Source organism: Rathayibacter sp. AY1C2 (genome assembly GCF_002931195.1).
Classification (GTDB): domain Bacteria; phylum Actinomycetota; class Actinomycetes; order Actinomycetales; family Microbacteriaceae; genus Rathayibacter.
The window spans coordinates 1-51,980 of sequence record NZ_PSWG01000026.1; the positions used below are offsets into that span (position 1 = coordinate 1).

Sequence of the window (51,980 nt, forward strand, 5' to 3'; positions counted from 1 at the left end):
CCCCCTCCTCTTCTCCCACTGCTGCACAGGAAGGCCCCACCATGACCACCACGACCACCGCACCCCGCCCCGCCCACCGATTCGACCCGTACCAGGACGACCCGACGCTGCGCGCCGCCGAGGTCGCCGTCGACGCCGCGGCCGCGACCGGCGACGCCGACGCGACCGCCGCCGCAGCGCGAGCGCTGATCGTCGCCGCGGCCGCCTACGGCTGGCCCACCGCGACCGCCCTCGTCTTCAAATACGAGACGACCGGCCCCATCGCCCACGTCTGGGGACTGTGGAAAGTCCTCGACGCCGACCGCCAGGTGCTGCGCGAATGGGACGAAGAGCCCGGCGACATGACCGATGAGTCCGAGGAGGAACTGATCGCCCTCGACCTCATCAGCAACCGCCGCGCGACCCTCGACTACACCGACTTCGGAAAGCCCATCGGCTCCACGACCCTGATCCTCCACACGCTCGCGCTCTGAGCGCGTGCGCGGGCCGACCCGAAACGGGCCGGCCCGCACGAGGGGGAGAGCCCCCTCGACCCCCCGGTCACGCGCGTGGAACGGCCACGCGCGCTCGAGCGGTAGTCAGCGGCGAGGACGCGGCTTGTACTTCTTCCCCGCCCGGATGTTCCGGTTCTCGATCACCCCGACGACCGCCAGGCCGGCGGCCACGGCGACGATCAGCACCCACCCGAGCACGTTGAACCACTCACCGGTGAACGCCGCGTACGTCTGCTCACCGGCGATCGCGAAGAGCATGAACGACAGCCCGAACCAGACCATCCCGTTGCTGATCAGCGCAGCACGCGCGAGCTTGGTCCGAGGCTTCGACATGCGCCCACCCTCCCACCGGACCCTGGACGTGTCCAAGGTCCTTGGGAGGAATCTCCACCTCCTGCGCCTGGCCGTCGAGCTGGCCGGCCTCGCCTCTAGATTCGAGGAATGAGCCCCAACCACGCTGACGGCACGGTCGAGACGCAACGGCTCCTGACTCTCTGGGAGCAGCTCAGCTCCCGCCGGTTCGCGCCGAGGGACGGCCTGCACCCCTCGAACGCGATACAGGTGTGGACTTTCGCGCACCACGCCGCGCGCCTTTCGCGAGCGGTGCTCCTGCTGCACGGAGCAGGACACGACCTCGAAGCCATGCCCCTCATCAGGCAGACGATGGAATGCGCGATGAACGCGGCCTGGCTACTGGTCACCGATGACGGTGGAGCAGCGCTGAGCGCAGTAGACACGAAGAACCGGCGCCAGACCTTCAAGGAGGTGACCGACCTGGGCCTCGCTGACCTGTCCGACGTGATCCGTCGACTGGACGAGGAAGAGAATCGGGACGCCCGCGCCAAGAGCACGCGTAGCTTCAAGGAGCGGTGCGACGCGATCGCTGGAGGCCCCCAGATCTACGCGATGTACCGGACGCTAGGGCTCTACTCGCACGGCACGTCCAGCGTTGCGGACGTCTACCTCGCCATAGCGCCCGAGAACGAGGGAAACCCGTACGGCGTGAAGCTCCTATGGGAAGCGGACTGGGACCAGGGCGAGACGTGGATGCGGGTCCAAGCCCTCATGCTGCTTCTCGCTCAGATCGCAGCCGACGACGCGCAAGCCAAGCCGATGCACCGGACGCAACTCGACAGAGCACGTCGCCGTCTCGGCGTCACCTGGCAGATTCGCGCAGCGAAACCCGGCTAGGGCTGGTTGGGAAGCGAGGTCTTGTATCTCTTTGACTCCGCTCCGAGGGAGTTGACAACGGCCAAGACAGCCAGAACAGCCTCGGCAGCCCCCTGCATGTCGTTCTTCGCGGCGCACGCTTTCGCCTTCGCGAGGTACACACCCGCCAGGTCGACGCCGGTGTGGTCGTAGGCGAAGAATGACAGCTGCCCCACCTTGTGATAGTCCTCGCTCTGAAGTGCGATCTGCATGTCATCGAGTGTGTTGAGGAGCGCCTGCATCGTCATGAACCGCAGCCTAGCGGGGCGCTGAGGCCTAGCCGCGAGGAGTCCAGTTAGGGGATCGCCTAGCGGCCGCCCTCCGCGCAGACTGAGCCCATGACGTCGGTAGAACTACTCAATGCGCGCCCCCGAGACGACGCGCAGATGGAGACACTCTTCGGTTCGGGGTGGCCGGCGTTCATCTCCGCCGACCGCCTCGCGGAGGAGCACCTGCCGCACATCCGCGAGCGATTCACCCGGTTCGAGCTCGTGGTCCTCGATGAAGACGTGCCGGTCGCCGCGGGCTGGGCTGTGCCAATCCGGTGGGATGGCACCCGCGAGGGTTTGCCCGCCGGGTACGGCGACTCCCTCCGCCGGGCGCTCGAGGAGGAGGACGAGGCGACGACCCTCGTCGTCTGCGCCGCCCAGGTGCATCCCGACCGCACCGGCGCCGGCCTCGCCGGGACGCTGCTCGGCGCGTTTCGCGACCTCGGCGTCACTAGCGGCTACGACCACATGATCGTCCCGCTGCGCCCGACGATGAAGCCGCGCTACCCGCTGACCCCGATCGACGTCTACGCGGCGTGGACGCGGGAGGACGGGCTGCCGCTGGATCCGTGGCTGCGTACGCACCTGCGGATGGGCGCTCTCGTCCTCGGCGTCGCCCCTCGGTCGCAGGTGATGACCGGCACCGTCGCCCAGTGGGAGGAGTGGACCGGGATGGCCCTGCCTGCGTCGGGGGAGTACGTCATTCCCGGCGGCCTTTCGACGTTGCGCGTTGACCGTGATGCGGACGAGGGGATCTACGTGGAGCCGAACATCTGGGTGCAGCACCACTGAGCTGGCGGGTGCTGCTCTCGGCCGCGCCATGCGCGCAGCCGAGAGCAGGGCGGCACCGGAGCCCCTTGCCCGGTATGGCCGCTCGCGGCGTCAACGAAGTCCCCACTTCTCAACCGCACCGCACCATTAGACATGAAGTGCCAACGTTGGCGACGCCCCGTGCACCTGGTCGAGCGGTCTCTACTTGCGGTCGCGTCGCGCCTCGCGGCGCATGAGGACCACGAACCCCACGATCACGAACAGGACGACAAAGCCGACCGCGATGAAGGGCAGGTAGTTCAGGAAGAGAACCAGCAGGAACGCTGGCAGGTCGAGAGTCACCTAGGTCAGTTCACAAGCGCGGCCGGCGGGAGCGGAGTGCGTAATGGCTACCTCTCAAGGGCAACGGATCCGAAGGACGGGTAATCGGGGCCTTCGTAGTTCATGGCGGTGAGGGTTCTGATCGCCGGCATGGTGTGCGCTCCGGGTATTGCGATTTCCTGGTCCGGCTGTTCCGGGTCCAGGGGGCCGATGTCGAAGGAGTAGCCGGCAGTGTCGACCCAGGCGCCAGAGCTGTCCTGCTCCAGTGCACCCTCCTTGAGTTGCAGCCTCAGATCAGATGCGTCACCGGTCGACAAGTCGGTGAGGATTGCCCAGGTCGATCCGTCCGCTCGGCGCTCGATCAGGACCGATCCTGTCGTCTCGGTCTGCTGACTGACGAAGTCGCCCCTCAGAGGGAGTTGCTGCTCGAATGCGCTGAGCTCAGGGCCATCGGACGCGGCCGGCGCCGGCGAGCCTGCCGAATCCACGCCTGATGATTCGACAGCAACTCTCGATGATTCGTCGCCGGCGGTCTCGTTTGCGGTGCAGCCGGACAGCACAACTACGCCGGCTATGGCGAGCGTGATTCCGATTCTGCTGATTCCCATGGCCCGATCCTGGCATGAGGGCGCACCGGCAGTCAGGGCGCCGCTCCCTGTGCTGGAAGGGGATCTTCCGGTGCTCATGTCTCGTGCGGTCTGTTCAAGGTTGTCTGCACTCGCGGCGCGAGTGTGGCGGCGTCGGTCCATCTTTCAACCCCAGATCGCGCGAAGTATGGCAACAGCGTCGTCTAGGGAGACGTTCGCCGAAGCGGCGGAGTCCGCGAGGGCTCGTGCGCGTTCTACGACGAGTTGGGGCGCGCGTGATGCTCCTGGGGCGACGCGGGTGCCGGCGGCGGTGCGGGTGACGACGAGGCCGTCTTGCTCGAGGGTCTTGTAGGCCTTGGCAGCGGTGGCTTGGGCGACTCCGAAGTCGCGGGCCGTCTGGCGGACGGTCGGAAGGCGTTCGCCGTCACCGAGCTGTCCGGCTTGGATGGCTCCGCGGAATCGTTCGGTGATTTCCTCCGCGGTTTTGATCGTCAGCGTGGTCACTGTGTCACTCCGTCGAAGGGGATCGTCTCGATGAGCGGCCGACGTGCACGCCGGAGTGCGGCGGCGGAGCGGAGGGTGTCGGTCGCGACGCGGAGCAAGAGTGCGATGCCGATCCCCTGGCCGAGGAATCCGGCGTAGAGGAGAGGCTGCGCGAAGGTGCGGTAGGCGCTGCCGACGTAGATGAGGTTCCCGTCGGCGGTGGTCTGTCCCTCGACTCCGACAATGATCGTTCCGATATCTCCGGCGTGCATCCAGACAGCGCCGAGCGTCGTGATCAGCCCGCCGAGTAGAAGCAGGGTGAAGAGGCGAGCGGTGAGCTCTCGCTCCGGGCGCACGCTGGTGGCGGTCGATCGAGCGCGCAGGGGCCGGTTCGCGTCCGTGCGTAGTGCGAGCACGAGGGCGGCCACGGCGAGGACGAGGGTGATCAGGGTGGCGAGGTAGTTCGGCCAGCCGACGCCGGCGATGTAGCCGTAGTTCGCGTTGAAGGGCATGTAGATCGGCAGAGTGGTGTGCTCGGGCACGTTGCCGAGGAAGAACGCATCTGCCGGCGCGCTGGTGGCGATGACCGTCTGCCAGACCGACGTGAGCGCGAGCAGCGCCGCGATGACCGCGCCGACCCACAGCAGAGGCCGAGAAGCGAACTCGTTCCAGCGACGCTGAGGAGCGACCGCAGCTTCGCCCGGCGCCGGAAGGGGCTCGCGGCGCACCAAGAACATGGCGACCGTCACCACGAGGGCGGCGACGAGCAGCGGGGCAGGCCGGCGCCACCACCCCTCGAATCCGGTCGTGTCCGCCGGGGTGCTCACGTGAACGACGAACGCCACCACGATCACGAGGAGAGCGCCGGCCACTCCCGCCCAGGTCAGTGTCGACGTGCGACGTCCGCTGGTCGGCAGCGAGACGATCCGGCGCGGGTACACCCAGGACAACACGAAGCAGATGAGGCCGAACGTGACCGGAGCGGCGACGGCCGAGAGGAGTTGATACACCTCGCGGGGAATGAGCAGTGACATGGGACCTCCACAGCAGACATCAGCGGCGACGACTTCGCCTTGTGCAAGGAAGTTAGCACAATGTTGTTCTAGGAAGAAAGATCAAGATTGCACCCCCTGCCACGCACCCTGTGCTGCTCGGTCGCTGCTCGAGACGTCCCGTGAGGGGACGTTCGGATGGGGCCAGCTCCGCGGGGCTATGTCGTCGCTGTGATGACCAGAAACGGCCCCACCATCCGTCCCGTATGGGGGTCGTTCACCGGGATGGCCCGAGCTCGAGCGCAGCCCGCTTGCGGCGGGAACGGATCCTTCGGAGAACGATGCCGGTCACGAGGAACCCGAGCCCTGTCGGGATGGTGCCTGCGGTCAGAAGGACGGCGTGGAGCGCGAGTAGGAGGTAGTCGATGGAGGACAACCAGGTCATCGACAGAGGGCCGAGGACGTCCATGATCAAGAAGGAGAACAGGGAGATGGCCAGTCCACACCAGGCGAGGCTCGCTGCGGCAGGAATCAAGGCGAGCGGGACGCGGCGACGCGGATGTCTCCGGGCCACTATGTGAGCGGCGACAGCGGCGAGGGCGATCCACGTCCCGACGCCGATCGCACCGAACGCGATTCCGAAAACTCCCTCAGACGGGTCCGAATCGGTCACGCCCGTTGCGACCATGAAGCTGCTGAGCATGAGAATCAGGGCTGCTATCGCGGTGGCGAGTCCCACGCCCGACCAGGTGATGAGGCTGTCCAGTGAAGTTTCGGGTGCTGTAGTCGAGGTCGTCGGAGTTGCTGGAGCGGGAGTGTTGGTCACGATCAGGGGTCCTCGTTGGTAGCGGGAAGGACGTGGCTCATCGTGCAGTGACGGTGAGGTTCAGCTCTTCCCCTACGCGCAATATCTCGTTCGAGGGGAAGCGGAACGGGTTGAGGTAAAACAGGTCATCGTCCGTCATGCCGAATCGTGCCGCGACGTCCTCTGCGAGGTCGTTGCGAGCGACGCTGTATGACGTTGGTACTCCGTTCGTCGTTTTGGTCTCGCCACGTGCTGCTGCGCGCGGGCCGGTGTCCCGGGCGACGAGGGTGCTGCGTTGGGGCTCCACACTCCACTGGATGTCAGCGATGGCGATGATTTCCGTCGAGCAGTCCGGGTCGTTCTGCGGTCGGGTCGTGAGGACGAGCTGATCGATCGCTGTCGGGTCGCCGCGGAACTCGGCGAGGTTCCGCCACGCCTTGTAGGGCTTTCCCGACTCCGCGTCCGCGAGGCGCATCGGGAAATCAACGTTGAAACAGGTGGCACCCTCATCGATCGGATCCAGCGCCCCCATGACCGCGACGAAACCGGAAGAGGATTCTGTTGCGGCGGGGATCGCGAGCGCCTCTGACGCGAGGGCCAGCCGACCGTCTGCCGCACTCAAGCGAATGACGCTGGCCGTCCCATCGCTCCCCGTGAACGTTGCCACGCCAAGGTCGCCGGTGAGCGCAGCGTCGGAGCTGCCATCCGTGGGCGTCACCCGAGCCGGCGGCGTGGGCTGTGGCGTGCATCCCGTGATGACGATCAGGCATGCTGCGACTACGACCGTGCTTCGCGCCCTCGAGAATGCCCCCATCGGCTCAGGGTAAGCAATGTCCCCACTCCTTTCTTGGTGGGCAGCGTTGGCGCCTTCTCCTGTAACGCTAGGGATGATCGTCTACCGGGTGGGTTGGTTGAAGGATTCTCTGGCGTCGGTGATGGTGCTTCCGTTGCGGAGGGTGAGTGTGACGGTGAAGGTCGGCTCGGGTCCGCTGCGGCCCGTCTCGCCTCCCTCGGTGAGGCCGGTTCCGGGCCACCAGGCTGCCCAGTGGCCGTCTGTGATCGTGGCGAGGACGCTCGTGCCGTCGTTGGTGCGGATGGTGAGTCCGGTCACGTCCGAGCCGACATCGCCGCTGGTGAAGACGGCGGGCGGAAGGTTCTCGCCGGTGAACTGGCTGATGCCTCCCTGCGTGTATTCGTCAGCGAGCGGAGTGAACCCGCCCTCGCTTCCGGTGGAACTGATGAGCGCCCTCCCGGCAGTGCTCGTCCCGGCCGGGATCTCGATGAGGCACGCCCGCTGGCTGGGGGTCGTGTAGGAGAGCAGGACCCAGTCGCCGCGCCGTTCCCCTATCGCCGGCTGCCCGAGCTGCTCCGTGTCACCAGCTGCACACGCCGCGCCGGCGACGGTCAGGTCGGAGGCGCTGGCAACCTCCGCGGTCGACGTCCATGAGGCGTACGCGCGGGAGTCGACACCGGACGGCAGGACGGCGAGAGCGACCCCCAGCGCTGCGGCCGCGAGTCCTGCGGGAAGGATGAACTGCCATCCCCGAGGACGCCGAGCGGCGGGCTCTCGAGCGGCCACCGGGTCGCTGTGGAGGATCATCTGGAGCCGCGCTTCGGCGGCCTCGCGAGCCGGGCCGTCGAGCTCGTACTGGGCGGCCGGGTCGAGGTCTTTCGTGGCGAGGAGTTCGGGCGTGGTCATGATGCCTCCAAGGCGGGCGCGTGGTGCTGATGCGAAGGGGGATCGAGCAGTGCCCGCAGCGCGGTGCGTGCTCGGTGAAGTCGGAGCCGGAAGGCGACGGCGGTGATGCCGAGCACTCCGGCCGCGGACGGGGAGTCGAGTCCTTCCCAGGCCGTCAGCGCGATCGCTTCCTGGTGCTGCGGTTTGAGTTGCTGCCACGCCTGGTAGAGGTCGAGCCGGGTCGCGATCGCGTCCTCCGGTGACCGCGCGGCCGCGTCGGTGTGAGCGGCGACCCGGATCGCGAGCGCGGCGGAGCGCTGCTGGCCGCGAAGGTCGTTGAGGAGGCAATTCCGGGCGATGGTGAACAGCCACGCCCGCGCGGGCTCGTCCTCCGACGGCGCGGTGTCGTGGCGGCGCCAGGCGATCAGGAACGCCTCGTGCGCGAGGTCGGCGGCACGCTCGGGGTCAGCGCGACGCCTCAGGAATCTGACGACGCTGACGTACTCGCGTTCGTACAGCTCGGAGAAGCTCGCCTCGCGAGCGGACTGTGGTGGGCTCATACCTGGGACATGTCCCCAGCCGAGCTGCTGTTACAGATGATCGACCAGTTGATGTTCTGTCCCACTCCGGGACCTCGGCTACGGAACCGCTCGCGAATGATGAAGCCCGAGTTCGGCACGTCAGGCGCCGAGGGCGCCAGGCAGTTTCCTTTCGAGTCGCGCTGCTCGGCTCGCGGCGAGTCCGATCGCCAGCAGCACGCCGCACACGATGGGGAGCTGCAGTCCAGCCGGCAGCGCTGGATACATCGGGAAGAGCACTGCTCCGAGCACCTCAATCCCGATCAGCAGGACAGGCAGACCGATGAGTACGAGCGTCGAAACCGCGGCGGTGACTCGCCCGCGCCAGGGGAGCGCTGTGAGCAGGCCGAGCGCTGCGATAGGCGCCGCTGTCGAGAGGCCGGGACCAAGCCACCCAGCGGACGCCGAAACGAAAGCGATGATCAGTTCCGCGGCAGAAGCCGCCAGTGCCATGCCGCGGGCGGCACCTGTTCGTCCGGCCACCGCGAGCCCGAGCGCGACAACGAAAGCGGCTCCCGCAAAGACGGAGGGATTGGTGAACGGTCCGATCGCGCCGGGATAGTTGATCCCCGGTGACCAGTTGATCGTGAAGTAGAAGATGAAGAACGCCGTGGCGAGAGCGAGCGGAATGATCGCGGCCGGCGATCGGCCAGCGTGCGAACGGAAGTGATGACGCACCCCACCGACCATCAAAGTGACTCGCTGTCCGAGCGTGGGGCGGGACCGGCCTGCGTCGTCGGCTTCGTCCAACAGGATGCCGAGCAGCACCTCACCGTGCTCCGCCCTCCATACGGGCGGGTACCAGCGCAACGCGCGTCGGAAGCGGTCGGCTCGGTAGGCGTCATCGTTCGTCGTCATGCCGTTCTCCAATCAGGGGCGTGGCCAGGTCGGATCGCTGCGGCGGGAACGAGTCCGAGGTTCGCCCGTGCTCGGCGCGCGCTGGCTTCCATGCGGTCGACCTCGACACCGAGCGCAGTACGGCCGGCGTCGGTCAGTCGGAAGTAGCGACGGACTCGACCGTTGATCCGCTCATCTCCATCGGAAGAGATGAGTCCCTCCGTATCGAGCCGTTCAAGTGCCGCGTAAAGCGTCGTCACTCGAAGGCGCACGCGATCCTCGGACTGCTCCTCGATGTCCTGGAGGAGTGCGTAACCGTGGCGCCGACCTGTCGCCAACGTGGTCAAGATCCAGAACGTCGTCTCTCGCATCTCGCCGACCATGATCCGAACCATACTCCAACGCTCGCACTATGAGTCACCGAGTGACTCCACCGCACTCGTGCGCCAACACTTGGCGCTACATTCCGGGAATGACCAATCGCACGCTCGGCAACGCGTACACGGCCGTCCTTCTGATCGTGGGTGCGGCAATGACTTTCATCGGCGCGTTCACCTCAGGCTCAGTGGGCGCCACCGCCGCCGTCGCCTTCGGTGCAGCGGCGGTGGCGGCGGGGCTCGTACTCATCGGTATCCGCTTGACGACCCCCACCCGTTAGTCGCGCGACGAGCGGACTTGAGGAGCGGTCCCGTAAGGGGATCGATCCGCGGGACGCTTTCAGCGGACTGCTCGGAGGGGCTACTGCTCGTCTTTCCGGGCTGCTCGGCCGACGAAGTGCACGGACCGTCGAGCGTCGACGAGTTCGCGCTTCTCGAAGTGGCGAACGACGAAGGCTCCTGCGACGAACGAGTAGCCGATGCCCTCCGCGATTCGTGTGAGGACCGGGATGGTGCTGATGATCTGTTCGACGGTGGGTGATCCGTTGGCTTGGTAGGGGGCGATCCAGAACGGCACGATCGTGCCGAAGACGATGCCCAGGAGAATCCCGGCGACACCGATCCAGAACATGGAAGTGGACGAAAGTGCTCTGAGCATGGGATCCCCGGAATGTTCGGTGGGCGAGTCGAGAGGCGCCGCTGTCGGACGCGCCGTCCTCGCTCACGGCTGATCGGTCTGGTTACAAGCGCAGGTTGAGCGCGGCGAGGACGGTGACGAGGCCGGCCGCGACGACGACGACCGTCAGTGCAACGCGCCCCGCCGTACGGCGGAGAAGGCCGGTCATCGTGGCGGCGTCCGCCACGCGAGTCGCGATCACGAGGTCAGGAACGCCGGCCGGCGGTTGCGGTGGCGTCGTGGAGTCGTCTTCGCTGGCCGGGACGCTCACGGTCTGCTGAGCCGGCTCGATCCGATCGGGCAGCTTCTTGAAGCGGCCATCATTCGATTCGCCCACAGCGACCTCCCCAGCGGTCGCCGCATCGCGACCCTCCTTCGTGACTGTAGCCGTGCAACTCCATTGCGTCAGCGTGAGCGCGTAGCGGCCTGGAGCTGGAGACTGCTGCGGCGCACGTCTCCTCTCCACTCCTCGAGCGTCCACCGATCGGGTCCCGTAGAGGAACCTGCTGCTTCCCGAGCGCGCTGCTCGCTGCCATAGATTCCAACGACGTCGGTGGCGTCTGCCCAGAGGGCTGTCCTGAGGAGGAGGTAGTGCTCACCGTCACTGCTGTTCTTCACGCCTCGGATCCTCGTCGGTTCCGACGTCGTTCGGTCACCGTGGCGCGAGGTATCACAGTGCTGGCGCGCGTCCCGTATCGGGATCCTAAACCGGTCACCTATAGCGGCGTTTCTCGCGGCGTCGTTGCGCTCCTCAGCGCGTGTGTTCTCGCGGCACTGTGCGACTGGGCTACTCCGCGTCGTCGCTAGCAGTGTCGCCCCGGCCGCTTGCAAGAGGTCTGTAGCTGGGCAGAGGGGTGGAGCTCGCATCGAACCCCTCAGGGCGATCGTCTCCGTGATCCGCGGTCTCGCGGTCGGCTTCCATGCGCTGCCGCCGTGCCTGCTCCTCGGCCACGGCAAAATCGATGAGCCTCTTCGATCCGTACATACGACCACCTCATTCCTCGGAGTGGCGAGCGTATCGACCTCGGCTGGGGAAGGCGTCATCCCGGTACACACGACCGCTGCCCGCGGTTCCCGCCGCAGCCGACGTCGCCCGTGCCCCAGGTCGCTTACCGGCATTCGCTGCAGCGTGTTCCGTATGGGGATCGATCTGCGGGACGCTTTCAGCGGACCGCTCGGAGGGGCTTGGCGTCGTCGTCGCTTGCTGGTGATGCCGCCAGGGTCGACCGCAGGTCTTCTCGTGCTCGTTGGTAGCGGGTGCGTGCCGTGGACGCGGGGACGCCGAGGAGTTGTCCTGCTTCGGTGATGGAGAAGCCGTCCCAGTGGATGAGGCGGACGAGCTCGGCCTGTTCTGGCGCGAGCCTGGCGATCGCATCGCGCACGTCGACTCCTTCGTCGGCGGGGCGTCCTTCGGTAGGAGCGGTCGCCAGAACGCCGCGGAGCCGGCCGGAGAGGTCGGCTCGCCTGTTCTCAGTGCGGGTGCTGTTCGAGAGGACGTTCCGGGCGATGCCGAAAAGCCACATCCGCGACTCCTCCGCGGTGCGGGGAAGGGCGCCTACGCGGCGCCATGCGGTGAGCATGACGTCCGCGAGTGCGTCGGCGGCGTCCTCGAGAGGGAGGCGGCGTTGCAGGTACTTGAGCAGGTCAGGCGAGGCGACGCGCAGCGCCTCGGTGAGTCGCTCCGCCTCGTCGGTCTTCCTGCGGGTCACCAGGTCGCTCCGGGGCAGTGGGCCTCGCCCGCGATGCTGAGGTTCGCGGCGTCGACGTCGACGTTCTGCGCAGTGAGCTCGGCGTCGAGAGCGTTGCTGATGATGCGCCCGACGGCGGTCGAGTACTCCCGGTCGGCGTTGTAGAACTCGGTGCCGTAGCCGGCCGGCGTGCGGGATCCGTCAGCGTTGATGAAGGATCGGTCCTCGGTACGCAGCTGCGCGATGGTCTCCTGGAGTGCCCCGTCGCTGAGGAGGGCGTCTATGTCGGTCGTCTGGTAGAAGTTATCGACCACGGCGACGGCCGCCGGATCGGTTCCTTGAACGTCTCCCATGCGCTCCTCACACTGAACACCGCTGGGCAGCGAATAGGTGATCGAGGCGTCCGGCGTCTCCGCCCACGGCGACCACGCGCCCGTCGCCGCGGCGGCCGCGGTCGCCATGCCACCGAGCAGTACCAGCGACGCCACTCCGGCGACCGCAGGACGCGCCCAGCGGTGACGGTTGACGCGGGCCTCTGCCGCCGCGAGCTGCTGAAGCTCGGCCAGCTCGACAGCGACGTCGTTCGTCACTGTCGATGTGCGGGGGCTGGACTCATCCAGCAGGACGTCCAGGGGGTCTCGGTCAGGGGCGGCAGTCATGACGGGCTCCTTCGAAAGCGGGTTCATCCTGTACATGTCCACCCGACCCGCAAACGTCTGCCGCAGCATGAAACCGGCTCGCCGCCCTCGTCGCGGTGCCAGCGCCGACGCCGGACGTCAGGTCGCGAGGGAAGAGGCGAGTTCGGCGGGCGCTCCTGCGGAGCGGGGCTGCCACGACTCGAAGACGCCGTAGGCGATGATCCGCTCCGCGGTCGACAGCAGCGGATTGCAGCTCGTCATCGTGATCAGACGATCCGTCGGAACGACGTCGCTCGTCCAGGGGACCGGATCGATGACCTGCACTTCGGAGGGCTGCACGTATTCGAGGTTCCGGAACCGATAGGTGTACCAGCCGTCGGCGGTCTCGATGTAGATCGCGTCACCTAGTTGCAGCTCATCGATGAGGTGCATTCCTCCGCCGGCGGCGGAGCGGTGCGCCGCGATCGCGAAGTTCCCCATTTCGCCGGGCATCTGCGTTCCCGGGTAGTGGCCGATGCTGCCCACGTCGAGCACGTTCTCCGCGTCGACGCCCTCAGCGATCGTGCGCACCCACCCCTCGCCGTACCGGGGGATGTAGAGGTTGCCGAACGTGGTGTCCAGAGCTGCGACCGGCGCGATCACCGGGTCACCGGGGACGGCCGGCTCAGCGGTCGGCTCGGACGGCGCCTCCGCGGACGGCGCGTCATCGCCCCAGCTCTGGCGCAGCTCGGCCGCTTGATCTTCCTGCCGCCCTGCGATCACCGCATCGTTCCACCACAGCTGCCAGGCGAGGAACAGCAGAACGAGCACCCCTACGGTCATCAGCAGCTCACCCAAGACGCCGAAGAAGGACAGGCGGCGACGAGCCGGACGACGTCGGCGCCGCGACACGTCCACGGATGACGAAGCAGTCATGCGCAGGAGTCTAGGTGTGCCGCTCTCACCCGCATCGCTGCTGGAGATCGTTCACCGAACGAGCGATCGCCCTGGTGAAGCTAGCTGCGCGGAGAGGCGTCGTTGTGCCAGTACGCGGCAATTGCCGAGGTTCGCCGCACTACCGCGTCCGCCGAGGCAGGCGCCGGCCACAGATACAGCGCGTACCGGTCAGGCGCCGGATGCGCTTCGTCGGCGACATCTTGTCGCCGGCCCTCTTCCATGCCGGAAGCGCACCACCGGGCCCGATAGGCGGACGCCGTGAGCTGGAACGACGCGGCGGAGTCCCCAGACCATCCGCTAAGCACCGCATCCGGTCCTTCGGGCTGGAAGCTCGCCTCGACGATCTCCTCCCACAAGCCGAGCTCAGGCGCTGTGTCCAACGTGCTGACTCGAACCTGTACGTACCCGGTGTGGATACCTGTCCGCATGAAGAGGGCGCCGGGCAAGCTCGCTCCGCACAGCCCATTCTCTTGTCCGTCGAACGCATCACGAGGATCCTCAACCGACGCAGCGCCGGTTGTGAGTTGCAGCTGGGAGTAGTGCGTCCACACGGTTCCATCGAAGACGACTGGCATAACAGCCATCCTCCTCGACGTTCCCAGCGTCGCGTCCCATATGGGGATCGCTGGCCGGGCGTCCGGGAGGATCAGCGCATGTTGCCGGATGTCGAGCTTGCCGCAGCGCTCGAGGCTGTCGGGGTGCGGCGGCGGTGCTCGACGTCGACGTTGGGTAGCTTCGGGACATGGATGAAGCCACTGAGCCGTCCGCGCGTGGGTAGCGTATCGATCTCAACGAGCCGCCGAGGCTTCTGTGCAGTGAAGCGGAGGCAGCGCTCGTGCGCGCGTCGGAGGAGAGTGCACTTCTTCGCAGCCAGCCCTCGGGATCCAGTGGGAGGGAGAGGGTCGTTTCTGCTGCGCGCTCCGCTGTTCTTCTCGGTGCCAACGAGGACGAGCTCGCCGTGGCGATGGGGTTCACGCTCGAGGCTGTTCGGTCGATGCTCCGCGACGCTTGAACTAGGCCCGGGCCGTCCCGTATGGGATCCGCTCGCGCTTGCGCCACGCCTCGAGGAACGTCAACGACACCACGTCCTCCGCCTCCCCAGGAGTCGGAGCGAGCCCGAGCGCGTGCCGGCGGACGCGGTCGCGGTGCCGGTCGAAGATGCGACCGAACGCCTCACCCTCACCCGCTACGACGCGAGCCCAGTCCTGCTCATCAGTGACGCTCATACCAAGAAGTGTCCGCAGCGCTGCAAATCGCTGCACCCTTGGCCAAGTCCCCTCGAGTGCGAAGACTTGTGCCGTCCCGTAGGGGGATCGTTCAGCGGTTCACGCGATTCGCCGCCGTCGGAACGATCGGCAGCTTCTTCGCGCGAAGGGTGGTGGCGAGGAGCCGGCCGAGGAGGGAGGCGATGCCTGCCGTGACTGCGTATTCCGTGATGAGGCCCGCGGAGGAGGGCCAGGTCGCGTTTCCCGACGCGAGTACCAGTGCGGTGGAGGCGGCGGCGCCGATCACGAGTCCCAGACCCAGGAACGCGGCCGCCTGCCCGACACGCGGGAAGCGGCGTGTCCGCCGGTCGAGCCAGAGACTCGAGGGAAGCCACAGGAGTGCGCCCGCGACAGTGAACGCAGCTGCCGTGCCCGCGATGAGCCCTGCTGCGGACCCGCCCGATACATCCCAGCTGCCCGCTGTTCGCAGCAGCGCGAGGACCGCAACGGCCGGCCACGCCAGAATCCCCCATGCCAGTTCTCGTGTTTCCATGAGCATCATGGTCCGGCACGTCGGTGAACACGCCATGAATCAGAACGTTCAGCACTCCACGATCATGTGTTCCGTAAGGGGATCGTTGAGCGGCAGAGGGGGCGCTGCGCTATGTCGTCGCTCGGTCTTCCGGCGACTCGGTGATGAGCTCCTGCTTGCGTTCGGCTCTGAGCGCGACGACGGTTCCCGCGAGAGCGAGTGCGGCGGCTGCGGTGAAGAGGGCGGTGGCGTCCCACCTGTAGTGACGGATGGTGATGCCTGGTGAGGTCTCGCTGGCTGCGTAGGTGCAGGACAGGCCGAGCGGGTAGAGGATCTTCTCGCCCGACACGCGGCTGGAGTAGAGATCGATCCCGTCGGGGTACTCGCTCTTCTGGCACTGCACGGCGCCCGGTTCCCAGCCGGTCTGAACCCAGCCGATCGTGTGTGTGAGAAGGGCGACTGGGGTCCCGACCACCATCGCGAGGATGCCGAGCGTCTTCGCGGTCCGCAGTTCCAACCCGTCAGAGTAGGGCGGACACCACCCACCACGCGCGTCCCGCAAGGGGATCGGTCAGCGCTTCACTTGGGTTCGGCTGAGTAGGTGCGTGCCGCCCAGCTTGGCCAGTAACTCTCGGCCGCGTCTAGGTCGATGCCGCGAAGACGGATGAGGCAGACGTCCTGGTCGCTGCGGGTAACTACCCAGAGGCTATGGGGCCGGCCGTGAGCTCGCTTCGGGATCCAGGCCAGCACCTCGTCAAGGTCGGTTTCTGAAAGCTCCCACTCTTGGTTCGACGTGCCGTCTTCGGACCAGAAGTGGACGCGGTACGTCGGACCGTCGACCTGCAAGGTTTGGTCGCGCGGATCGTGCAGCTCTGCTTTCATGCGCCCACTGTAACTATCGGGGTGCTCGAGGCTGGCCCGTATGGGGATTGATCACCGGGTCGTCACGCGGTGCGGCCGAGCATCGCAGCGGACGCTGCGGCGCAGTTCTGCGGGCGACGCGCTCGATCGTGTCTTCAGAGCATGGCGGCCTACCGAGGCGACTGCTTCAGAGGACTTGTCCGTCACCTATGGCTTTGGGGCCTTCAACGATAGTGAAGGCCGCTCCGGCGCTGAGGGAGCTGTAGTCGATGTCGTACAGAAGCTGAAGGGTCACTTCGCTCGTCTCGCCGGGATCGACTTCAGTAGCCTCGCTGCTGCGCACGATCACGCCGAGATGCGTTCCGTCGCCGCCGACGACGACGACATGAGGTCGGTACCTTCCGTCGAGACCGATGGGCGCCTTTCGGCCGCCGTCGCTGGTTGGACGGAGACGGATCCTCGCGCGAACCGTTCTCGCGTCTGATTGCGGTGGTGTCACCGGCTGACCACTATGCCTACTGTTCGATGCATGGACTGATCATCGCAGCCGCGCTTCGCGTCCCGGATTGGGATCGTTCAGCGCTTCGGTCGCAGGGGCAGGCCGGTCCGCCCAGTAGGCGAAGGATTCCGATCCTGGGCCCGCGTCAGGAGGCGTCGCTGTCTCTAGTCGAGGCGTCGATCGAGTCGAGGGTGACAACCATGACGGGCTGTATCGACCGCGTTTGAACTGCTCGAGCGTCTTCCACTGCTCGAGCGTCTTCCACTGCGCTGCGGACGAGCGTGAAATGGACAGACCCTGATGCGAAGTCGGCTTCGGGGTCGACAGAGATTGGCGACGACTGAAGCGACAGGACGGCTTGAGCCGCACGGCCCGCCGAGAGTCGAACCATTCGGGGGAGCAGCCCGTCGATCAGGAACAATCCTTGTGCGACCACCTGCTCCCGCCACGATACGTTGGCGGCCGGAAGGTTCGAGCGTAAGTGGATGCTATTCACCCACCACTCCACTCCCCAAGCATCGGACGGCGGAGCCGTCCGGAGGCGAGAGGCGGCGTAGGCCCGAAGTACAACCGAGTCACCTGAACGAGTGAACCCGCGTTCGATGAGCGGTCGGAGCGTGGGATCGTCGTTCAACCAGCGCTCCACGGCTCAACTCTGTCACGCAGTGACGTTGCGCATCGTCCCGTAAGGGAATCGACTGGCGGGCTATTCCTCGATCGGTTCAGCGCCCTCGAGCGGAGTCAGCGTCGCCCAGAATCCGTTCCCGGAACTGAGGTACAGGCGGAGGGGCTGGTCGGTGTCCATCGGGTCTCCGTCCGGGTAGAGGTCGGTGCCGCTGCACGCATCAGGCATCGACACGACGCGGATTGTCTCTCCTGCAATGAACGGTCCCTTCTCTGTCTCATCCACGGTGACCATGTATGCGGATGCTGCGACGCTGAAGACGCTCTGAGTTCCCGAGGCGCGAGGGGAGGCAGTCGTGATGACCGCTTCGGCGACTTCGTAGCGGGCTTCCGCGGATCCAAAATACGCCCAGCCCGGGCATCCCGACGTCTGCACCGCCGGCGCGCAGCCGGCGGCGGTGAGCAGCGCCGCTCCGGTTGTGAGCGCGGCAGCAACTCGAATGCGGTGACGCGAACCCGAGGTCATGCCGGTGACGCTACCCGCTCAGCTCCGTCCCATATGGGGATCGTTCTGCGGATCACCAAGTCGCCGGGCCGACCTCCGCCGGGTGCCGTGGTTCAGCGAGAGAGCCCTCCCGCTGTCAGCTTGCGCGGACCGACAGGTTCTTGCCGAGCTGGGTCCAGCCGTCGCCGGTGGCGTCGTCCGGTACGGCGTCGTCGGGGTGGATCTGTACCGTCCAGTCGTTCTGCTTTGACAGCTTCTCGCCGCAGCCGCTGACCGGTTCGTCGCCCTCGTTGACGATGACGCAGTGTCCGGCTCCCTCGCGAGGTAAGGCCAAGTAGAAGTCGAGGCCCTCGACGGACCCGGCGAACCGGATCGAGTCGGGATCGAGCTTGTCTCCGACGCTGCCGAGCGAGGGGAGTGCGTCCTGCTCCTGCTGCGCCCTGTCGTAGTCCGAGTACACGGTCGGGTCGTCGTAGACGGTGGTGTCCTGCGCGCACCCGCCGAGAAGAGGAAGGGCCATGAGCGCGACCGAGGCCGCACCGATCTTGAATCCGTAGGTCGATCGTTTGTGGCCCATGGCGTCCCCCGTCGCGTTTCGCTCACCCTACTTCGCCTGAACTCCAGAGCACCGGCTCTCATCAACGGAGCGAAGAGCGCGAGGCTGCCCGTTCCGTATGGGGATCCCCTAACGGGACGACGCAAAGCCGATCGAAGGTCAGTAGGCGACGTCAGCGGGCGCTGGCTTCCCGACTCGGCTGTGATCGGGCCGACGGGCTCGGTGGGAAGATCTGGCCAGGAGGAGACCTGCAGTCACAGCAGCCAGCGACGTGGCGACGCCGGTGAAGGGCAAAGTGTCCGCGACATCCCACGGGAGAAAGAACGCTCCAGGGTCGGTGAGGGGGTTGATGACCAGGAGGAGCCCGACACCAATCAGTGTGACGGGTCGTCCCGGCGAGAGCACGAGGGCGCCGAGTATCACGAGCGGGAAGGCGATGGCCCAGAGGATCGTCGTGGCGATCCACGTGAAGTCCGACTGTGTGGCGCTGTAGCAACCCTCGTTCAGGCCACTGAAGCACGAGCTCCAATGCACCAGGAACGCGGCGGCACCAGCAGCGCCGAGCGATGCGATTGTCCATCCAACCAACGGGCCTGACTTAGCGAGTCGCTTCATGCGCTCACCATAGGACTCGAAGGAGAACCTGAGCTAGATCCACATGGTCGAAGCGAAGGCCACCGCCGCGCCCCCACTCGCTCTGATGAACGATCGTTCAGCGAAACCATTCCAGGCCTGGAGCGCGGCGATCCCACCTGAGGGTCAGAGGGTGGGGAACCAGCTCGAGTTGTCCACGATCCACAGCGACACAGAGTTCCAGAGCCCGGTGATGACGAGGACGCCGATGACGATGAGGAGCACGGCGACGGCCTTGTTGGCGTAGGCGCCGATGCGGCGCAGCCAGCGGCGTGAGCGTGCTGCGCGGGCGAGGACGAGTCCGAGTAGGAACAGCGGGGTGAGCATGCCGAGGAAGTAGACGAACCCCAGCGCGACGCCGAGTCCCACGGTGTCGATGTTGGAGGCGAGGCCGTAGGCGATGGCGAGGGATGGGCCGAGGCAGGGGTACCAGACGGCGGCGCAGCTGATTCCGAGCAGCAGTGCTTTCGCGGCCGAGCCGACTGGGGTGGAGGTCTTCGTGATCCAGGGGATCCGGAGGAAGCCGAGGGAGTAGAGGCCGGCGGCGATGAGTAGTCCGCCGGCGATGAACGTGTACGGCGGCCGGGCGAGGTTCACGTTCGCGCCGAGCGCGAGCAGCAGCGCCACGGATCCGATCAGCACGAGAGCGGCCCCGACCGCGAACGCGAGGATCGACCACACCTGTCGAGACGGTCGAGCCCGTCCGTCCCCTGTCGAGGTGAGCGCGCCGACGATGCCGGGGAGGATCGGTGCAGCGCAGGGGGAGAGCAGAGCGAGCGCGCCCGCGAGGAACGCGGTGCCAAGCTCGGGGAACATCCCCTCACCCTAGTTTCCGGAAAGGGCGCGTCCTGGCCCCGCGCTTCCTAGGCTGACCTCGTGACCTGGACAAGTCGACCGCGCAGCATCGCAAGGGTGACCGCTCGAACCCTCGCCATCACGGCCATCGCTGCCGCGGGCGCGGCCTCGCTGAGCGGGTGCTTCACCACCGCCGAGCGGCCGCCGCTCACTTTCGCGGACCTCGACCGGGCGGCGACCGACGCCGATACGTTCCCGACGCTGCCCCCGCGGGCCTCCTCGTCCAAAATGGACGAGACCAGCTCCCGGCTCGTCGGCCGAGTCGGCGACCGGTCGCTGTTCCTGGCGCGCACGAGCGATCCGGAGACGACGTGCCTGACGAGCTTCGCTGACGAGGACACATGGAACCAAAGCTGCGGCGTCGGCGGGTTCGACTCCACGGTCGACCGGAACACTCTCCATGTCGTCCCGGACGGCGGGAGAGTCGAAGAGACGTGGACGCCGCTGAGCGAAAACGTCTTCATTGACAGTCCTGGTGTGCGGTGACGACGATCGAGGAGCTTCGACTGGATAAGAGAGGCAGGGAGCGGATGACTCAGAATCAAACTCGACTGCTCTCGTTCGCGTCGGCAGGAGCCCCGATCTTTGCAGTCGGGTTCGATGCTCGAGGAGGTCGCGGCGTTTCAAGTGCGAACTCCTTCTACCATCACCCCTCATTCCGACAAACGTTCTGGTCGCGGGTGAACCAGTGAAGCGTCGCGTCAGGTGGCGCTGGATTGCTCTCGCGGTCATCGTCCTCGTGGCGGGGTTTCTTCTCTCAAGCGACCTATCAGGGAGCTGTATGGACTACGTGAACGCGCCAGGCGTGTGCACTCGCGCCAACGAAGACCCGAGAACATGGGTCCTCCTTGTGATCGGTCCCCTGATCCTTGTGGGTGCGCTCTACCAAGCCTTCCGGCGTAGGTGACAGACGAAGAGGTATGCCCCTCTTGGGAGCGACATACTGCTTCGCGGGCGGGAGCGGTTGATCTATGACCGTCCTGGTCGTCGTGCAGAGATGGTTGATCGGTTGAACGGCTGGCGAGGTGCCGATTCGTGGCCCGTCTCAGGTGGCTGGCGGTGCTGTGATCTCGAGAGAAAGTTCGATCTCGATCGGGTCACCGCTGTGTGAGCGTAGGGCAAGAACAGCGGGGCCGGTGGGCAGGTCGGCGGGGAGGTCGAAGGACTCGTTGACAGTGGATCGTTCGCCCTTCGGTATCGGTCGGCCGAGGAGTATCTCTTCGCCGCTCGCGGAAGGGGTGATGGTCACCGTGACGTCCGAAGCTGCGCGGCTCGTGCCTCCGGTGTCTTCACACGTCTCCCAGATGAAGTCGGCGCTGAGCCGGACCACTCCGTCTGGTTGCAAGGTCGACTCTTGAAGCTCGACCGCCTTTGCGGCGCAGGATCCGGCCGAGCTCGAAGTCACGCCGGCGCAGCCGCTAACGCTGAAGACCATGCCTGCCGCGACGACAATGGATGTCAGCCCTGCTGTCCGTCCCTGCCTCATGCAGGTCAGTGAAGCATTGCGCGCTCCTGCTCTCATCACGAGCGCCGCAAACGTCATCAAACCGTTGATGTCCCGCACTCGGCCTTCGGTAGAGATCCGGAGGGCAGCGCCGGTCGAACCTCCCGTAACGGGATCGTCGTCCGGACGGTGAAACTACCCACTGACATCCGGCGTCCGGTGGCGGTCCCCTGCTGAACGGTGCGGGGAGGCAGCCCGTTGCACTTACTGGTCGAGCCGTCGAGCGAAGTGATGGGCGGTGATGTCCATCCGTTCGCGTAGGTAGAAGCGATGCGCCTCGAAGCGTTGCACGCCGGAGTCGAGCTCGATCGCGCTGCACCCCAGTTCCCGGCCTCGCTCCGCTAGGGCGGCTAGGAGTGCCGCGCCGTGACCGTGGGATCGCTCGGCGGCGGCGGTGGAGAGGTCATCGACGTAGAGCTTCCTGATGGCGCTCGTGTTGACGACTACTCGCCAGCCGGCGACAGCCACGCAGCGATCGTCTTGCAGTAGGGCGGTGAAGCGGAGACCTTGGGGCGCGCCTTCTCGCAGTACCAGCTCGAGCAGTTCGTCAGTGAGATGGGGGCGCAGCTCGCGGAGGACGAGAAGAGCGGCCGCCCACCGCGCGTCGCCGGGCTCTAGATCAATGATCACGGCGAGGAGACTAGCGCTCGCATCGTCCCGTACGGGAACGGGTTAGAGGGCGTCCCGTAAGGGGATCGCCCACCGGGACCCCCACGACCTCTTTGGCTGCCCTCTGACGCAGCGGCTCCACGGTGGAGAGCGAGTTCGGGCGGGGTCAGCTCCGGGGTCCTCGGTCGCTCCTGTGACCGGTCGAGCCGCTTAGGCCATCGCGCGTGCGAGTGCCCCGCCGGGAGGTCATCGCGTAGCGACGGCGAGGTTCAGTTTCTCACCGACGCGCAGAATCTCGTCTGAAGGGAAGCGGAACGGGTTGAGGTAGAACAGGTCATCGGCCGTCATGCCGAATCGTGCCGCGACGTCCTCTGCGAGGTCATTGCGGGCGACCGTGTACGACGTCGGCGTTCCGTCCGTCGATGTCGTCTCGCCACGCGCTGCTGCACGTGGGCCGGCGTCCTTGGCTACGAGATCGCTGCGTTGAGGCTTCACGCTCCATTGGACGTCAGCGACAGCAATGATCTTCATCGAGCAGTCGGAATCGTTCTGCGGTTTGGTGGTGATGACGAGCTGATCGATCGCTGTTGGATCGCCGCGGAACTCTGCGAGGTTCCGCCACGCCTTGTAGGGCTTCCCTGACTCCCCATCCGCGAGACGCATCGGGAAGTCGACGTCGAAACAGGTGGTCGTCGCATCGACCGGACTCAGCGCCGCCATGACCGCGACGAAACCTGAGGAAGATGTGGTCGCGGCGGGAATCTCTAGCTCGTCTGATGCCAGAGCCAGCCGGCCGTCAGCCGCACTCAAACGGATGGTGCCGGCCGTCCCATTGCTGCCCGTGAACGTTGCCACGCCAAGGTCACCGGTCAGTGCGGCGTCGGAGCTGCTGTCTGTGGACACCGGAGGCGGAGCCGGCGGTTCAGGCTGTGGCGTGCATCCCGTGACGACGATCAGGCATGCTGCGATCGCGACCGTTTTTCGCGCCTTCGAGAATGTCCCCACCAGCTCAGGGTAAGCGACGTCCCCGCTCTTCCCTTGGTCGTGCGGTTGGGGCGACCGGATGGAGTGCTCGCGATTTCCTCCGCAGAGGTCAGCTAGGGGCTACAGCAGCTTGCTAGTGTCCGGGCCTATGGATGAGCCCCGAAAGCGCGGACGCCCTTTCGTCATCGCGGGAACGACGATCGCGGCTGCAGCCGCCCTCTGTGCTCTCGTGCACTACGCCGGTCTGGCCGTATTCAGGACCGAGGGGGACGTGCCGGCGGCTTCGGCCGTCGACCTTCCAGACGGGAGCGAGCTCGTCAGTGAGACTGTCGAGTGCGCCTCCGGTGGGTGCTGGCGGCTGCTCTCGGTGCGCCCGCCCGACGCGATGACTCCCGAGCAGCTGTCGAGCGAGCTCGGAACGACGCCGCAAGCGCGCATCGCAGGAACACTCTGGGACCCGCGCACCATCACGGTGAGTTCCGCTATCGACGGACCCCTCCTCGAGGTCCGGGCCGATTACTGGTCACAGGAGTACGCGCCCTAGGCGCGCGAGTGACGCGTTCTCGAGTCGACAGCATTGGCGCCCCCCGACTGTTTCGCTGGGGGATCGCTTACCAGATGTCCTGCTCCTCACGCTGCGTCAGGGGCGACGGTGGCGGAGATCCGCCGCGTCCGTTCGATGATCAGGATGTCGGTGACTCGGATGCCGAGTGCGGTGAAGAAGCCAGCCACCGCATTCCAGTAGAGAGTCCAGAGGATGAGGCCGCCAACTTCGTTCTGGTCGTCCCGGGGTGGAGCCCAGTCGGCGTTCGCGGCGTGGACCTGCCAGATCACAGCGAGGGCGATGCACAGCAGGCACGCTCCGAGGCCGAAGGCGAAAAGGATCTTGCTCCCGGAGTTCGTGCAGCCGAATCTCCACAGCACGTTCCTGAGGACGATGAGCCACACGGGGATCGCTCCGAGCGAGAACGTCCATTGCTCCCACGTCACGAGAATGCCCCCGGCTCGCAGCGAGCCGGATCGTCGGCAGGTGCCGTCGTCACTCTTCGGAGAGCGGGGGAGTGGTCGCGATCATTTCAGGAGAAGGTGTCTCGTAACCGCCGATGATGAGCGTGCTGGTGTCGGTCCAGCTCGGCTCGGAGTAGGCAACCGGCTCGGGGTTTCCCGCGGCAGGCTTCTCGCTGGTGATCCCGGTAGCCACCGCACCCACAGCAAGGAAGCCGGCGACGATCCCTGCGACCGTCACGGTAAACACGGTGTTGCGAAGCGTCTGCATCGTGCTGCCCCTCGAGTAGGTCGAATGGTGGGGAGCGTACCAGCGCAGGTGCTCGCGACGCCATGCTACTGGTCCCGTATGGGGATCGTTCACCGGTACACGCAGACGCGACACCGAGCGCCGCGAAAACCCGCGGCGCTGAGTGTCCCGTTAGACCCGTCCGATGATTTGTTCGGTAGGGGGGCGTCAAACGGGATACTGGTCAGATGGCTGAGCTGATCGGATACGCCCGGGTCTCGACGGACAAGCAGGACGCGCAGGCGCAGCGTGACGCGCTGCGCGCTGTGGGGGTGCCGGCGGATCGGATCTACGTCGACGCCGGCCTCACAGGGTCCAACCGTGAGCGGCCCGCGCTGCGCGAGGCCCTGGCCGCGTGCGACACCGGCTCGACCCTGTTCGTGACGAAGCTCGACCGGCTCGCGCGGTCGATTACGGATGCGCGCGACATCGTGGACGAGCTGACCCGCAGGGGAGTGCGGTTGAACATCGGCGGGTCGCTGCACGACCCGACTGACCCGATGGGCCGGCTGCTGTTCAACGTGCTTGCGATGATCGCGGAGTTCGAGGGCGACCTGATCCGGTCGCGCACGCGCGAGGGGATGCAGATCGCGAAGGCGAAGGGGCGCCTGCGCGGCCGCCAGCCGAAGCTCTCCCCGAAGATCGAGGCACACCTTGTGGCGGAGTACCGCTCGGGCAACTACACCGTGGCCGAGCTCTCGGAGCAGTTCGGGGTGACGCGCTCAACGGTCTACCGCGCGGTCGAGCGCTCGAACATGACAGAGTTGCGCGCCGTCGACGTCACCCTTCCGCTCCCCGAGGGAGAGCGGAAAGACTGAGTGCCCAAATGGTCACTTGATGCGGCGTGTCGGATCGCGTTAATCACAGCCACAGCCCTACGTTAAACGCATGGCTTCGACGCGGCGTCCCCGAGGAACGATGGTGGATCCCACCAACGTCGCCTGGACCGTCGAGCGCCAGGCTCGCGACGACTTCAATGTCATGGCGCTGCGCGCGAACGTGTCGGCTGCGGTGTTCTTCGAGCGCCTGGTCGAGCACGTTCAGAGCGAGCTGACCGACGAAGGAATTCCGTCCTGGTGGCCTGCACAGCCGACTCTCCTCGAGGAGGAGCTGCCCATCGACACCCGTTAACGCATTAGGCCCGCCGCTCTCGCGACGGGCCTAGAAGCCTTGGCTTCCCACCTCGCACAGTTTGGCGACTCAGAGGTGTGAAGCAGTCCCACCCAAGAACCGGTATCCAGCCGGGCCTTCGGTGTACCCACCCGGAACGTACCCGGAAGGAATGCCCACATCGTAACAGCGGAGTCCGTCTCCGTGCACACCCGACCCACCCTTTTTTCAGGGGAGGAGTCGGTCGATTGTGCACCTGAGACGCCACAGGCAGCCGCGTCGCGGCCGAACAGTTCTCGAGCGAGCTCATGGAGCCCCGAGCCGGCGCCAGGCGCGTACGGTCCGCTTCCGGCGTGGACGTCCGGAGCGCACTGGTTCGACGCGCTGATGGACGCGCTGGGGACGTCGCCGGGGGAGGAGCTGCGCCGCGCTGCACGTGTCGCTCCGGACACGCTGCTGCGCGTCGCTCGCGCCGACTGGCTGGCGGCCGACGTCGACACCGGGCGCGGTGTGACGACGGCACACGAGACGGTCGCGGCCGCGCTGGGCATGTGCGGCAAGACGGTGCAGCGGGCCCGTGCGCTGATGGAGTCGCTGGGCTTCGCCGCGACGGTTCTCGACGGCCGCTACCTGACCCGCGCTGAGCGGAACGCGGCGCACGCGGCGCACGGCGGCCGACAGCTCCGCATGGCCTCCACGAGGGCGCTGATCATGCCGCGTCCCACGCCGGCGACCTTGCCTGCACCGACGTCACGGACGGGCGAATCTTTCGGTTCTGTGGAGAATGTCCAGCTACCCCGTAGGCGCCCACTTACATCTACAGCCCCAGTTAAAAGACACTCACCAACGCGCGGTGAACCGCGCTCAGGAGCCGCTTCGCGGCAGCCGAGGCGACGGAGTGATGCAAAACGCAGCTCGACCGGTCGGCCGGCGGTTCCCAGATCGATCGAGTTGCAGCGCTTCGCTGCTGCGCTGGCTCATCGCATCCCGTGGCTCGCCCGTGGAGTGCACATCGGGCACGTCGTCGGGATGCTCGACCGCACAGGTATCGACGTCTCCGAGTGGAGCGTCGAAGGGCTGATGTTCGCCATGAACGCCTGGCTGTCTCGCGACGGTCGCCGTGTCCCGGAGACGTTCACGAGCCGCAACGCGCTCGGGTTCTACGGGTGGGTCATCCGCCGGGTCATCACCGAGCACTCGCAGCTCGACACCGCGCGCCGGGTCGCTGCTGCGCAGCGCGACGCCGACCGTGCTCGGGCCGCTGCGGAGCGAGCGGCCGAGGCCGCCCGACTTGCGAGCATCGACCAAGACGAGGTGGACCGGATCATCGCGAAGATGAAGGCCGATCAGCGCGAGTTCGAGCGTGCAGCTCGGGACCGCGAGATGGCCCGCAAGCGCGCCGCCGCCGAGGTCCGCGAGGAGCTGGCCGCGCGCGCTGCGGAGTTGCGCTCTCGGGGCTGAGCACGCACCGAGGCCATCCATCCGATAAGCGGCGCGATGCCGGAGACGGGCGGCCGTCAGGAGTGCCCCGCAGGGGCATCCCGAAGGGACGCGCAGCGCTCTTGACGGTCGATCGGCGCAGGCAAGAGTGAAGCGTCGGATGGACGGCCGGACCGCAGCCGGCGCGCTTGTCGTGGGAACGGAGAAGCCCCCGCGAGCATGAATGCTCTAGCGGGGGCCTCCACAGCGACGAGGGGGGTTGTCGTGCACGATCAAATTACTCGTTCGGCCACGTCGCCAGAGCGTCGTAGTGAACGATCGTCGGCACTCCGTCGACGGTCTGGATCGTCGTGCCGGGCTCTCCGAGTCCGGCCCCGTGTGCGATCGCCGCGAGGACCAATCGAGTGTGCGCCAGGTCGAGGCCGGCGACGTCCTCGCGGAGGTCGACCGGGACTCCCTGGCCGAGAGACGAGGCGATCCGCGCGATGCGCTGCTCGCCTCCACTGAGCGCTCCGATTTCGTAGGCGAGGCGGTCGAAGTCGACGGCGCTCGTCTGCCAGGCGTTGTCGGTCTTGATCCACGGCGCACCGGCGTAGACGAGACGCGACCGGATGAGAAGTTCGACGGCCGCGGCGAGAGGGTTTGAACCCTCCGCCCACGAGCGGACCTGCGCGTGCAAAGCAGCGGAGGCGTGGTTGGTCATGCCACGTTCTCCATCGACTCCGCGCCGTTGTTCTCCGTCAACTCGGCGGCGGGGGCGTCAGCAGTAGTCGACCGTCGAGAGCGGGTGACGCGCGCTCGCGGCTGGTCAGGCCGCGGCACTCCTGCTGCGCGGAGTTCCTTCTCTGACCATCCCGACGCCAGCGCCTCAGCCCAGGCCTTTGCGTGACGGTTCTGCGCGTCAGCGAGAGCGGTCCGAGCAGCGTCCGTGTCGTTCGCGGCGGTAACGATCGTTCGGACGGCATCGACGCGCTTTTCGACAGTCGATTCGAGGAGGCGGCGCGCAGCGTCAGCCGCGTCCTCTGGGTTTCTGGTGTTGTCGCTCATGCCGTCAGGGTACATGCCCAAATGGGCATCTGAAAGGCGCGATTACGTCTCCGTTTCGGAGGCCCAGTTCTACCGCCGCGGAGTGCCGCTCGCGGTCCGGCTTCGTGCTCCTTCGCTACGCTCGGGCACGGCCGGTTTGTGGAGCAAGCTGTCGACTTACCGCCGGTAACTCGCTTGCCGACCTGGCGCTGCGCGCCGGCCGGGGGCATACTGGTCGTATGGTCCCCGCCGATTTGGCGGGTTCGCTGCGCTGGGCCGAAGGACAGGAAGGACACGCCGATGAGCGAAGATCGCGGTCGTGCGTTGTTCAGCCGTAAGCGGCGAGCGAACGTCGAGGGAGACGAGAAGCGGGACAAGCCGTATCGCGTCTACGTCACCGACGAGGAGCGGGTGCAGCTTGAGGCTCGGGCGGTCGTCCAGAGCGTCACGGTTCCCCGGCTGCTCTTCGAGTCCGCGATGAACGCCCAGGTGCGGACCGACACGGAGTGGAAGCAGGCTGTCGCCGAGCTGTTCTCCGTGAACTCTCGCCTCGAGAACCTGACGAACAACGTCAACCAGCTCGCCAAGTTCGCGAACACCGAGGGCCGATTCCCTGACGAGGCTGCGGCGATCTACCGCGAGTTCCAGAAGCTCGCTCCCGAGATTCGCGACGCCGTTCGTCGGGTGGCCGGCCTGTGATTCCGAACGTCACCTACGGCGGCCGCATGGACGGCCTGATGACCTACCTTGCGGGCGAGGGGCGCTCGAACGAGCACACCGAACAGCACCTCATCGCCGGCAACGGCGCGATCATGGCGATGCACGGAGAGAGCGTCCTCGACCACGCCGCCGCGCTCGCTGTCGCGCGCGATCTGAACCTCCCCAAGGAGGCATTCGGCGTCACCGTGCAGCGCGCGGAGAAGGTCACCGACCCGACCACCGGTGAGCTGATGATCGACTCCCGTACCGGGAAGCCGGTCACCGAGAAGGTCGACGCCGACGTGTGGCACTGCTCCCTCTCGCTGAAAGCCGAGGAGGGGCAGTTGAGCGACGAGAAGTGGGGCCAGATCGCCACCGAGTTCGTGCGCCGAATGGGGTTCGCTGGCGAGGACATCGGCAAGGCCGACTGTCGGTGGGTCGCCGTGCGGCATGGTCTCTCGAAGAACGGCAACGATCACATCCACATCGCCGTCTCCCGAGTGCGCGAGGACGGCACGAAGGCGTACATCCCCTACGACAAGCGCCTCGCCCAGAAGGTCAGCCGTGAGCTGGAACGCGACTTCGACCTACAGCCTTTGCACGCTCCGGAGCGCGAGCTTGGTGAGCGCGGAGTCGTCCCCGGCGAGCGTGAAGCTGCACGCCGACGAGGCGCCGTCGAGGTCGACGCACACCGACTCGAACGCGCCGTCCGCTCAGCCGCGACCAGTTCCGCGGACGAGGGTGAGTTCGTGCGTCGAATGCGCCAGGCCGGGGTGCTCATCCGCCCCCGCTACGCCGCCGGTCGAGACGACGTTGTCGCCGGCTACTCCGTCGCGCTGCGCCCCGACAAGGGAGCGCCGGTCGTCTGGCACGGCGGTGGGCGCCTCGCTCGCGACCTGACCCTTCCGGAGTTGCGGAAGGGCTGGCCGGACGAGCCACAGACTGCCCAGGCAGCCGTGGACGAGTGGCGCGCCACCGCGAAAAACCCGTGGCGGTACGAGCCGGTGAAGCCTGGCCGCGAGGAGGCCGAGCTGTCGAGTGACTTGTACTCAACCTACGCCGAGGACATGACCCGGCTCCACGACTACCTGAGCACCGTCGACCCGTCCGATCGGGCGACGTGGGCTCACGCTGCACGAGAAGCATCCGGGGCGTACGCAGCGTGGTCGCGGCGCCTCGAGCCGACTCCCGGACCGCTGGCCGAAGCGTCGCGCCAGCTCGCCCGATCCGCGCACCTGCGCGCGCACGAGTCGACGCCGCGGCCGACCGCGATGCCGTCGATGGCCGGCACGACGATGCTGATCCTCGCGACAGCCGGGAAGCGCAACAAGGCCGCCGAGGAGGCGATGTTGCTGCGCCAGATCGTGCGCACCACGCGGGCGATTATGGACGCCCACAAGGCCGCTGGCGACGCGCGACGCACCCAGGAGCTCGCGGGGACGATCCGGAACCAGTTGAAGGCGGTTCACGAGGGCTACAACGCGCAGATCCAGAAAAACGCCTGGGATGCTCTGCCCGAGGACACCCGTCGCGCACGCGAGACAGTGCAGGCGAGTTTCGCGACCGGGAGCCCGGTGCCGACGAAGCTCACCAAGGCTGCGCCGGACGCCACATCTATCGCTGCCCCGCAGCGCGGCGCTGAGCCGCGCGAGCGCGACGGACGCGACCGCTAGACCTACACGAGTGAAGGGGAGGCATCACTATGGCTGACGACGACGGAGGCGTGGAGGAGTCCATCAACTCGTCCGCACGGATCGCGCTCACAATCGCGGTCCAGCTGGGCGAGAAGCTGGCTCGCGCGTACCAGGAGGCGATGCGTGAGGCTCAGCAGCGCAGCGCGATCGAGGCGCGCGAGCTCGCAGCCCGCTACGAGGCTGAGCGGGCGTCTGCACGGCAGGCCGTGACAGTCGTCAACGATCCCCAGTGGTGGGATCAGGCGACCGTGCATGACGTCGCCCGCGTCGCTGAGACGGCCGCGGCGTGGAAGGACGCGGACCCGCAGATCGCGTCCGCCAGCGCCCTGATCGCGTCCGAGGCGAAGGAGCGCTACGGCGTCGACGTCGCCACGCTGCAGGGCATCGCCCGCGACACCCCGACCGAGCTGGACCTCGCGAAGCAGTGGGCCACTACCGCCGCACCCGAGGGGTACCACCGGCACGACGAGGACCGTCTCACCATGCCTGTCGGAGACGCCCGAGAGCCCAATCTTTCGGCCGAGCGTGCTCTCATCGAGGACTACCGCGCAGCGGTCGCAGGCGACATTCCCGCGATGCACGTAAGCCTTGCGGAGGAGTGGAAGCGCGCCAACGATCCGGTCGGCTACCAGGACTACCGCGTCGAGACGGCCGTCGCCTTCGATGACGACGGACGGGTGCAGCCCGCAGACCCGGCCGTTGCCGAAGCCGCCCGCGCCGCTCTCGTGCAGGAGTGGCGCACGGACCAGACCGGCGGCTCTGCCGTCGACGCAGCGGATGCCGAGCGGGCACAGTCGCAGCGCGACGTCACCGAAGCTCAGGTGATGGTCACGGAGGCCGACCGCCTCGACCGCGCCAACGACGCATCCCAGAACACGTCCGTCGAGATCCCCGTCGACGGCGAGCGTCGCGCCGATGAGCTCGAGCAGCAAGCTGCTCAGTACGACCGAGACGCGGAGGCCGGCGGGACACCCACGCAGAGCCCTGAGGAGCTGCGTAGCCTCGCTGAGGACGCTCGTGCCCAGGTCGCGCTCTACCGAGACGACAGCGGCCAGCAGAGTGCCCCCGACGCTCCCGCACCCGCTCAGGAGGGGCGTGCGGCCGCGGCACGCTCCGAAGGAGAGCTTGCGTACGACAGTGCCGAGCGGCGAGCACACACCGCAGCATCGATGCAGGCTCAGAACGTTCCCGAGGAGCAGGTCAACGCGCGGATGACCGTCGACGCCTCCTTCGCCACTCCTGCGCGCGGCGCGGAGGCCACGAAGCGCACTCGCGTCCCCTCGACGCGAGGCGCGCGTGGCCAGGGTGCTCAGATCGAGCGGTCCGAACCAGGTCGCTGACGCTGGAACAGAGAAGGGCCCGCGACACCGGTTGGTGTCGCGGGCCCTTCTCTGTCCGTCGTCCTCAGCCCTGTGCGTCCTCGGGAAACATCCCGGTCGGAGGGGCTGTGTAGGGAAGCATGTCGCCCGGCCGGTTCTCGTCTGTCGACGTCGCGAACGGGCCGCTGGGCGAGAGCAGGACTCGCATGTGCGGGTCGAGGTGATTGATCCAGTAGGCGCTCAGGGAGCCGGCGCTGGTGCGGATCTCTTCCCACATCCGCCAGAGGGCTTCGATGCGGGTCAGCGCCTCGACGCTGCTCCACCACTCAGCCGCCCACCGATCGCCGGCGGCCTGGCCCTTGGCCGTCACCCGGCGTCGATAGGAGGGCCGGAGGAACTTCCTGACCCACTCGTCGGCAGATCCGAAGTACGTCGCAGGCACCTCCTCCTCGTCCACCTCCTCCTCGACGGGGTGCAGCGTGACGGGATCCGTGTCGACGTCGAACAGATCCTCGTCGCTCATCGCTCGCCCCGGAGAGTCGCGTTCTGCTCCGCGTCGACGTCCGCCGCAGGCTGATCCTCGAGCGGAGGCATCACCGTCACGACAGGCGAGACGGGTGCAGCGTTCGCCGGTCCGCTGCTGGCGTCGTGGGCGGCGATGGAGGCGTTGATCGCGGCGACCTGCTCCTTCGGCCCGTTGTACCAGGGCACCGTGTCGACCAGCGCCGCGCGGGCTCCGGAGGAGAGCATGATCGCCCGTCCGCGGCCCATGCTGGTGAGGTCCGCGACTTCGAGGATCTTCTCTCGCCGCAGCGCCGAGGTGGTGGAGCGCACACCTTTGTTGTAGCTGGCGGAGGTGGTCTCCTTGTCGTAGGTGCCGATCAGCTCGGAGAGGGTGCGCAGGAACTCGTCTTCCGCGACTCCGCCGGCGTACAGCTTCACGTTCGCGGCGGACCAGAGCTTGAGCATGCCCTCCTTGCCGAACACGCCGACGCCCTGGGACCAGGACTGGAACACGGCCATGATCGGGATCCCGCGCGATCCGTAGTGGGAATACAGGTCGGGGAGGTCCTTCCACCGGCAGACGTTCGCGGCCTCATCGAGAACGGCGACGAGCGGCGTCGCGAGGCGCCCGCCGCGGGATCGCGCGGCGTGCTCCTCCGCGGCCTCGATCGTCGCGGCGGTCAGGGCGGTGACGAGCGGGCCGGCGGTGCCGGCGCCCTCCTTGGACAGCGAGTACAGCGTCTGGGTCGACGTGACGAACGTCTCCGGGACGAACTGCGGACGGGTGTCGTTCGGGCGGGCGTTCACCCAGTCGGCGGTCGCGGCGCTCTTCAAGCACACCGCCATGCCCTGCGCGGTCGAGTAGATCCCGTCGCGGGCCTTGTCGGCGGTGTTCATGATGCCGCGGACAGCTCGCGCGTTGGTCGGGTAGCCGTTGTCGTGCAGGAGCTCGACGGGGGTTTCGTCCTCGACGGAGGTCAGCCAGAGCAGCACGTCGCTGATCGGCCGGTTGCCTGCCGCGGCCGCGAGCAGCAGGTCGGACAGCAGCTCTTGGCCCTTGCCGTCGAAGTAGGCGTCGGTCTTCGCGTTCATCGCCCGGGTGCCGGAGGCGAAGTGCGTCGCGAGCTTCGCGGCCTTGGTGTCGTCGGTGACGTAAGAGAGGGGGTTCCACCACCATGTCGCGTCCTCGAACGCGACGCGCTGGGGGTCGAAGACCCACACGTGACCCTTGGCGGCGCGGACGTCGCGGGTCGCGTCGAGCACGTCGCGCTTGTTCGACGTCGTGACCACGGCGCCGGGCGCAGCCATGATCGCGGGAATGACGAGGGAGGTCGACTTGCCCACGCGGGGGCCGGCGATCAGCAGCATCATGTCCTCGAACGAGGCGTAGAGCATCTGCTTCCCCAGGTGCAGCCGGCCCACCGGGACGCCGGGGTTCTCAGCGACGCCGAGGCGGGCGGACTTCTTCAACGCCTCCTTGCGCATCATCGGCGCCAGGTCGCGCGGGGTCGCCATGTAGCGGGCGGCGTGGTCGACGCTTGAGCGGTTCTTCCGTCCGAGCGAGCGCATCCACACGAGCCAGAGGCCCACGAGGACGATGACGGCGACGGCGGCCGCGGCGATCATCGTTGCGGACGTCGACCACACCACTTGGCCGCGGAACAGGCCCGAGATGATTTCAAACGGGTCCGAGGGCAGGCCCTCGTTCACGCCGTCGAGCTTGGAACCGACCGCGACGGCCACCCAGACGATGCCGATCGCAGCGATCGCCGCGAGGGCTGCGCCGAGCATCAGGGCGTCGTTATTGGCCTTGCCAGGCTCGCGGCGGCGGTTGTTGGCGGTGGCGCTCATGCGGACTCCTCCGTGTAGATCGGGCCGGCCCACCGCGGGGTGCAGTCGTTGGCGGGTGCTTGGTGCGAGGTCCCCCAGGAGAGGACCGCGAGGCCCCGCTCCGCGAAGGAGACGGGGAGGTCGGTCGTGTGGAAGCCGTGCTCCCCCGGGGCGGACCGCTGGCAGGTCCAGCGGTAGCCCTCGAAGGCGAGCGTCGACGGGCAGCTCACGCGATCACCCGGTCCCACTGGTCCCAGGCGACGAAGCTCGCCATGAGCCCGACGCCGGTCCAGCAGAGGGTGAGCAGGAACCGATCGCGGTCTGCCGTCCGCTGACGGGCTCGGATCGCGTTGATGATCGCGGCGCCGGCGGCGCCGGCCGCGACGCAGCTCGCGCCGAGTGCGACGAGGACGCTCACGGCAGGATCTCGACGTTCACGGGATCGGTGGGCAGTGGCTCCGCTGCGCGGCCGGCGCGGGAGGTCGCGTGCCAGAGCTTGTTGGTGTCGTTGACCTCCTTCTCTGCTGCGGTCAGCTCGACGCGCACCGGGATACCGGGACGTCCGCCGACCTTGATCAGGAAGCGGCCGCGGCCGGGAGGCTCGGACTCGTGCCCGGACACGGGGTCCCAGGCGGGCGGGTCCTGCCAGGAGGTGAGCATCCCCTGTTCCGCGATCGACATCGGCACCGCCGAGGTCAGCAGCGGCATCTCAGCACCGGGGAGGCCGCCGCAGATGACCATGCCGGAGCGTTCCACGAAGCCCTTCGCCTTCATCTGATCCTCCGAGGAGGCCAGTGCGAGGAGGTCGGACATGGTGTGGCTGATCATCGCCAGGCCGACGCCGCGCGCACGGTTCAGGCGGGTGAGCGCGTCGACGCGATCGACCATGCCCTTACCCGCGCGCAGCGCCCGCCACAGCTCGTCCAGGATCACGAAGTAGTGCCGCTGCGGTTCGAGCTCCGCGTCCGCGAGGGCGGCCGCGACGTTGACGGTCCCGAAGCCGGCGGACCAGCAGGCGAGGAGGATCGCGGCCTGGAGGTCGCCTTCGGAGTCGTCGATCGAGGACACGTCGTAGACGACGGGCCGGTCCCGGCGCATCGGCGTGGTCGTCTGCTTCGAGAACACCTCGCCCAGGCGTCCACCGGTGGTGAGGCCGATGAGGGAGGCTTCGAGGTTCTCGGTGACGTCCTTGTACTTCTCGATGTTGCCGCGGTCCAACGCGACCTGACGAACTTCGTCCGGCGCCTCCTGGATCACGCGCAGCAGGTCCGCGAGGACCGGCACGCCCTGGTGGTGCTCGTCCAGGTACTTCAGCGCCCGGTCGATGATCGTCTCTTCACGGTCGCTCGGCGGCTGGGAGCGGAGGATCGTCAGCAGCGCTGCGACCATCGTGTGCCGGCGGCCGTGGGCGTCCGCGAGGACCTGGTGCGCGAGGCGCTGCACCTTCGCGGCGTGCTTGCGCAGCCGACCGACCTCCGCGATCATCGCCGCGGTGTCGTCGGAGACGCCGAGCGCGTCGACCTGGTGCGCGAGCTCGTCGGCCCGCTCGAGCGAGCGGTCGGCCTCGTCACGCAGGCGCTGCGCCGCCTCCGACGCCTCACCGGGATCGAGGATGTTCAGGTACCCGCGGCCACGGCCAAGAGGGATCACCTGCCCGTCGAGAGCTTCGATCAGATCCACGTAGTCCGGCTTGAGGTCGCCCAGCACGAGCGGGATCGTGCCGTACCCGGCGAGGCCGGCGGCCATGCGGCGGGTCAGCGAGGACTTCCCCAGGCCGGGCTTGCCGAGCACGAACATCGACGGGTTGCTGATGAGGTTTGCGCGCTGGAACCAGCTGATCGGGTCGCAGCAGACGGAGGCGCCGGTGGAGAGGTTCTTCCCCAGCGGCACCCCGATCATCGGCGTACCCGTCCCGACCGAGAACGGGTACAGCCCGCACACCTGCACGGTCGTCCCGCGGAACTCGTCTGCGGCCGTGACGTTGACGGCTTCACCACCGCCGCGACCGAGCCATCCGCGGATGCTCGGGCGCAGAGGACGGCGCAGCGCCGTCCCCTGGCTCTTCTTCTTCCCGCCGTGCGGGATCTCGATCTTCTTCCCCTCTCGGCGTCGGGTGCGCGGGGTGGTGCGCTCTCTGGTGAGCGTCGGGCGCTGAGCGACCGCTGCTACCGGGGCTGGAGCTTCGCCCTGCCCGCGCGCAGCCCGCCGCGAGGGTGCCGTCGTGTCGGTGCCGGGCTCTGCCGAGGACGACACGGCACCGGTGGGCAGGCCGTCGCCGGTCAGCTCCTCCCCCGTCGTATCGCCGTGCGCGGCGGTGACCGCTCCGTCCGGCAGGACGTCCTCGCCGGGCTCGAGCTCGTTGTCGCTGTTCGAGGAGAACAGGCGGGTGATCAGGCTCACAGGGACTCCCTCACTTCGGTGGGCAGGCGCAGGTGACGCGGGAGCACGAGCCCCAGCGGCAGACCCGCAGCGAAAACGGTGTCCTGCGACCCGAACGCCGGCCGCACCCGAAGACGCGCCGCGGCGGTCAGCGAGTCGATCGCCGCGCGGGCGTCCGCTTCGTGCACAGCGTCGGTGGTCGTCGCGGTGACGATTAGGCCGAAGTTGAGCAGGCCAGCACCGGAGGCCTCCTCCGCCGCGGTCGCCTGGGCGGAGCGGGTGGAGAGGGTCGAGCGGGCGGTGGGCTTGGTCGACGCGGAGCTGTTGAACTGCGCCGCGTTCAGGTCCGCCTCCACGATCGCCGCGGCGCGGGCCGGGTCGATGGGGCGGTAGAGCAGGGTGACGCGCTTGCGAGCGACGTCGCGGTGCGGCGCGAGCAGGCGCGCGAGGATCCCGGACTGCACGACTCCGCGCGGCGGGGAGGTCATCGTCCACGACGTCGACACGGCGCCGTCGTGCCGGTACGACTCCCACCGGGACTCCGCGGCCGCGGGGCCGACGTCCGTCCACGACAGCTCGGGCACGTCCCCGGAGGCGCGGGCCTCATCGATCAGGACGGCGGCGGCGGGGTCGTAGGCGATCCGGATCACCTCGCACAGCTCCTGAGCACCGAGCGGCCGGGCAGCGCCGGCCCCTGTCGCGGCAAGGCTCGTCGTCAGGCCGGGCAGGCGGGCGGCGAGGTCGGCGGCGACCTCCTTCGCGTTGCGGCGCTTCCCGCCGATGCGAGACAGGGAAGAGAAGGTGATCGCGACGTAGGCGCGGATCGTGGCAGACCCGACCGGGTAGCTGCTCACGACCTCCGAGAGCATCGCTCGAGCGAACTCCGGCGCATCCGGGTCCATCGACCCCTCGACCTCCGAGCGCAGGCGCGTACCGGTGTCGGGGGCCGTCTCGACGGTGACGGAGGCGGCCTCGATGCCGGGCTCGTCTCCAAGGTTGGAGAGCCAAATGCCGTACTCCGCGACCTGGTTGTTGACCTGCTCCTGATCCACCAGCGCGGCGCCGTCCGGCTCGGTAGCGATTACGACGGTGTAGTGCTTGGTGGAGGGGACGTGCACGAGAGCGAATCGGCGCCCGTGCGAGTCCTCGTGCTCGGAGAGCTGCGACGCCGCAGCGAGTCCGGGGAGCTGGAAGGTGCCCCATTTCGCCCGACCCGCGGGACCTGAACGGTAGACGTTCGCTCCCTTGGCCTTCGTCCGCATCCAGTTCACGCGATTCACCGTCCTTCCGAGGGCGCTCTGCCCGTGCTTGTCCTTCACCGAAACCGTCAGCAAGATCCCGCCGAAGATCGCGGCGACGATCAGCGCGGCCACGAGGCCGGAGAACATCGACGCGATGATCGAGGAGAGGATGCCGACGAACAGCACGCCCGTGGCGAGCTGTCCGAGGCCGCCGAGTCCCGCAGTCTGCGGGCGACGCCAGTTGCCGTACGTGCGCGGCGCCTCAGCGCTGCGCGTAGGAGTTGCCGTGCTCATCAGTTCCCGCTTCCGTTGCCGCCAGTGGCGTCGTCCGTGGCGGCCTTGACCGCCCCTGCTGCGTGCTTCGCGCCTTCGGCGGCCTTCCCTGCCACCGCAAGGCCGACACCGATCGGGCCTCCTGCCGCGGCTGCGGCACCACCGCCTGCCGCCGCACCGCCCGCTGCCGCACCACCGCCGGCCGCAGCTCCGCCAGCTGCGCCACCGCCTGCTGCTGCGCCGCCGCCTGCACCGGAGGCGGCCGGAGTCGCCGCGGGTGACCCCTTGCTGCCGGCGGAGGCGCTACTGCCGGACGGTGCGGAGCCGAAGCCACCGCCGCCGGGCGACCCTCCGCCCCCGCCGCTGTCGCCTCCGCTGCGCGAGCGGATTGCTCCGCTGGCAATCTCCGCCGCTCCACCGGCCGCGGCCGCACCGAGCAGGAGGCCTGCACCGCCACCGCCACCGCCCACCGAGGCGACAGCGGGGACGAGGAAGCGCATCAGCGCGGGCAGGGCCACGAGCGCGATGAGCATCAGCGCGAGGCCCGTGACGATCTGGAACAGCCCGGTCCCGTCCGACTTGAACAGATCAGTGCCGGTCATCCGGAACGCGATCGCGTAGACGATCGCCGCGGCGGGCTTGTAGAGGATGAAGGCGAGGGTCCAGGCCATCGTCTTCTTGAACCACTGCTGCCCGATTTCCGTATTGGTCGCGGCCGCAGCGATCGGGAAGATGCCGGCGAGGACGACGAGCATCGCGCCGCGGAACACCATGAGCGCGATCTGAACGTAGGTCATGAGCACGGCGAGGATGCCGAGGAGGAACAAGCCGATGAGGCCGATACCCGACGTTGCGGTCAGCGAAATCATCGCGAAGATGTTCGTGCCGAAGCAGTTGCTCTCACCGTTGGTGACGTCGCAGTCGGTGGAGTTGTTGAGGATCCAGATCGAGAAGGCGTCGCCTGCCTGCGTGGCGAGACGGATCACGACGAGTCCCGCGCCGGCGACGGCGATCAGCGTCAGTACCGACCGGGCGAGGGTGCGCAACTCGCCCGCACGCTGCGTCCAGACCATGCGGCCGGCGGCGACGAGGATCGACAGGATCGCGAGTCCTCCGGCGTACCACTCGAGCTGCCCTTGCACCCAGCCGACGACGCTCGAAGATTCGTTGAGGTGCAGCGCCAGGGGTAGGAACCCCGTGACGAGCGCTGAGGCGGAGGAGAGCAGGAAGACGGCGAAGATGATGACGCCGATGCGTCCCATGTGCGCCTCGCCGTCGCCGTGGCGGCGACGGGTGCTCATCATGACGCCGGCGATGATGAGCGACATGACCGCGAGGCCCGCCGCGACCCACGTCACGTAGCCGAGGATCGTCTCGAACGCTTCCGGCAGGGGCGGGGTACCGCCACCGTTAACGCCGCCTCCCCGGTCGACCACGGTCACCGGGGAGGGAACGTTCACCCAGAGGGTGCCGAGCGAGACGACCGCTTTGCCGAAGCCCTCCAAGATGTTGTTCACGAACTGCTGCAAGGCGTCGTTAGACGCCTTCGAGACGACTTCGCCGATGCCTGCTGATGACCAGCACACGACGTCCCACGCTGCGCAGGGCTCGCCTGCGGGTGGAGTCACTGTCATTCGGTACCTGCCCAAGGGATATAGCCGCCCAAGCTGGTGAGTGCGGTCGGACGGAACGGCGGCTGACCGTCAGCGGTCAACACCGACTTCCAGTCGCCGTCGACCCACGTCACGGGAGCGGGGAAGCTGAGGAGCTGATTGGTGTTAGAGCGGAAGGCGATGTCGATCGTGGCTTCGTCCGCGGTGTACGAGCTCACGCGGAAGCCGACGATCTGGACACTGCCTCCGGTGTTGCTCTGGGGAATGTCCGCGGCGATCGCGGCATCGCGACCAGCGCCAGGCGCGGTCTGGCGCTCGAGAACGGCGTCGGCCAGGCGCCCATCCGTTCCCATCGCCCAGAGGTTCGCCACCGAGAAGAGCGATCCTTCGACGGTGTGCGCGTAGCAGCTGCGCAGCCCGTCCTCTCCGATCACGCCGGGGCCGGCGGTGTCCGACGACGGTGCGGCCATCGTGCCGACGATGGTCCAGTCGGTGACAGGTGCCGTCGAGAGCGTTCCGCTCTCGTCGTAACCGGGAAGGTTGCAGACGCTTGCTGCGGCGGTGTCGGTTTCCGGTGAGGCGGTGACGGCGGGCGTCGCGGAGGTGGCGGGAGCACTCTGCCCGCCACCTCCGCCCAGGGACGTAATCGCGAGGAGGATCGCCGCCAGCACGAGGACTCCGAAGATGATGGCTCCGAAGATGAATCCTCGACTGGTGAACGGGTTGCGGGACTCCGTGTCGCTCATGACGTCGTGCCTTTCGTTGGTGATGCGGTCGGTTTCCTCCGGACGCTACGCGCCCATGAGGAAGCCGACGATCGTGAACGCGGCGGACACGATGATCACGCCGACGAGCAGGCGGCCGAGCCAGCCGCCGATCTCTCCGCCTTCGCCGCGGCGGGCGGAGACGGTCATGGTGACGCCGAGGATGATCAGGCCGACGACGGCGACGCCGAGGCCGACCCACTTGGCCCAGCCCATGACGGTGGTAAAGGCCTCGAACCCGGGGGGCATGCCGCCGGGTCCCGGGTCGGGCACGACGGCGCCGAGCGCGCCTGCGGTGGTGAGGATGTCGGTCGTCGCTGCGAGCAGGGACATGAGGTGCTCCGTTTCGTTGGTGGTGCTGGGGGGATCGACGTCGCGGTCGCGACGCCGAAGAGGTCCGGTTATCCGGTGGTGAGGGGTCCGTCCGCGAACCCCACGTCGAAGTGGAGGTGGTTCGGGGTATCGGTGAACTGAGTGATGTGCTCGTAGCTGGTCGAGCGGCACTGGATTTGGCCGGCCCGGGAGCCCTGGGGCACCTGCGGGTCCAGAACGGTGAGGAGTTTCAGCGCGTTGGGGTCGCAGCCGGTGGTGGCCGTGCCGTCGAAGGAGAAGAAGTCGACCGCGTGACCGCCGCCATTGATCCAGTGCGAGGAGCCGGTGCCTGCGCCCAGGAGCGAGCCGGTGCACTGTCGGTTGAGGTCGGAGACGCCGACCTTCCCGAACGTGTTCAGCGCGATGGTGATGACCTGGAGGATCCGGACGTCGATGCCGCAGTTCTCTTTGGCGGTCCCGGCGGCCATGTCGCGGATCTGCTGCGCGTAGCGGTCCTCGAGTAGGCGCAGGCGCCCCTCGTCCATCGCCGTCACGAGTCCGGCGGCGAGGGCCTGCGCGTCTCCGGACACGGCTACGCATCCACCGACCGGCGCAGCCGTCGTAGGCGTGGTGCTGGTCGGCGTCGACGGAACACTGACCGGTGCGCCGGTCGTCGCCGGCCCCGTCGTGCTGCTACCGAGCCCGTTCAGGTAGGTCATGATCGCCACGGCGTCGGCGCGGTACTTCGTGTAGTGGTTCGGGTCGGCGTTGCGCTGGACCTTGTTGATCGCGATGGAGGGCTCCATTGCCGGCCAGCCCTCGACGGCCACGAGGCGGTCGTAGAAGAAGCCCGCCGAGGTCGTCGGGTCCATGCGCTGCTCGACGGTGCCCCAGCTCGACTGCTGCTGGAACAGGCCGATCGAGTCAGCGACCGATCCGTCCGGGTTGATCGCGCCGTCGCCGTAGGTGATATTCACCAGCGAGGACTCCCCGATCGCCGTCTGGACACCGAGCGTCTGCCCGTCCGCGCCGAGCCCCTTCGCTGCACCTGCATTGACGATCAGTGCTGCGTTCACGAGCTGGTCGTGCCCGTAGGCCCCGACCTTCGCGTCCGCCGGGATCGCGGACACGTTGACCGGGCCTCCACCAGGTAGGCATGCGGCCGCGGCCGATCCGCCGAAGAACAGCACCCACAGCAGTAGCGCCACGGTGACGATCGGCACCATAACCGCCGCCAGTACCCCAATTCCCCCCTTCTGCACCGGCCTACTCCGAGGCCAGGGGGGTGATCTGCTCGACGCCCCAGGGCGCCGTCTCTACAGCACGGTGGACGTAGACCGAGTAGTCCCCAGCGTCGGTGGGCACCAGAACGCGAATGGTGAACGTGCCGTCGCCGTCCCGGACCCGAGCATCGCCGGTCAACGACGTGCAGGGCACGTTCATCGGATCGACCGTCTCGTAGGCGATCGCCGCTTGCTGAGTCAGGAACGGGTAGAGCTCCGCGATCCAGGTGTCGTAGTCGAGCGTCGGGCGGCAGAACGCCGTCACTGCCGAGGCCGCGAGGGCAAGCGCGTCGTTCTCGACTCCCGGAACGGGAACCGGCTCAGAGTCGACCGGAGCGGCGGCCGCAGTCGGCGTCGCCTCAGCCGTGCTGGCCGCAGTCGAGCCCGATGCAGAAGGGATCTGGGCGGTCGGCGTCGGTGCAGTTCGTGCTGTTTCGGGAGCAGCGCCCGAGCACCCTGCCAATGCGAGCACAGCCGCAGCGGCCATCGCGGCGCAGAGGCCGGTGCCGGTGTGCTTCGTGTGCTTCATGTCGTTGGTTCCCCTCGTTGCCTTCATCACAATCTAGTCCCAAACTGCCCGTTTGGACACTCGTAGATGCCCAAATGGGACACTGACTGTCTACACTGACGGCACGTCGGTAGCCGCCGACCTAGAATCGTGGTGTGGAGGTGGACTCAACGAACGTCAATGCCGTCATAGGCGAGGCCGTCAAGAGCGCCATCTACGACGCCGGTTTCAACGTGAAGGCCGCGGCTGAGCGAGCCGGCCTGCCCTACCGGACCGTCCTTCGGTACATCAAGGGAGAACGGGACATGCCTGTCCCTGTTCTTCTCGCGCTCGCGCACGCCACGAACGCCGATTTGGACTCGCTCGTGAAGCAGCTTCAGGGCCGAGTAGCCTTTAAGGAACTGGTCAGCTACGTCACAGACGGCGAATCCATGCCGACTGAGGAATCCAGCGCTCTACGTCCCGCCGAATTGGCGCGTCGTCTCTCACTGGTCTTCACTTCACGAGGCCTCGACGCCACTACCTCCCGCACCAGAATTTCCGAGATCCTTCTCCTCAGCGGGGCCTCGATCGATCGCCAGGAATGGGGCCTGCTCATGGCCGGGCAACTCCCCTCGGCACCACGAGTCGAAGTGCTCTTCGCCGTGGCCGAAGCACTCGACGTCGACCCCGACTACTTGCTCAGAGACGACCCCGAGCTGGTCGAGGCCGTGGAAGCCCGCCTCGGGTTCGACGGCACCATGCGCTCGCTCGGCATCGAGCGCGTCGCCGCCCGATCGCTCGGAACAATCGAGCCCGACGAGCTACGCGGCATCGCCGCCGTCGTGTCCGAAATCGTCACCGAGCTACGTCGATAGCCGGCCGCGCCGTCCTGTAGGGCCACGCAGCTCCGCTCGCGCCCGGAATGCCGTCTAAAGTGGATGAGCTTCTCCCGGCCAGGCGAACGGAGTCCATCGATGCCGTCAGACTCCACGGAACGAGGTCGCGGCCGGTGGCGGATGCTCCGCCGCAGTGGCCAAGGCCGCAGTGGATCGATCGTTCAGGCGGCCGACGAGTTCGTGAGCAGGCTCGGACTTCCGGCCGCCGCGACGTGGGACGATCTTCAATCGTCCGTCGAGAAGGTCTACGGCAAGCCGATCTATCTGATCGCCTCCGCCAGCGCTGACCTCAAATCAGTGACAGGGCTCTGGATCGACACAGCCGAGTTCGGCACCGTCGTCTGCCGAGAGAGCGACGAGCTCCACTACCAGAGCCAGAACGCGTGCCATGAGCTTGCGCACATCCTCTTCGTCTACGCTCCGGACGCCTGGTTCAGCGAGCAGATCCCGCGGCTGATCCATCCGGGCCGGCGGCACGGAGCCACACACCTCTGTGCCCCGACAGATGATCCAGAAAGCACAGAAGCGAAGGCGGAGATTGCCATCGAGGAAGTAGCTTTCGCGATGGTCCGCCGTATCCAGACACTCAATCGGACGAGCGAAGAAACGTATTTCGGATGATCCAACAGGTTTGCCTAGCGCTTCTCATTGCGCTGGTGCTTGTGCGGGCTCCTCGCGCCGCAGCGAAGCCCGCAGCGCGTCCCGCTTTCTGGGCCACGGTGAGCGGTGCCGTCGCACTCTCCACCTACGGATTCCCCATCCCCTTCTTCACATATGACGCGCTACTGGGTGGCACCAACGTCATCACCCTCGTCCGCGACCTGGCAGCAGCATCGGCCTTCTGGTTCTTCCGCGAAGCGCTCGGACGGCGCGCCGGCGGCGAAGGCCGCGTCGGCAGTCGGTGGGGCCTGGCGATCATGTTCGGCTCCTACATCGTGCCGTTCCTGCTGATCGGCAACCGGGGCCGCACAAGCGTCGACTTCATCATCGACCGCCTCGACCAGACCGCCGTCTGGCTCTACGGATCGGCCTACATGGCGACTCTCGTGTGGCTATCCGTCTCCTCGATCATCAACGCGCGTCGCAACTGGCGCGGGGTTCAGCTCGTCTTCATCACCGGATTCGCCATCACCACGATCGGCTGCTTGATCGAGATTGCCTTCCTCACAGCCTCTCACTTCGGCTACGGCGGAGACGCCTTCCGCTACTCCGCGTGGAACGCCGCTGAGATACCGTTCTTCCTCGGTCTTCTCATCATCATGCTCGGCATCGGGTGGACGGCGATCGTCGTTCCTCTCCGTCGCCGGATCGACGTCGCTCGAGCATCGAAGGCCGCCGTCCGACACGGCCTCATCGAGCGACCACCGTTCACGACCTACCTGAGCGACCGGCGATTGATCGCACACGCTCAACAGATCCTCGTGCTCACGAAGAACGCTGAGGTTCGCGGAGAGGGCGCGTTCACCTTTGACGAGAATGCAGCTGTCGCTCGGGTCCGCACGCTCATCGCTCCCGACCAGGCGTTCACTCCGCGAGTGATCGGCGGCGGCTTCCGGAAGGCCGCATAGCCGGTGAGCGCACTCTGGGTCGCGATCCCCGCAGTTGGTGTCGGCGTCGCCGGAGCCGCGGTCGTCGCCACCGTTGCGCGCCGTGTCATCCGACCGCAGCGCAGCCGCCCAACACCGATCGTCGCGGTTCCGACGCCCGATCGCATCGTCCTCGGTCCTACTCCGATCACGAAGCAGAACGGCAAGCTCGGCCTGCTCTACGACGACGAAACCCGCCACGCGGTCCTCGGTCCGATCCTGCGAAGCGGACCAGACGGGATCGAACGCATCCTCACACTCAATGCTGATGCCCCCTCCCCCACGGCCGGCTCCCTGAGTCGACCCATCGGGAATGTGTTCGCGACGGCCCGAGAACTCGACCCGGACGCCCGCGAGGTGACCGTCGAAACCGAGCTTGGACAGGCGCCTGCCTGGTTGTTTTCCGGCAAAGGAGACGCCGCAGACACTTGGGCGATCCACATCCACGGCAGTCTGTCCGGCCGAGACGCTGCCTTTCGCTCCGTGCATGCACTCAGAGGCACCGGCTACACCTCACTGGTGCCTTCCTTCCGCGGTGACGGAGAAGGCCCAACGGCGCCACTCAATGCGTTCACGCTCGGTCAGACCGAATGGGTCGACGTCGACGCTGCGATCGCGCTCGCTCTCGAGCGGGGAGCGCGCCGGGTCGTCCTCGTCGGCTGGTCCAGCGGCGCCTCAATGGCGTTGCGCCTCGCCACGAGCTCGTCGCACCGATCCAGAATCGCAGGCTTGATCCTTGTCTCCCCCGTCCTCAGTTGGCGCAACAGCGTGCTCTTCAGCGCCGCTAACGCCGGAGTCCCCCGTGTCGTCGCTGCGGCCGCCACATGGGCTCTCGGCGCCCGCGGTGTCAGTCGTCTACTGGGCTCACCAGTTCCTCTCAACTTCAAAGCACTCGACTGGATAGACGCAGCCGCACCACTACGCATACCGGTGCTCCTGATTCATTCGGGGGGTGATCGCACCACGCCGTTCAGCGACTCCCGTTCGTTCAGCAACGCGCACGTGAATGCGACGCTGATCGCCAGCGACCCCGCCGGCCACGCCCTCGAATGGAACGCCGATCCAGAGCGATTCGAATCCGCCGTTCGCTCCTGGTGCAACAGCGCCATTTAGATTCTGCATGAGAATCAAGATAGCCAGATACCTATATAGGTATCTGGCTATCTTCGAGGGGCTCGGGCTCAGCTGAGCGGGTTCCGGTCGCGGTACTCGCTCAGGGCCGTTTCCACGATGTTCTTCTTAGTGCGACCGGTCGCGGCTCGCAGGTCTTGGACGTAGTACGACAGCTCGGCATCGACGTCCACATGCAGAACCTCCGTGGGCTGCTTCCGCGGCGGCGTGGCCGCCGTGCCCGCATTCGCCCGCGATACCGGGGCTGCTACCGGCGCCGGTGCGGGCGTCGGAGCCGGACGAGGCTTGGACGCGATCGGGTCGCTGCGGTCGGGCGCCGGCTGTGCTCGGCGCGGGAGGCTGGCGGGGCGATCTTCGTTCGTCATCGGATGACCTTTCGTGCGAGTTCACGGTATGCGGCGGCGACGGGTGCGCCCTTGCGGAAGTTGCCGTACCAGTCGTGCGAGTACCGGACCTCTCCGACGATGGTCCGGTGCGGGACGAGCGGAGTCAGGAGAAGCCCCGTCTCTCGCATCTGCTCGATGCTGTGCGTAGCCTCTCGCGGCGTGATCGTCTCCTTGTAGCCGCCAACGATGATGCCGGCCTCCTCGACCGCTGCGCGGTCGCTGAGGTCGTTGTAGCGGCGCACACTCTCCTGTGCACCAATGAATCCGTCCACGCCGTCAGCGGTGGGCGTGGCGGCGTAGATCACTGACTCCGCCGCCGTCAGGGCGTTGTAGATCAGCGACCCGCCCTGGCGGTTCGGGCAGTCGATGATCGCGAGGTCCGCAGGCACATCCTCGAGCGAGTCCGCCAAGCGATGCCCGACTTCTCCGGGATCGTCCGTTTCGCGTGCGCTCACGCTGCGGTCGGACGGGATCACTCGAAGGTTCGAGTGAAAGGGCGAAGGCACGGCGAGCTCGTCCGCCCATCCCCTCGGGTCGGCGTTACCCAGGATCGCTCCGACGTCGAGCCCGACGTCGACGGGCTGCGCGTCGAGCCACTTCGTGGTCGCGCCACGCGGATCCAGGTCGATCAGGATCACCCGCCGCCCCTCCTCGGCCGCCACCATCGCCAGGGAGACCGCGGTGGTGCTCTTCGTCGCACCGCCGCTCTCGCTGTAGATCATCATTGTCTGCATGCCGCAAACCTATATGGCTATCTATCCACCTAGCAAACTACCCAGATACCTATATAGGTATCTGGGTAGGACTCGCCCGGTATGAGCACCCGATCCCGCTCGGTGCGCGGGCTGGGAGCGAGTGTCGGTGGGGCCGACCTACACTCGGACGCATTCGAACATATGTTCGATGAGACGAGGAGGGGGCCGACCATGAGCGTGACCGTTGTGGAGCGCATCGCGACTCCGGCCTCGGACGCCGTCGCCGTCGCCTTCCTCGTCACCAGTGACGCGGTGGCTGCCGGGTTCCCGTCGCCGGCACAGGACTACTTCGACGGGTCCCTCGACCTCAACGACCACCTCATCCGGGACAAGACCTCGACGTTCATCGTCCGCGTCTCGGGCGAGAGCATGACCGGCGCGGGCATCAGCGACGGCGACGAGCTCGTGGTCGACCGGTCGATCACGCCGACGCACGGGAGCGTGGTCATCGCGATCCTCGACGGCGAGCTGACCGTCAAGCGCCTCGAGCTGCACCCCGGGGGAGTGGTGCTGCGGGCGGAGAACCCGGAGTACCCGCCGATCCACGTCGCCGAGCTGAGTGACCTCCAGGTGTGGGGCGTCGTCACGGTCTGTCTCCACCGGCTGCACCGTGCGCTCTGAGCGGCGCGTCGGCCTGGTCGACGTGAACAGCTTCTACGTCTCCTGCGAGCGGCTATTCGACCCCAAGCTCGCCGGCCGGCCCGTTGTCGTCCTCTCGAACAACGACGGCTGCGTGGTCGCCCGCTCCGACGAGGTGAAGAAGCTCGGCATCGAGAACGGCACCCCCTGGTTCAAGATCGAACCCCTGATCCGCTCCGGCCGTCTTCCGGAGGTCATCGCCCGCTCGAGCAACTACGAGCTGTACGGCGAGCTGTCCGCCCGCGTGATGGAGCTGCTGGGCCGATACTCCGCCTGGCAGGAGGTCTACTCGATCGACGAGAGCTTCCTCGGCGTCGACGGCGACGTGGCGGAGCGGGCGAAGATCGGCCGCGCGATGCGCGCCGCCGTCGCCAAGAACGTCGGCCTGCCCGTCTGCGTCGGGTTCGGGCCGAGCAAGACGCTCGCGAAGTTCGTCAACAAGGGCGGAGCGAAGAAGCACCCGCGCCTCGGCGGGGTCTGCGACACCGACTGGTACACGCCCGATCAGCTCGACGCGCTCATGGCGTCGCAGCACGTCACTGAGCTGTGGGGAGTGGCCGGCCGCACCGGGAAGCGCCTCGCGGAGCTGTCCATCCACACGATCCGGGACCTGCGCGATGCCGACCCGGCGCTGATCCGGAAGAAGTTCTCCGTGGTGCTGCAGCGCTCCGTCTACGAGCTGCGCGGGGTCGACTGCATCCCGCTCGAGGCGGCCCGCACCGTCCGGGATCAGCTGATCTTCTCGCGCTCGTTCGCCACTCCGGTGACGACGATCGCGGACATGGAGCAGGTGCTCTCCGTCTACGCGCAACGCGCCGCGCACCGCCTGCGCGCGCAGGGGTCGGTGACGAAGACGATGAGCGTCTTCGCGTCGACGTCGCCGTTCGCGGACGCGCCGTACGAGTCCGCCGGCGGCCTCGCCGGCTTCCCCGTGCCCACCGACGACCCGGTGGGTATCGTCAAGGCCGCGATCGCGACGTTGCGCCCGCGGCTGCGCGAGGGCGCCCGCTACGTGCGGGCCGGCGTCATCCTCACCAACCTGTCGCCGAAGGACTCCCACGCCTTCCTCGACGTGTTCGATACGGCTTTCGACTCCAAGGGTCTGGGCGCCACGATCGACGCCGTGACGAAACGCCACGGCCGCTCCGCGGTCGGACTGGGCCTCGCCGGGATCCGCAAGGGGCCGGTCTGGACGATGAAGCGCGAAGCGCTCTCGCTGCGCGCCACGACCCACTGGGCCGAGCTGGCGACCGCTCACGCCCGCTGACTTCTATCGGCGGCCAGCCTCCTCAGATAGAATGTTCTATAGGAGGTGGTTGCCGTGTCGATCATTCAGAGGCCCGATGGGGAGACCATCCGCAAGCTGCGCAGCTTGCAGGTCGTAACGCGGGTGTCATATCTTCGCGCGCTGCGCCGCGCTGCGGAGGACACCACGCAGAGGCAGCTCGCGCAAGAAATTGGAATCTCACAGCCCTCCGTCAACAGCGCATTGAAGTCCGCGGCCGCAGTGTCGGACGTGCGGCCCGGATTCTCTGGCGCAACGCCTTACGAGATTGCTCAGCGCTACGACGCGGGGGAGCTGACGAAGGAGCAGGTCATCGATGAGCTCGGCCGTTGGTCCTACCGTCCGGGGTCAGCTAGCGACGGCTACGACTGGACGACCGCGGACGCGGGAGAGTTTGCAGAGGTGCGACGCGCTCTGAGTGAGCACCTCATCGACGTCGACACATACGACGAGATCCTGGACCGCTACAGCGAGCAAGGTCGGTGACTGGGGAGGACTCGTCAGCGATCGCCAAGCACCGCGAGACAGTGCGTGCATGGGCGCGAGCGGGCGGGCCGCTGAGCCCCAAGAGCGAACACGCGACGGTGAACAACCGAGAGTGGTTCCGGCTCGGCGCCGACCAGGATTACGAGCCGCGTGGTGCGCGGCAACAACTACACGACCGCTTTGTGGCCGACTACCGCGCACAATTCCCTGACGTGCGCCAAGAGCGGAAGGCGATCATCCTTGCCGGCCCGCCTGGTGCCGGTAAATCGACCGTTCTCCGAGACGTGCTCGGCACCGACCGCAACGCCTGGCTCACCATCGACGCCGACGAGTTCAAGCGGGCGCTGCTCACCGAAGCGATCAAGGACGGCACCTACGACAGCACGATCCTGCCGCCCGAGGTCCGCGCCGCCGAGGCAGCGGGGGAGAAGTTCTTCCCGCTCGAGCTGGCCTCGCTCGTGCACGAAGAGTCTTCCATTCTCGCTATCCAACTCCGCGACGCGGCCATTCGGGACGGCCAGAACGTCGTGATCGACACCGTGCTCTCTTCGCCCGAGAAGGCGGTCGAGCTGGGGCAGCGGTTCGCGGCAGCCGGCTACAGCGTCGAAGTGATCGACGTCGAGGTGCCGTTCGAGCTGTCGGAAGCGCGGATCGCCGGCCGCTGGCAGGACTCCTACGAACGCGCCCTCGCCGGCGCCGACGAGCTCGGCGGTCGATGGGTGCCCAGCGAGTACGCCAGGAACGTTTATGCCGGCCCGGGAGGTCGGTCCCTCCCTGAGTTCGCCGCCGAGCAGCTGGCCGATACCGGCTCCACCGTGATGCGATTCCGCCGCTACAACACCCCCGCGGAAGGGCAGCCGCGCACTGTCGAGGTCGACAAGTCGCGCACTGCGTTCGGGCGCCCTCTGATCGACACCGCCCTCGCGCAGGCTCAGGCGACCGTCTCTCGCAGCTTCTCCACCACGGCGCTGACCACGGCGCCCGAGCGCGGTGACCGAGCGATCCCGGCCACCTCACCGACGCCAGCGCCGGACCGCGGCGACCGCGGTCGCTAGAGCGGCGTCGTCACCACTTAGAAAACCTGTCCACCAGGTCGACGTCGATCGAGGAGGTCCGCGGGTCCAGGCCGTCGGCCGTCTCGTCGGGGGCGTCGATGACGTCCAGGAACACGGCAGTCGCGGGCGTCACGAACGCTGAGGTCGTTCCGCGCGACGTCGGGATCTCTACGAAGGCGCCGCCGGCGGCCGCCGCCTGTTCGAGGCGCTGCGTGAGCCCGACGCGATCGACGTCGACCGGCAGCGAGAAGTGGCGCGGTCCGATAGTCAGCTCGAGCAGGTGCATGGGATTCCCGTCGTCGGCCGCTTGCCTACCAGGTACCCATCCTCCCGCGTCCTAGACGCTTCCGAGCCCGTTCCGGGGGCGCGAGATGCCCTCGCGCAGCGGCGCCGCGCGCCGCAGGTTGGAAGCCGCCACGGCGGCCCGTTCCACCTGTTTTCTTCACCTCTCCGCGGTTTCAACCTATTTCGCTCCACCGGCTGCGTGCCACCGATCCCGAACGCGGTCGCTGCGCTCCCTCACATCGCTCGTGATCGGCGTCACTCCGCCGCCTCCACTCAAACGGTCTTCCCCGCCGGAGAGGCAAAGAAAAACGATCAGCCAGAGGGAGACACACCATGAGCCAGCAGCGCGGCACCCGTACCGAGGTCATCAAGAGCGAGTACCACGGACCCGGAGCGGACGGGATCAGCCGGACCGCCCGTCAGGTGGTCATCGTCGGCGCCGGTGGCCGCGACCCGGTGACCGAGCAGACCCCGGCCGTGCACCTGGTCACCCGCGAGGGCCGCGCGGGGCTTCCCGGGGTGACGCTGCAGCACTTCGAGCCCGTGGAGGCGCTGCCCGCGGATCGCGTCGGCTACATGGCCTCCGGCGCCTACGTCGTCGTTCCGGTCGACGTCGCGCGAGCGCTCGACCTGTTCCCGGCCGCGTACGCGCTGCACGACCGCAGCGAGACGCCCGCCGACTACCGCGACAACGACTGACCCCCCCCGAACCGAGAAGGAGAACCGACATGCTCACCATCACCCACACGCCCGAAGCCGGAACGATCATCGAGGGCACCAGCCGCGGGGACGGCACCGCCGAGATCCTGAAGGCGTCCGGCTGGCGCTGGGGCCGCTCCATCGGCGCCTGGTACGTCCCGCAGTCCCGCGACCGCCTGCCGAAGTGGTGGACCATCAACCGGGCCGCGACCGCCCTGCGCGACGCCGGACACGAGGTCACGATCAAAGCCGAAGAGACGTTCCGCTCGACCGCCGAGGCGGAGGCGGCGACTATCGAGCGCCAGGCCGCCCGGGTCGACGCGCTCGACGCGAAGGCCGAGCGCCGCGCCGCGGACGCCGATACCGCCGACGCGGCCGCGCGCCGCGCGTTCGACCGGCTCCCGGAGGGTGGCGAGCCGATCAAGATCGGCCACCACTCCGAGACGCGGCACCGCAACGCGATCGAGAAGGCCCACAACGCGATGGGCCGCAGCGTCGAGGCCGACCGCGAGGCCACCCGCGCCCGCGCCCGCGCCGACGTCGCCGCCGGGACCACCGAATCCCGCTACGCGCCGGGAATGGTGGCCCGCCGCATCGACCGGCTCGATACCGACATTCGCGGCTGCACGCGGAAGATCGAGGGCAGCTCGCACAACTTCGGTGGCGGCTACATCGAGACGACCGCCCCCGCGACGGGCGCCTACCGGGAGCGGCTGCTCACCCAGCGCGCGCAGCTCGAAGACCAGCGCGACTACTGGACCGCCGTCCGCGAGGCGCAGGCCGCGGCCGGACGGGTCACG

At 67.5% G+C, this 51,980-nt stretch carries 70 protein-coding genes (1 of these 70 running past the window's edge); 22 read left to right on the forward strand and 48 right to left on the reverse strand.

Annotated features, from left to right (window positions below; translation table 11 throughout):
- Positions 1-41 precede the first annotated feature (41 nt).
- Positions 42-473, forward strand: a complete 432-nt coding sequence (locus C5C55_RS16365) for a hypothetical protein (RefSeq protein ID WP_146080959.1) — start codon at positions 42-44, stop codon at positions 471-473.
- A 105-nt stretch (positions 474-578) separates the two neighbouring features.
- Here the strand turns inward: C5C55_RS16365 and C5C55_RS14525 are convergent, their stop codons facing one another.
- Positions 579-827: a hypothetical protein gene (locus tag C5C55_RS14525; RefSeq protein WP_104233598.1), complete on the reverse strand. Its 249-nt coding sequence runs from the start codon at positions 825-827 to the stop codon at positions 579-581.
- Between the two features lie 108 nt (positions 828-935).
- Here C5C55_RS14525 and C5C55_RS14530 point away from each other — a divergent pair, with 108 nt between their 5' ends.
- Positions 936-1,685: a DUF5677 domain-containing protein gene (locus tag C5C55_RS14530; protein ID WP_104234391.1), complete on the forward strand. Its 750-nt coding sequence runs from the start codon at positions 936-938 to the stop codon at positions 1,683-1,685.
- Here the strand turns inward: C5C55_RS14530 and C5C55_RS14535 are convergent.
- The gene (locus tag C5C55_RS14535) at positions 1,682-1,951 is read right to left on the reverse strand and encodes a hypothetical protein (protein WP_104234392.1); all 270 of its coding nucleotides are present in this window, start codon (positions 1,949-1,951) and stop codon (positions 1,682-1,684) included. The two genes, C5C55_RS14530 and C5C55_RS14535, sit on opposite strands and share 4 nt — an antisense overlap.
- A gap of 138 nt (positions 1,952-2,089) precedes the next feature.
- Between C5C55_RS14535 and C5C55_RS14540 the strand changes: the two genes are divergently transcribed.
- A complete protein-coding gene (locus C5C55_RS14540) occupies positions 2,090-2,764 on the forward strand; it encodes a hypothetical protein (protein ID WP_219813018.1) in 675 nt (224 codons plus the stop codon).
- Positions 2,765-2,944: 180 nt separating this feature from the next.
- On the opposite strand, the gene C5C55_RS16680 is transcribed toward C5C55_RS14540, so the two are convergent.
- The 10 genes from C5C55_RS16680 to C5C55_RS14585 all read right to left on the reverse strand — a co-directional run bounded on the left by C5C55_RS16680 (position 2,945) and on the right by C5C55_RS14585 (position 9,407).
- Positions 2,945-3,085, reverse strand: a complete 141-nt coding sequence (locus C5C55_RS16680) for a hypothetical protein (protein WP_181067866.1) — start codon at positions 3,083-3,085, stop codon at positions 2,945-2,947.
- A 47-nt stretch (positions 3,086-3,132) separates the two neighbouring features.
- Complete coding sequence (locus C5C55_RS14545) at positions 3,133-3,672, reverse strand: hypothetical protein (RefSeq protein ID WP_146080960.1); 540 nt, start codon at positions 3,670-3,672, stop codon at positions 3,133-3,135.
- A gap of 144 nt (positions 3,673-3,816) precedes the next feature.
- Positions 3,817-4,155, reverse strand: a complete 339-nt coding sequence (locus C5C55_RS14550; RefSeq protein WP_104234395.1) for a GntR family transcriptional regulator — start codon at positions 4,153-4,155, stop codon at positions 3,817-3,819.
- Entirely contained in the window at positions 4,152-5,168 is a 1,017-nt protein-coding gene (locus C5C55_RS14555) for a hypothetical protein (RefSeq protein ID WP_104234396.1), read from the reverse strand. The genes C5C55_RS14550 and C5C55_RS14555 overlap by 4 nt, the downstream gene beginning before the upstream one ends.
- 235 nt (positions 5,169-5,403) lie before the next feature.
- Positions 5,404-5,865: a hypothetical protein gene (locus C5C55_RS14560; protein ID WP_104234397.1), complete on the reverse strand. Its 462-nt coding sequence runs from the start codon at positions 5,863-5,865 to the stop codon at positions 5,404-5,406.
- Positions 5,866-5,989: 124 nt separating this feature from the next.
- Complete coding sequence (locus tag C5C55_RS14565; RefSeq protein WP_146080961.1) at positions 5,990-6,745, reverse strand: hypothetical protein; 756 nt, start codon at positions 6,743-6,745, stop codon at positions 5,990-5,992.
- An 81-nt stretch (positions 6,746-6,826) separates the two neighbouring features.
- Positions 6,827-7,630 (reverse strand): hypothetical protein, encoded by an 804-nt coding sequence (locus tag C5C55_RS14570; RefSeq protein WP_104234399.1) that lies wholly within the window; start codon positions 7,628-7,630, stop codon positions 6,827-6,829.
- Complete coding sequence (locus C5C55_RS14575; protein ID WP_104234400.1) at positions 7,627-8,169, reverse strand: RNA polymerase sigma factor; 543 nt, start codon at positions 8,167-8,169, stop codon at positions 7,627-7,629. The genes C5C55_RS14570 and C5C55_RS14575 overlap by 4 nt, the downstream gene beginning before the upstream one ends.
- Before the next feature lie 120 nt (positions 8,170-8,289).
- Positions 8,290-9,045 carry a hypothetical protein gene (locus C5C55_RS14580; protein WP_104234401.1) on the reverse strand — a complete coding sequence of 252 codons (756 nt, stop codon included), beginning with the start codon at positions 9,043-9,045 and terminating at the stop codon, positions 8,290-8,292.
- Complete coding sequence (locus C5C55_RS14585; protein WP_219813019.1) at positions 9,042-9,407, reverse strand: PadR family transcriptional regulator; 366 nt, start codon at positions 9,405-9,407, stop codon at positions 9,042-9,044. The genes C5C55_RS14580 and C5C55_RS14585 overlap by 4 nt, the downstream gene beginning before the upstream one ends.
- 89 nt (positions 9,408-9,496) lie before the next feature.
- Between C5C55_RS14585 and C5C55_RS14590 the strand changes: the two genes are divergently transcribed.
- Positions 9,497-9,682, forward strand: coding sequence for a hypothetical protein (locus tag C5C55_RS14590; protein ID WP_104234402.1), 186 nt, complete (start codon positions 9,497-9,499; stop codon positions 9,680-9,682).
- Positions 9,683-9,762: 80 nt separating this feature from the next.
- Here the strand turns inward: C5C55_RS14590 and C5C55_RS14595 are convergent, their stop codons facing one another.
- From C5C55_RS14595 to C5C55_RS14655, 15 genes are all read right to left on the reverse strand, one after another.
- Entirely contained in the window at positions 9,763-10,032 is a 270-nt protein-coding gene (locus C5C55_RS14595) for a hypothetical protein (RefSeq protein ID WP_104224259.1), read from the reverse strand.
- A gap of 109 nt (positions 10,033-10,141) precedes the next feature.
- Positions 10,142-10,414 (reverse strand): hypothetical protein, encoded by a 273-nt coding sequence (locus C5C55_RS14600; RefSeq protein ID WP_104227086.1) that lies wholly within the window; start codon positions 10,412-10,414, stop codon positions 10,142-10,144.
- An 826-nt stretch (positions 10,415-11,240) separates the two neighbouring features.
- Positions 11,241-11,786: an RNA polymerase sigma factor gene (locus C5C55_RS14610; protein WP_104224254.1), complete on the reverse strand. Its 546-nt coding sequence runs from the start codon at positions 11,784-11,786 to the stop codon at positions 11,241-11,243.
- Positions 11,783-12,493 carry a hypothetical protein gene (locus C5C55_RS14615; protein ID WP_104234403.1) on the reverse strand — a complete coding sequence of 237 codons (711 nt, stop codon included), beginning with the start codon at positions 12,491-12,493 and terminating at the stop codon, positions 11,783-11,785. Before C5C55_RS14615 ends, C5C55_RS14610 begins: the two co-directional genes overlap by 4 nt.
- 48 nt (positions 12,494-12,541) lie before the next feature.
- Positions 12,542-13,318, reverse strand: coding sequence for a class E sortase (locus C5C55_RS14620; protein ID WP_104234404.1), 777 nt, complete (start codon positions 13,316-13,318; stop codon positions 12,542-12,544).
- Positions 13,319-13,398: 80 nt separating this feature from the next.
- On the reverse strand, positions 13,399-13,914 hold the full coding sequence (locus C5C55_RS14625) for a hypothetical protein (protein ID WP_104234405.1): 516 nt from the start codon (positions 13,912-13,914) through the stop codon (positions 13,399-13,401).
- Positions 13,915-14,352: 438 nt separating this feature from the next.
- Positions 14,353-14,565: a sigma factor gene (locus C5C55_RS14630; RefSeq protein WP_104234406.1), complete on the reverse strand. Its 213-nt coding sequence runs from the start codon at positions 14,563-14,565 to the stop codon at positions 14,353-14,355.
- Between the two features lie 91 nt (positions 14,566-14,656).
- Entirely contained in the window at positions 14,657-15,106 is a 450-nt protein-coding gene (locus C5C55_RS16370; RefSeq protein ID WP_146079377.1) for a hypothetical protein, read from the reverse strand.
- A 100-nt stretch (positions 15,107-15,206) separates the two neighbouring features.
- The gene (locus C5C55_RS14640) at positions 15,207-15,593 is read right to left on the reverse strand and encodes a hypothetical protein (protein ID WP_104234408.1); all 387 of its coding nucleotides are present in this window, start codon (positions 15,591-15,593) and stop codon (positions 15,207-15,209) included.
- 62 nt (positions 15,594-15,655) lie between these two features.
- The gene (locus C5C55_RS14645) at positions 15,656-15,958 is read right to left on the reverse strand and encodes a hypothetical protein (RefSeq protein WP_104234409.1); all 303 of its coding nucleotides are present in this window, start codon (positions 15,956-15,958) and stop codon (positions 15,656-15,658) included.
- A gap of 166 nt (positions 15,959-16,124) precedes the next feature.
- The gene (locus C5C55_RS16685; protein ID WP_181027273.1) at positions 16,125-16,286 is read right to left on the reverse strand and encodes a hypothetical protein; all 162 of its coding nucleotides are present in this window, start codon (positions 16,284-16,286) and stop codon (positions 16,125-16,127) included.
- Positions 16,287-17,142: 856 nt separating this feature from the next.
- Positions 17,143-17,586, reverse strand: a complete 444-nt coding sequence (locus C5C55_RS16375) for a hypothetical protein (RefSeq protein ID WP_146076925.1) — start codon at positions 17,584-17,586, stop codon at positions 17,143-17,145.
- Between the two features lie 115 nt (positions 17,587-17,701).
- A complete protein-coding gene (locus C5C55_RS14650; protein ID WP_104234410.1) occupies positions 17,702-18,142 on the reverse strand; it encodes a hypothetical protein in 441 nt (146 codons plus the stop codon).
- A 138-nt stretch (positions 18,143-18,280) separates the two neighbouring features.
- On the reverse strand, positions 18,281-18,736 hold the full coding sequence (locus C5C55_RS16380) for a hypothetical protein (protein ID WP_146079385.1): 456 nt from the start codon (positions 18,734-18,736) through the stop codon (positions 18,281-18,283).
- 144 nt (positions 18,737-18,880) lie between these two features.
- A complete protein-coding gene (locus C5C55_RS14655) occupies positions 18,881-19,570 on the reverse strand; it encodes a cytochrome c biogenesis CcdA family protein (protein WP_104234411.1) in 690 nt (229 codons plus the stop codon).
- 96 nt (positions 19,571-19,666) lie between these two features.
- On the opposite strand from C5C55_RS14655, the gene C5C55_RS14660 reads away from it, so the two are divergent.
- Positions 19,667-20,095 (forward strand): hypothetical protein, encoded by a 429-nt coding sequence (locus C5C55_RS14660; RefSeq protein WP_104234412.1) that lies wholly within the window; start codon positions 19,667-19,669, stop codon positions 20,093-20,095.
- A 559-nt stretch (positions 20,096-20,654) separates the two neighbouring features.
- On the opposite strand, the gene C5C55_RS16385 is transcribed toward C5C55_RS14660, so the two are convergent.
- The 3 genes from C5C55_RS16385 to C5C55_RS14670 all read right to left on the reverse strand — a co-directional run bounded on the left by C5C55_RS16385 (position 20,655) and on the right by C5C55_RS14670 (position 22,727).
- Positions 20,655-21,173: a hypothetical protein gene (locus tag C5C55_RS16385; RefSeq protein WP_146079334.1), complete on the reverse strand. Its 519-nt coding sequence runs from the start codon at positions 21,171-21,173 to the stop codon at positions 20,655-20,657.
- A 144-nt stretch (positions 21,174-21,317) separates the two neighbouring features.
- Positions 21,318-21,743 (reverse strand): GNAT family N-acetyltransferase, encoded by a 426-nt coding sequence (locus C5C55_RS14665; RefSeq protein ID WP_104234413.1) that lies wholly within the window; start codon positions 21,741-21,743, stop codon positions 21,318-21,320.
- Between the two features lie 225 nt (positions 21,744-21,968).
- Positions 21,969-22,727: a LysM domain-containing protein gene (locus C5C55_RS14670; RefSeq protein ID WP_146079335.1), complete on the reverse strand. Its 759-nt coding sequence runs from the start codon at positions 22,725-22,727 to the stop codon at positions 21,969-21,971.
- 127 nt (positions 22,728-22,854) lie between these two features.
- On the opposite strand from C5C55_RS14670, the gene C5C55_RS14675 reads away from it, so the two are divergent.
- On the forward strand, positions 22,855-23,250 hold the full coding sequence (locus C5C55_RS14675) for a hypothetical protein (protein WP_146079336.1): 396 nt from the start codon (positions 22,855-22,857) through the stop codon (positions 23,248-23,250).
- Positions 23,251-23,336: 86 nt separating this feature from the next.
- Here the strand turns inward: C5C55_RS14675 and C5C55_RS14680 are convergent, their stop codons facing one another.
- Together C5C55_RS14680 and C5C55_RS14685 are read right to left on the reverse strand one after the other, a co-directional pair.
- On the reverse strand, positions 23,337-23,654 hold the full coding sequence (locus C5C55_RS14680; RefSeq protein WP_146080962.1) for a hypothetical protein: 318 nt from the start codon (positions 23,652-23,654) through the stop codon (positions 23,337-23,339).
- Between the two features lie 91 nt (positions 23,655-23,745).
- Complete coding sequence (locus C5C55_RS14685; protein ID WP_104234417.1) at positions 23,746-23,982, reverse strand: hypothetical protein; 237 nt, start codon at positions 23,980-23,982, stop codon at positions 23,746-23,748.
- Positions 23,983-24,188: 206 nt separating this feature from the next.
- Between C5C55_RS14685 and C5C55_RS14690 the strand changes: the two genes are divergently transcribed.
- The 3 genes from C5C55_RS14690 to C5C55_RS16390 all read left to right on the forward strand — a co-directional run bounded on the left by C5C55_RS14690 (position 24,189) and on the right by C5C55_RS16390 (position 26,571).
- Positions 24,189-24,818, forward strand: coding sequence for a recombinase family protein (locus tag C5C55_RS14690; RefSeq protein WP_104234418.1), 630 nt, complete (start codon positions 24,189-24,191; stop codon positions 24,816-24,818).
- 100 nt (positions 24,819-24,918) lie between these two features.
- Complete coding sequence (locus C5C55_RS14695; RefSeq protein WP_258061513.1) at positions 24,919-25,131, forward strand: hypothetical protein; 213 nt, start codon at positions 24,919-24,921, stop codon at positions 25,129-25,131.
- Positions 25,132-25,497: 366 nt separating this feature from the next.
- On the forward strand, positions 25,498-26,571 hold the full coding sequence (locus C5C55_RS16390) for a hypothetical protein (RefSeq protein ID WP_146079338.1): 1,074 nt from the start codon (positions 25,498-25,500) through the stop codon (positions 26,569-26,571).
- 256 nt (positions 26,572-26,827) lie between these two features.
- On the opposite strand, the gene C5C55_RS14705 is transcribed toward C5C55_RS16390, so the two are convergent.
- Both C5C55_RS14705 and C5C55_RS16395 read right to left on the reverse strand, forming a co-directional pair.
- Positions 26,828-27,253, reverse strand: a complete 426-nt coding sequence (locus tag C5C55_RS14705; RefSeq protein ID WP_104258229.1) for a hypothetical protein — start codon at positions 27,251-27,253, stop codon at positions 26,828-26,830.
- Positions 27,250-27,597 (reverse strand): hypothetical protein, encoded by a 348-nt coding sequence (locus C5C55_RS16395; protein WP_146079339.1) that lies wholly within the window; start codon positions 27,595-27,597, stop codon positions 27,250-27,252. Before C5C55_RS16395 ends, C5C55_RS14705 begins: the two co-directional genes overlap by 4 nt.
- A gap of 279 nt (positions 27,598-27,876) precedes the next feature.
- On the opposite strand from C5C55_RS16395, the gene C5C55_RS14710 reads away from it, so the two are divergent.
- The 3 genes from C5C55_RS14710 to C5C55_RS14720 are packed head-to-tail and all read left to right on the forward strand — an operon-like array spanning position 27,877 to position 31,309.
- Positions 27,877-28,275 (forward strand): plasmid mobilization relaxosome protein MobC, encoded by a 399-nt coding sequence (locus C5C55_RS14710; protein ID WP_146079340.1) that lies wholly within the window; start codon positions 27,877-27,879, stop codon positions 28,273-28,275.
- Positions 28,272-29,948 (forward strand): relaxase/mobilization nuclease domain-containing protein, encoded by a 1,677-nt coding sequence (locus tag C5C55_RS14715; RefSeq protein WP_104234423.1) that lies wholly within the window; start codon positions 28,272-28,274, stop codon positions 29,946-29,948. Before C5C55_RS14710 ends, C5C55_RS14715 begins: the two co-directional genes overlap by 4 nt.
- 29 nt (positions 29,949-29,977) lie before the next feature.
- Positions 29,978-31,309, forward strand: coding sequence for a hypothetical protein (locus C5C55_RS14720; RefSeq protein WP_104234424.1), 1,332 nt, complete (start codon positions 29,978-29,980; stop codon positions 31,307-31,309).
- Between the two features lie 64 nt (positions 31,310-31,373).
- Here C5C55_RS14720 and C5C55_RS14725 read toward each other — a convergent pair whose 3' ends face one another.
- The 11 genes from C5C55_RS14725 to C5C55_RS16400 form a co-directional block, all read right to left on the reverse strand.
- A complete protein-coding gene (locus C5C55_RS14725) occupies positions 31,374-31,811 on the reverse strand; it encodes a DUF4913 domain-containing protein (protein ID WP_104234425.1) in 438 nt (145 codons plus the stop codon).
- The gene (locus C5C55_RS14730) at positions 31,808-33,643 is read right to left on the reverse strand and encodes a type IV secretory system conjugative DNA transfer family protein (protein ID WP_104234426.1); all 1,836 of its coding nucleotides are present in this window, start codon (positions 33,641-33,643) and stop codon (positions 31,808-31,810) included. Before C5C55_RS14730 ends, C5C55_RS14725 begins: the two co-directional genes overlap by 4 nt.
- Complete coding sequence (locus tag C5C55_RS14735; RefSeq protein ID WP_104234427.1) at positions 33,640-33,852, reverse strand: hypothetical protein; 213 nt, start codon at positions 33,850-33,852, stop codon at positions 33,640-33,642. The genes C5C55_RS14730 and C5C55_RS14735 overlap by 4 nt, the downstream gene beginning before the upstream one ends.
- Complete coding sequence (locus C5C55_RS14740) at positions 33,849-34,040, reverse strand: hypothetical protein (RefSeq protein WP_104234428.1); 192 nt, start codon at positions 34,038-34,040, stop codon at positions 33,849-33,851. The genes C5C55_RS14735 and C5C55_RS14740 overlap by 4 nt, the downstream gene beginning before the upstream one ends.
- Positions 34,037-35,644: an ATP/GTP-binding protein gene (locus tag C5C55_RS16775; protein WP_208323109.1), complete on the reverse strand. Its 1,608-nt coding sequence runs from the start codon at positions 35,642-35,644 to the stop codon at positions 34,037-34,039. The genes C5C55_RS14740 and C5C55_RS16775 overlap by 4 nt, the downstream gene beginning before the upstream one ends.
- 374 nt (positions 35,645-36,018) lie before the next feature.
- A complete protein-coding gene (locus C5C55_RS14755; protein ID WP_181028841.1) occupies positions 36,019-37,536 on the reverse strand; it encodes an SCO6880 family protein in 1,518 nt (505 codons plus the stop codon).
- Positions 37,536-39,143 carry a hypothetical protein gene (locus tag C5C55_RS14760; RefSeq protein ID WP_146079341.1) on the reverse strand — a complete coding sequence of 536 codons (1,608 nt, stop codon included), beginning with the start codon at positions 39,141-39,143 and terminating at the stop codon, positions 37,536-37,538. Before C5C55_RS14760 ends, C5C55_RS14755 begins: the two co-directional genes overlap by 1 nt.
- Positions 39,144-39,145: 2 nt before the next feature.
- The gene (locus tag C5C55_RS14765) at positions 39,146-39,874 is read right to left on the reverse strand and encodes a hypothetical protein (protein WP_104234430.1); all 729 of its coding nucleotides are present in this window, start codon (positions 39,872-39,874) and stop codon (positions 39,146-39,148) included.
- Between the two features lie 45 nt (positions 39,875-39,919).
- A complete protein-coding gene (locus C5C55_RS14770; protein ID WP_104234431.1) occupies positions 39,920-40,225 on the reverse strand; it encodes a hypothetical protein in 306 nt (101 codons plus the stop codon).
- A gap of 68 nt (positions 40,226-40,293) precedes the next feature.
- Positions 40,294-41,412, reverse strand: a complete 1,119-nt coding sequence (locus tag C5C55_RS14775; RefSeq protein ID WP_258065705.1) for a hypothetical protein — start codon at positions 41,410-41,412, stop codon at positions 40,294-40,296.
- A 58-nt stretch (positions 41,413-41,470) separates the two neighbouring features.
- Entirely contained in the window at positions 41,471-42,016 is a 546-nt protein-coding gene (locus C5C55_RS16400) for a hypothetical protein (RefSeq protein ID WP_146079342.1), read from the reverse strand.
- A 134-nt stretch (positions 42,017-42,150) separates the two neighbouring features.
- Here C5C55_RS16400 and C5C55_RS14785 point away from each other — a divergent pair, with 134 nt between their 5' ends.
- From C5C55_RS14785 to C5C55_RS14800, 4 genes are all read left to right on the forward strand, one after another.
- Positions 42,151-42,852: a helix-turn-helix transcriptional regulator gene (locus C5C55_RS14785; protein ID WP_104234434.1), complete on the forward strand. Its 702-nt coding sequence runs from the start codon at positions 42,151-42,153 to the stop codon at positions 42,850-42,852.
- Positions 42,853-42,951: 99 nt separating this feature from the next.
- Positions 42,952-43,494 carry a hypothetical protein gene (locus C5C55_RS14790; RefSeq protein ID WP_146079343.1) on the forward strand — a complete coding sequence of 181 codons (543 nt, stop codon included), beginning with the start codon at positions 42,952-42,954 and terminating at the stop codon, positions 43,492-43,494.
- Positions 43,491-44,441, forward strand: a complete 951-nt coding sequence (locus C5C55_RS14795) for a hypothetical protein (protein WP_104234436.1) — start codon at positions 43,491-43,493, stop codon at positions 44,439-44,441. The genes C5C55_RS14790 and C5C55_RS14795 overlap by 4 nt, the downstream gene beginning before the upstream one ends.
- Before the next feature lie 3 nt (positions 44,442-44,444).
- A complete protein-coding gene (locus C5C55_RS14800) occupies positions 44,445-45,572 on the forward strand; it encodes a S9 family peptidase (protein ID WP_104234437.1) in 1,128 nt (375 codons plus the stop codon).
- Positions 45,573-45,640: 68 nt separating this feature from the next.
- Here C5C55_RS14800 and C5C55_RS16405 read toward each other — a convergent pair whose 3' ends face one another.
- Positions 45,641-45,955: a hypothetical protein gene (locus tag C5C55_RS16405; RefSeq protein WP_146079344.1), complete on the reverse strand. Its 315-nt coding sequence runs from the start codon at positions 45,953-45,955 to the stop codon at positions 45,641-45,643.
- On the reverse strand, positions 45,952-46,710 hold the full coding sequence (locus C5C55_RS14805; protein ID WP_104234438.1) for a ParA family protein: 759 nt from the start codon (positions 46,708-46,710) through the stop codon (positions 45,952-45,954). The genes C5C55_RS16405 and C5C55_RS14805 overlap by 4 nt, the downstream gene beginning before the upstream one ends.
- Positions 46,711-46,902: 192 nt before the next feature.
- On the opposite strand from C5C55_RS14805, the gene C5C55_RS14810 reads away from it, so the two are divergent.
- Genes C5C55_RS14810 through C5C55_RS14825 form a run of 4 tightly spaced genes read left to right on the forward strand, consistent with a single transcriptional unit; the run spans position 46,903 to position 50,196 of the window.
- Positions 46,903-47,352, forward strand: a complete 450-nt coding sequence (locus tag C5C55_RS14810) for a LexA family transcriptional regulator (RefSeq protein ID WP_104234439.1) — start codon at positions 46,903-46,905, stop codon at positions 47,350-47,352.
- Positions 47,342-48,637 (forward strand): Y-family DNA polymerase, encoded by a 1,296-nt coding sequence (locus C5C55_RS14815; protein ID WP_104234440.1) that lies wholly within the window; start codon positions 47,342-47,344, stop codon positions 48,635-48,637. The genes C5C55_RS14810 and C5C55_RS14815 overlap by 11 nt, the downstream gene beginning before the upstream one ends.
- 54 nt (positions 48,638-48,691) lie before the next feature.
- The gene (locus C5C55_RS14820) at positions 48,692-49,141 is read left to right on the forward strand and encodes a winged helix-turn-helix transcriptional regulator (RefSeq protein WP_104234441.1); all 450 of its coding nucleotides are present in this window, start codon (positions 48,692-48,694) and stop codon (positions 49,139-49,141) included.
- On the forward strand, positions 49,138-50,196 hold the full coding sequence (locus C5C55_RS14825; protein WP_181028843.1) for a zeta toxin family protein: 1,059 nt from the start codon (positions 49,138-49,140) through the stop codon (positions 50,194-50,196). Before C5C55_RS14820 ends, C5C55_RS14825 begins: the two co-directional genes overlap by 4 nt.
- A gap of 10 nt (positions 50,197-50,206) precedes the next feature.
- Here the strand turns inward: C5C55_RS14825 and C5C55_RS14830 are convergent, their stop codons facing one another.
- A complete protein-coding gene (locus tag C5C55_RS14830) occupies positions 50,207-50,482 on the reverse strand; it encodes a hypothetical protein (protein ID WP_104234442.1) in 276 nt (91 codons plus the stop codon).
- Positions 50,483-50,814: 332 nt separating this feature from the next.
- Here C5C55_RS14830 and C5C55_RS14835 point away from each other — a divergent pair, with 332 nt between their 5' ends.
- Positions 50,815-51,180 (forward strand): hypothetical protein, encoded by a 366-nt coding sequence (locus C5C55_RS14835; RefSeq protein ID WP_104234443.1) that lies wholly within the window; start codon positions 50,815-50,817, stop codon positions 51,178-51,180.
- Positions 51,181-51,209: 29 nt separating this feature from the next.
- On the forward strand, positions 51,210-51,980 hold the 5' portion of the coding sequence (locus tag C5C55_RS14840; RefSeq protein WP_104234444.1) for a DUF3560 domain-containing protein. Its footprint extends 222 nt past the window's final position; 771 of the gene's 993 nt are visible here — the first part of the coding sequence; its start codon is at positions 51,210-51,212; its stop codon lies beyond the right edge, outside the window.

Bases quoted from the DNA above. Each gene is read 5' to 3' on its own strand.
- C5C55_RS14555 (WP_104234396.1), bottom strand. From the start codon at position 5,168: ATGTCACTGCTCATTCCCCGCGAGGTGTATCAACTCCTCTCGGCCGTC.
- C5C55_RS14580 (WP_104234401.1), bottom strand. From the start codon at position 9,045: ATGACGACGAACGATGACGCCTACCGAGCCGACCGCTTCCGACGCGCG.
- C5C55_RS14545 (WP_146080960.1), bottom strand. From the start codon at position 3,672: ATGGGAATCAGCAGAATCGGAATCACGCTCGCCATAGCCGGCGTAGTT.
- C5C55_RS16370 (WP_146079377.1), bottom strand. From the start codon at position 15,106: ATGATGCTCATGGAAACACGAGAACTGGCATGGGGGATTCTGGCGTGG.
- C5C55_RS14790 (WP_146079343.1), top strand. From the start codon at position 42,952: ATGCCGTCAGACTCCACGGAACGAGGTCGCGGCCGGTGGCGGATGCTC.
- C5C55_RS14765 (WP_104234430.1), bottom strand. From the start codon at position 39,874: ATGAGCGACACGGAGTCCCGCAACCCGTTCACCAGTCGAGGATTCATC.
- C5C55_RS16405 (WP_146079344.1), bottom strand. From the start codon at position 45,955: ATGACGAACGAAGATCGCCCCGCCAGCCTCCCGCGCCGAGCACAGCCG.
- C5C55_RS14810 (WP_104234439.1), top strand. From the start codon at position 46,903: ATGAGCGTGACCGTTGTGGAGCGCATCGCGACTCCGGCCTCGGACGCC.
- C5C55_RS14675 (WP_146079336.1), top strand. From the start codon at position 22,855: ATGGATGAGCCCCGAAAGCGCGGACGCCCTTTCGTCATCGCGGGAACG.
- C5C55_RS14625 (WP_104234405.1), bottom strand. From the start codon at position 13,914: ATGCCAGTCGTCTTCGATGGAACCGTGTGGACGCACTACTCCCAGCTG.
- C5C55_RS16365 (WP_146080959.1), top strand. From the start codon at position 42: ATGACCACCACGACCACCGCACCCCGCCCCGCCCACCGATTCGACCCG.
- C5C55_RS14535 (WP_104234392.1), bottom strand. From the start codon at position 1,951: ATGACGATGCAGGCGCTCCTCAACACACTCGATGACATGCAGATCGCA.
- C5C55_RS14595 (WP_104224259.1), bottom strand. From the start codon at position 10,032: ATGTTCTGGATCGGTGTCGCCGGGATTCTCCTGGGCATCGTCTTCGGC.
- C5C55_RS14615 (WP_104234403.1), bottom strand. From the start codon at position 12,493: ATGCTGCGGCAGACGTTTGCGGGTCGGGTGGACATGTACAGGATGAAC.
- C5C55_RS14620 (WP_104234404.1), bottom strand. From the start codon at position 13,318: ATGACTGCTTCGTCATCCGTGGACGTGTCGCGGCGCCGACGTCGTCCG.
- C5C55_RS14645 (WP_104234409.1), bottom strand. From the start codon at position 15,958: ATGAAAGCAGAGCTGCACGATCCGCGCGACCAAACCTTGCAGGTCGAC.
- C5C55_RS16395 (WP_146079339.1), bottom strand. From the start codon at position 27,597: ATGAGCGACAACACCAGAAACCCAGAGGACGCGGCTGACGCTGCGCGC.
- C5C55_RS14720 (WP_104234424.1), top strand. From the start codon at position 29,978: ATGGCTGACGACGACGGAGGCGTGGAGGAGTCCATCAACTCGTCCGCA.
- C5C55_RS14585 (WP_219813019.1), bottom strand. From the start codon at position 9,407: ATGGTCGGCGAGATGCGAGAGACGACGTTCTGGATCTTGACCACGTTG.
- C5C55_RS14690 (WP_104234418.1), top strand. From the start codon at position 24,189: ATGGCTGAGCTGATCGGATACGCCCGGGTCTCGACGGACAAGCAGGAC.
- C5C55_RS14835 (WP_104234443.1), top strand. From the start codon at position 50,815: ATGAGCCAGCAGCGCGGCACCCGTACCGAGGTCATCAAGAGCGAGTAC.
- C5C55_RS14575 (WP_104234400.1), bottom strand. From the start codon at position 8,169: ATGAGCCCACCACAGTCCGCTCGCGAGGCGAGCTTCTCCGAGCTGTAC.
- C5C55_RS14695 (WP_258061513.1), top strand. From the start codon at position 24,919: ATGGTGGATCCCACCAACGTCGCCTGGACCGTCGAGCGCCAGGCTCGC.
- C5C55_RS14725 (WP_104234425.1), bottom strand. From the start codon at position 31,811: ATGAGCGACGAGGATCTGTTCGACGTCGACACGGATCCCGTCACGCTG.
- C5C55_RS14710 (WP_146079340.1), top strand. From the start codon at position 27,877: ATGAGCGAAGATCGCGGTCGTGCGTTGTTCAGCCGTAAGCGGCGAGCG.
- C5C55_RS14655 (WP_104234411.1), bottom strand. From the start codon at position 19,570: ATGTTCCCCGAGCTTGGCACCGCGTTCCTCGCGGGCGCGCTCGCTCTG.
- C5C55_RS14540 (WP_219813018.1), top strand. From the start codon at position 2,090: ATGGAGACACTCTTCGGTTCGGGGTGGCCGGCGTTCATCTCCGCCGAC.
- C5C55_RS16400 (WP_146079342.1), bottom strand. From the start codon at position 42,016: ATGAAGCACACGAAGCACACCGGCACCGGCCTCTGCGCCGCGATGGCC.
- C5C55_RS16390 (WP_146079338.1), top strand. From the start codon at position 25,498: ATGGACGCGCTGGGGACGTCGCCGGGGGAGGAGCTGCGCCGCGCTGCA.
- C5C55_RS14650 (WP_104234410.1), bottom strand. From the start codon at position 18,142: ATGGGCCACAAACGATCGACCTACGGATTCAAGATCGGTGCGGCCTCG.
- C5C55_RS14530 (WP_104234391.1), top strand. From the start codon at position 936: ATGAGCCCCAACCACGCTGACGGCACGGTCGAGACGCAACGGCTCCTG.
- C5C55_RS14525 (WP_104233598.1), bottom strand. From the start codon at position 827: ATGTCGAAGCCTCGGACCAAGCTCGCGCGTGCTGCGCTGATCAGCAAC.
- C5C55_RS14830 (WP_104234442.1), bottom strand. From the start codon at position 50,482: ATGCACCTGCTCGAGCTGACTATCGGACCGCGCCACTTCTCGCTGCCG.
- C5C55_RS16380 (WP_146079385.1), bottom strand. From the start codon at position 18,736: ATGAAGCGACTCGCTAAGTCAGGCCCGTTGGTTGGATGGACAATCGCA.
- C5C55_RS14685 (WP_104234417.1), bottom strand. From the start codon at position 23,982: ATGCAGACGCTTCGCAACACCGTGTTTACCGTGACGGTCGCAGGGATC.
- C5C55_RS14770 (WP_104234431.1), bottom strand. From the start codon at position 40,225: ATGTCCCTGCTCGCAGCGACGACCGACATCCTCACCACCGCAGGCGCG.
- C5C55_RS14755 (WP_181028841.1), bottom strand. From the start codon at position 37,536: ATGAGCACGGCAACTCCTACGCGCAGCGCTGAGGCGCCGCGCACGTAC.
- C5C55_RS14630 (WP_104234406.1), bottom strand. From the start codon at position 14,565: ATGAGCGTCACTGATGAGCAGGACTGGGCTCGCGTCGTAGCGGGTGAG.
- C5C55_RS14570 (WP_104234399.1), bottom strand. From the start codon at position 7,630: ATGACCACGCCCGAACTCCTCGCCACGAAAGACCTCGACCCGGCCGCC.
- C5C55_RS14705 (WP_104258229.1), bottom strand. From the start codon at position 27,253: ATGACCAACCACGCCTCCGCTGCTTTGCACGCGCAGGTCCGCTCGTGG.
- C5C55_RS14795 (WP_104234436.1), top strand. From the start codon at position 43,491: ATGATCCAACAGGTTTGCCTAGCGCTTCTCATTGCGCTGGTGCTTGTG.
- C5C55_RS14565 (WP_146080961.1), bottom strand. From the start codon at position 6,745: ATGGGGGCATTCTCGAGGGCGCGAAGCACGGTCGTAGTCGCAGCATGC.
- C5C55_RS14805 (WP_104234438.1), bottom strand. From the start codon at position 46,710: ATGCAGACAATGATGATCTACAGCGAGAGCGGCGGTGCGACGAAGAGC.
- C5C55_RS14590 (WP_104234402.1), top strand. From the start codon at position 9,497: ATGACCAATCGCACGCTCGGCAACGCGTACACGGCCGTCCTTCTGATC.
- C5C55_RS16375 (WP_146076925.1), bottom strand. From the start codon at position 17,586: ATGACCTCGGGTTCGCGTCACCGCATTCGAGTTGCTGCCGCGCTCACA.
- C5C55_RS14730 (WP_104234426.1), bottom strand. From the start codon at position 33,643: ATGAGCGCCACCGCCAACAACCGCCGCCGCGAGCCTGGCAAGGCCAAT.